Below are 57,671 nucleotides of genomic sequence, written 5' to 3' on the forward strand. Positions count from 1 at the left end.
TTGAAATGCTGTTGGAAATATCTGACTATCTGGAACTAATGCCATAGTACTTTTACCTGTAAAGGGATTTTTAGCACAAGATATTATAAGAGATAAAATACTAAATGCGTATAGAATTCTTTTTTTCATTATTTTATTTTTTTAAAAAGGTAAAATTACAATTTTCAAAAAGTTTTTTCTTATAAAACCAGTAGAAATTCATCTATAAATACTTCTTTTTATCTAAATTATTTAGAGAATTTCTTTTTTATTTCTTTAAAAAACAGTAAAACACCTAATAATTGAGTTCTGTTAAAAAACTAAATCCCCCAAATTGGAATACTTCGATACAAGATTTTTGAATGTTATAATATAAAAACCTTACACTTGATAATAAAATTCGAATTTGAGTTATTATGTTTTATGAAGTTTTTAATTTTTCCGCGGATCTTAATCATCTATTTTTAATACCTTCTATCATGATTCATTAATTTGTATTAATTTAGCTCTAAAAACTATTATATTTTGAAAAAGAAGAAACAAAATAGCAACAGTGTACCTAAAACAATTATTTATACAGCAAAAGGATTTGCTTTTTTTTCTAAAAAATTAACTACAACGTTTTGCATTCGCTTGTTTACTACCCCTACGAAACATAAAACTCCAAAAAGAGAATGGCAGATGGTTCAAAAATCAAGAACAGAACCTCTTTTTATTCCTAAAATAAATAAACAGATAGAAGTTTATCATTATGGCGATAGCCCTAAAAAAGTTTTACTAGTTCATGGTTGGTCAGGAAGAGGAACACAACTTTTCAAAATAGCGGATGAATTATTAAAAATAGGTTATTCTACAATTAGCTATGATGCTCCTGGACATGGTAAATCAAAATCTAGTCCCACGTTAATAACCGAATTTATAGCTTGCAATTTTGAATTAGAAAAACAATTTGGTCCATTTGATTACGCTATTGGCCATTCTCTTGGTGGAATGTCTTTACTTAATTCTGTAAAGAGGGGATTACAGGTAAAAAAAATGGTGACAATTGGCGCTGCGGATAAAATTATTGACATTTTACGATCTTTTGTTATGCAATTAGGCTTAAAATCTGAAATTTCGGAACTCATGAAACAAAAATTTGAAACTAATTTTGGAGAACCCATAGACAACTATGATGCTGCTAATGCTGCTAAAGGAGTTATAATCCCAACTTTAGTTATACATGACAAGGATGACTATGAAGTTCCTATTAGTTGCGGAAAAGCCATTTATAATCAGTTACCTAATGGTTTATTTATTGAAACTGAAAAATTAGGCCATAGAAAAATATTAGGAAATGATGATGTAATTGCGCAAGTTATGCAATTTTTAAATTAATTTTAAAGTATTTAAACAACATCAAGTAAGTATCCTAAAAGATCACAATCTTCTTTATTCCGGCCAAAGGAAGAAATTACATAATTTTGAGAATATGCCTTCTCCCTTTGGTCGAAGTGACAAACCATCTATTAAATTACGACTTTTATCTTGGTTCGGAAATCAGGAAAAATTTTCGTTCATTTTGTTTTCTTTTCCTTTTCATATTGACAAGAAGATTAATGCGTAATTTGGATTAAACCCTGATTCAGAAAGGAGTAAGGAACAAGGGGTTGAACCTTGATTTTTTTTAATTGGTTTTATTTGAATCTACGATAAAAAGAGACTGTCTAAAATAGATAATCACTTTAAACAGTCTTTTTTTAAAATAAAATATTTTATTGGTAGATTCTAGCGCAAAGGTCTTTGTATTTTTCTAGAACTACTTTACGTTTTAGCTTTAATGTAGGCGTAAGCTCTCCTCCATCTATTGACCAAACATTGGGTGTAAGCTCTATTTTTTTAACTTGTTCCCAATTACCAAATTTAACATTAAGATGGTTTATTTCTTGATAAATTCTTTTAATAACTTCTGGATTTTGAACCAATTCTTCATTTGTTGAGCCAATATTTATATGATGAATGTGAGCCCATTCTCTAATAAATTCGAAAGCAGGTTGAATAATGGCTGCTGGCATTTTTTGTCCTTCGCCTATAACCATTATTTGTTCTATAAATCTAGATTGTTTAAATGTGTTTTCTAAAATCTGAGGAGCTACATATTTACCTCCAGAAGTTTTAAACATTTCTTTTTTACGATCTGTTATACGTAAAAAACCATCTTTATCAAATTCACCTATATCGCCTGTATGGAAATAGCCGTTTTTAATCACGTCTTCTGTTTGTGCTTGATCCTTATAATATCCCATCATTAAATTAGGTCCTTTAAAAAGAATCTCGCCATCCTCTCCTATTTTGACTTCTATATTTTTGATTGGTTTACCTACGGTACCTATACGAAACAACCCATTACGCATATCATTTACAGATATAATAGGTGAAGTTTCGGTAAGACCATACCCTTCCACTACAGGCATTCCTGCTGCTGAAAACACACGAGTTAAACGAGTTTGTAAAGCGGCACTTCCTGAAACCATTATTTTCACATTTCCTCCTAATGCTTCTTGCCACTTACTAAATATTAATTTACGAGCAATTTTTAATTGAAATTCATACCACCAACCGTTTTTACCGTATGGTTCGTATTTCAAACCTAATTCAACCGCCCAAAAGAAAATTTTCTTTTTAAGTCCTGTTAATTCAGTTCCTTTTGCATAAATTTTATCATAAACTTTTTCTAATAGTCTAGGAACAACTGTAAATACATCGGGTTGAACTTCTTTAAAATTATCTGAAATTTTATCAATAGATTCTGCAAAATAAATTGAGATAGAATAATACTGGTAAATATATAAGATAACTCTCTCAAAAATATGACAAATAGGAAGGAAACTCATAGCTTTTGCTTGACCTGGTTCTAGAGGGATTCTGTCAGAGCTATTTAAAACATTGGAGACTATATTGTTATGCGATAACATTACACCTTTTGGCTTACCTGTTGTTCCTGAGGTATAAATAATGGTTGCTAAGTCACTTGCTTTTACATTGTTTTTACGTTCTTCTACAAAATTTTGTGTATTTGTATCTTTCCCAATAGCTAATAAATCAGTCCAATTTTTTTCTCCTGAAATTTCATCAAATGTAAAAATTCCTACTAAATTAGGTAAATTAGCTTTAATAGAATTTAATTTATTTAAAACTTCTTTATCAGATACGAAACAATATTTTGATTCGGAATGGCTTAAAATGTATTGGTAATCTTGTTCTGATATGGTTGGATAAATAGGGACTGTTTGAGCTCCTACTTGCAATACTCCTATATCCATAATATTCCATTCTGTTCTATTATTAGATGAAATAATGGCTATTTTATCATCTTTTTGCACTCCCATGGTAATAAGTGCTCTTGAAACGGCATTTGCTTTATCTATATATTCTTGGGTAGACGTTTTAACCCATTTTCCTTGATATTTTGTAACTAACGCATCTGGTAAGTTGTTCTTTTCTAGCTGATAATAAGGAAAATCAAATAATCTTGTAATGTTCGTCATTATTAAATAGGGGTAAAGTTATAGTGCAAATTAATTATTTTTAACTTAAAATACAATTTTTATTCATTTTTTAAAATTAATTAATGAATAATTTACACATAAAATTCTTTTTGTTTGAATAATAGTATTCTTTTTTCTTTTTTTTTAAATAATATTCTAATATATTTAATTTATCTATTTTGATTTATTAAAAAATTTCAAATCATAGAATAGATCTTGTAGTAAGCGTAAAAGTATAGAAACTTTTTTGATTGAGTAAAAGGATGAGATTTTTTAAACTAAAAATCTTTGTATTTATTATAAACAAGACTTCTTCTTAAATTATTTAGAACTATATGTAATTCAAACTTAAGAAAATGATCAATATCCCACAAATATTCAATTAAAGAAGTTTATAATATAAACAAAATGAGCCTGACAAAATCAGACTCATTTTATTATATAATTCTAATATTATATTTTATAATTTATTGGATTAGTTTAAAATAAATTTTTCTATCAATGTTATTTTAATCAAAAGATTATCCTAATATTTCTTTTACTTTCTTACCAATTTCAGCTGGAGAATCTACAACATGAATTCCATTTTCTCTCATGATACGTTTTTTAGCTTCGGCTGTATCGTCAGCTCCTCCTACGATTGCGCCAGCATGCCCCATTGTACGTCCTTTTGGTGCTGTTTCACCAGCAATAAATCCTACAACTGGTTTACGGTTGCCATCTGCTTTTATCCATTTAGCTGCATCTGCTTCTAATTGACCTCCAATTTCACCGATCATAATGATACAGTGTGTTTCTGGATCATTCATCAATAATTCAACGGCTTCTTTAGTAGTGGTACCAATAATAGGGTCTCCTCCAATTCCGATAGCAGTTGTAATTCCAAATCCTTGACGAACTACTTGATCTGCTGCTTCATAAGTAAGAGTTCCTGACTTAGACACAATACCTATATTTCCTTTTTTGAAAACAAAACCAGGCATAATACCAACTTTAGCTTCTTCTGGAGTAATTACACCAGGACAATTAGGACCTACTAATCTACAACCTTTTCCTTTAATGTAATCATATGCTTTAATCATATCTGCTACAGGAATACCTTCTGTAATACAAATGATAACTTTAATACCTGCATCTGCTGCTTCCATAATAGCATCTGCTGCAAACGCTGGTGGTACAAAAATAATAGATGTATCTGCACCTGCTTGATCTACTGCATCTTTTACTGTATTAAATACAGGACGATCTAAATGTGTAGAACCTCCTTTTCCTGGGGTAACTCCTCCTACTACATTAGTTCCGTACTCTATCATTTGTGAAGCATGGAAAGTACCTTCACTTCCTGTAAAACCTTGTACGATTATTTTTGAATCTTTATTTACTAAAACACTCATAATATGTGTATTGTTTGTTATAAAATATATGACGCAAAAGTAAACCTTTTACTCTTACTTTAAAATTATTTTTAAAAAGAATATTTGAAATTTTATATTTCATTAATCTTCTTAGAATAGGACTGAATTGAGAAGAATAAACTGATATTTTCTAAAATTTTGTTAACCAATAACAATCTATAATACTAAGATTTTTTATTCTTCATTTTGACTAAGCTTATTTAATATTTCTGGCATTTTTTTGAGGTTTGCTAATTGTTTAAATTTTTCACGCGATTCCTCTGCTGGTGTTCCAAAATAAGCTTTTGATCCTTCGAGTGATTTTGTAACTCCTGTTTGTCCCATTACCACTGCTTTTTCGCCTATTTTTATACCACTAGTAATTCCTACTTGCCCCCATAATGTAACTTCATCTTCTATAACAACACAACCTGCAATACCTGTTTGTGAAGCAATTAGACATTTTTTTCCTATTATGGTATCGTGTCCTATATGCACTTGATTATCTATTTTTGTTCCTTCGCCTATGGTGGTATCACCTGTTACGCCTTTATCAATAGTACATAATGCTCCTATTCCTACATTATCTTTGAGGACTACTCTTCCTCCTGATAATAATTGGTCAAATCCTTCTGGTCTTTTTTTATAATAAAAAGCGTCTGCTCCAATAATAGTTCCTGAGTGAATGATAACATTATTACCAATAATTGTATGATCATAAATGGAAACATTTGAATGAATCAAACAATTGGTCCCTATTTTTACATTATTCCCAATAAAGCAATTGGGTTGTATTATAGTATTTTCTCCTATTTGAGCAGTAGAAGCTATAGATGTATTAGAGGCTTGAAATGGTTTAAAATATTTTATAAGAAAATTAAAATCTCTAAAAGGATCTTCTGAAACTAATAAGGCTTTTCCCTCTGGACATTCCACTTCTTTATTTATCAAAATAATCGTAGCTTCAGATTGTAAAGCTTTATCATAATATTTAGGATGGTCTACAAAAACAATATCTCCAGATTGGACAACATGTATTTCATTCATTCCTAAAACGGGAAAATGAGCATCTCCTATAAATTTACAATTTATAATAGATGCTATTTCCTCTAAACGATATTGTCTAAGAAACTTCATTATTCCTTAACACGCTCCATATAAGCGCCTGTTGCTGTATCAATTTTGATTTTATCTCCTTCATTAATAAACAAAGGTACGTTTACTTGAGCTCCTGTTTCTACAGTAGCAGGCTTCGTAGCATTTGTTGCTGTATTTCCTTTTACTCCTGGTTCAGCATAGGTTACTTCTAAAACTACTGAAGCTGGCATATCTACAGACAAAGGCATTTCTGTTTCTGTATTGATTTGCACCATTACGTTAGTTCCTTCTTTTAACAAATCAGGAGCATCTAAAATATCCTTATTTAAAGTTATTTGCTCAAAAGTTTCTTGATTCATAAAATGAAACTCTGACCCTTCGTTATATAAATACTGAAAAGTGTGAGTTTCAACTCGTACTACTTCAATTTTATGACCTGCTGAAAATGTATTATCTAATACTTTCCCAGAAGTTAAAGATTTTAATTTAGTTCGAACGAAAGCGGGTCCTTTCCCTGGTTTTACATGTAAGAATTCAACTATTTTAAAGATATCGTTATTATACTTAATACATAATCCGTTTCTAATGTCTGCCGTACTTGCCATTTTATTTTACTATTTTTAAATATTTCCTGTATAACCTTTCATAATTCCTCTAGATGAATTTCTAATAAAATCAAGAATTTCATCTCGTTCTGGAGTAGCTGTCATTTCTGCTTCGATGATAGCTAACGCTTGGGTTGTATTGTAATTTTTTTGATATAAAATTCTATATATATCTTGAATTTCTCTGATTTTTTCGGTAGAAAAGCCTCTTCTTCTGAGTCCAACTGAGTTAATTCCCACATAGGACAATGGCTCTTTAGCTGCTTTTGTATAAGGTGGTACGTCTTTTCTAACGAGTGAACCTCCTGAAATCATAGCATGATCACCAATAGAAATAAATTGATGCACTGCTGCTAATCCTCCAATTACAGCATGATCTCCTACTGTAACATGCCCTGCTAATGCTACTCCATTTACTATTATGGCATTATTTCCAATATGACAATCATGTGCAACATGCGCTGTGGCCATAATTAAGCAATTATCACCTATTATGGTCTGACCAGAAGCAAGTGTTCCCCTATTAATAGTAACACACTCTCTAATGGTTGTATTATCACCTATAACAGCTAAGGAATCTTCACCCCCAAATTTTAAGTCTTGTGGAACAGCTGATATAACGGCTCCTGGAAAGATATTACAGTTTTTACCTATACGAGCTCCTTCCATAATCGTTACATTAGAACCTATCCAAGTACCCTCTCCTATTACCACATTATTATGTATCGTTGTAAAAGGCTCAATCACAACATTTTTTGCAATTTTTGCCCCTGGATGTACATATGCTAATGGTTGATTCATTTCTAATTTATTATAAGTTTAAATTAACTAGTATTTTCTTATTAAATACTATACACCTATTGATTTTTAACAATTTGAGCCATTAATTCAGCTTCTGCTACTAATTTCCCATTTGCAAAGGCATATCCTTGCATGTGACAAATTCCTCTTCTAATTGGCGATAATAGCTCTAATTTAAAAATTAAAGTATCACCTGGTAAAACTTTATGTTTAAACTTAACATTATCAATCTTCATAAAATAAGTAAGATAGTTTTCAGGATCTGGAACTGTGCTTAAAATTAATATTCCTCCTGTTTGCGCCATTGCCTCTACAATTAAAACGCCTGGCATTACTGGTGCTCCTGGAAAATGTCCAACGAAAAATTCTTCGTTCATCGTTACATTTTTCAATCCTACTACTTGAGTATCCGTCATACTCAAAATCCTGTCTACTAATAAAAAGGGAGGTCTATGTGGAAGCATAGACATTATTTTATGAATATCCATTAAAGGCTCTTTGTTTAAATCATAAACAGGAACATTATTACGTTGTTCATTTTTTATGATCTTAGCCATTTTTTTTGCAAATTGTGTATTTACAAAATGACCTGGTTTATTAGCTATGACTTTTCCTTTTATTTTGGTTCCTATTAAGGCTAAATCACCTACTACATCTAGCAATTTATGACGCGCCGCTTCATTTGGATAATGTAGGGTTAGATTATCTAGTACTCCATTTGGCGTAATTGAAATTTCCTCTTTACCGAAAGCAACTTTTAGCTTATCCATTGTTTCATTTGACAATTCTTTATCGACATAAACAATGGCATTATTTAGATCGCCTCCTTTTATCAGGCCGTGTTCTAAGAGTGTTTCCAATTCGTGTAAAAAGCTGAAAGTTCTACACGATGCTATTTCTGTTTTAAATTCAGCAATATTTTTCATTGAGGCATTTTGGGTTCCCAATACCTTGGTTCCAAAATCAACCATAGCGGTTACGGAATATTCCTCTGATGGAATAACTGTAATTTCACTACCTGTTGTTTGATCTAAGTAAGAAATAACTTCTTTTACGACATAAACATCTCTTTCTGCTTCTTGATCTATTAATCCTACTTTCTCAATAGCCTCTACAAAATACCTAGAAGAACCATCCATAATAGGTAATTCTGACGCGTCTAACTCAATAATTACATTATCTAAATCACATCCTACTAATGCAGCTAAAACATGTTCAGGAGTTTGAATCATAACTCCTAATTTTTCTAGATTTGTACCTCTTTGTGTATTAACAACGTAATTTGCATCTGCTTCAATAATGGGTTGTCCTTCTAAATCAACACGTATAAAAGTGAAACCATTATTTACAGGAGCAGGTTTAAAAGTCATTGTAACTTCTTTACCTGTATGTAAACCAACTCCTTTTAGTGTAATTTCTGACTGAATGGTCTTTTGTTTAACCATGACTACTACTTCTTTATATTTCTTTTTAGTTCTGTTATTTCTGAAACAATTTTTGGTAAGTTTTTAAAATGTACATAGGATTTATTAAAATCGCTATAGCCTAAAGCGGGGCTTCCTTGTACTACTTCTCCATTCTTTAAACTTCTACCAATACCTGATTGGGCTTGTATTTTTACATTATTCCCTATTGTAATATGTCCTACAATACCTACTTGTCCTCCAATCATACAATTTTCTCCAATTTTAGTAGATCCTGCTATTCCTGTTTGAGAAGCTATTACAGTATTTTTTCCAACCTCTACATTGTGAGCTATTTGAATTTGATTATCTAACTTAACTCCTTTACGTATGATCGTAGAACCCAAAGTGGCTCTATCTATAGTTGTAGCCGCACCTATATCTACATTATCTTCTATGATTACATTGCCTATTTGAGGAACCTTACTATATTCTCCATTTTCATTTGGAGCAAAACCAAAACCATCAGCACCTATGATTACTCCTGAATGAATAGTACAACTCTTTCCGATAATAGTTTCTGAATAAATTTTTGCTCCTGCAAAAATCATGGTATTATCTCCTATTATTACATTATCACCTACAAATGAGTTAGGAAATATTTTTACATTATGACCTATGGTTACATTTTCGCCAACATAGCTAAAAGCACCCAAATAAAAATTATCGCCATATTTAACACTTTTAGAAAGCACAGAAGGTTCTTCTATACCTATTTTATTGTGTTTGATTTGATTATAAAAATCTAATAATTTCGAAAAAGATTTATAAGCGTCTTCTACTTTTACCAAAGTAGTAGTTAATTCACTTTCGGGCTCAAAATTTTTATTTACGATGGTTATGGTTGCCTTTGTTTCATATATATAATTTGAATACTTGGGATTTGCTAAAAACGTTAATGATCCTTCTGTACCTTCTTCTATTTTAGATAATTTAGAGACTTCTGCATTAGGATTCCCTACTACTTCTCCTTCTAATATTCCTGCAATTTGTTCTGCTGTAAACTTCATAATTCTTGCAAAAGTATAAAATTTTACTGAAATTTTAACTTTTATTTAGTTGTTTTGGATAACACAAATAATATTTAGTTACTTGTTTTGACAAAGCCTTTAAGGACAATTGATCTGATAAAACAGCAACATCTTCTAATGTCCCATCTTTTTTTAATATTCTAATGGGCTCTGCTATTTTACTATAAGCTTGATTCTTTATTTTTCCTTTGAATACAAAATATTTTGCTTCTAAAGTGGATATGTTTTTTGATTTTGCAAAATTATCTAGTAACTGATTTATTTCCTCTGGAGAAAATTTATCTTCTCCCATTTTAATTTTTAATAGATCTCTATTAATTATAATTTTACTTAATTCGCTTAGCGTAAAATCATCATGATATTGCCAATTTTTTATAGCTCCTACTATATCGGTATCATCTAGTTTTGAAAATTCATCTAATATAGTATCATCAAATTTATCAAAATAGATCTTATTTTTAATAAAAAAATACAAGGGTTTACTACATTCTACCTCAACTCCTTTTTGGTATAATTCTTTTGCTCTTTTTAATATTTTTGTTAAAATTTCTTCTGCTACCAAATTGGTTTTATGCAAATAAACTTGCCAATACATAAGTCTACGTGCCATTAAAAATTTTTCAACTGAATAAATTCCTTTTTCTTCTATTACCAAAACGTCATCTACTACATTCATCATTTGAATCAAACGATCTGAATTTATTTTTCCTTCTTCTACTCCGCTATAAAAACTATCTCTTTTTAAATAGTCCATTCGGTCCATATCTAACTGACTAGAGATTAACTGAAGCATAAATTTTCGATGATACTCACCTTTAAAAATTTGAATTGCCAAGGTTAGCTTTCCATCAAACTCTTCATTTAGTTTATTCATAAACAAAAGAGAGATTTCTTCATGATGAACATTTTCTACTATACTATGTTCCATAGCATGCGAAAAGGGTCCATGTCCTATATCGTGTAATAATATGGCTGTATACAAAGCATTTTCTTCTTCTTCGGATATTATAACACTTTTAAATCGAAGTACACTAACTGTTTTTTGCATTATATGCAAACATCCTAATGCGTGATGAAAACGTGTATGATGGGCTCCTGGATAAACTAAATAAGACATCCCCATTTGGGTTATCCTTCTTAAACGCTGAAAATAAGGATGTTGTATTAAATCGTAAATAAAGGGATTGGGGATGGTTATAAAACCATATATAGGATCATTAAATATTTTAAGTTTGTTTGTATTGTTCACAAATGTAAATTTAGTCTAACAAAGATAAAAAAACCTGACAATTCAGAAAAATTATCAGGTTTTAATTACAAATCAACAACTTTGAATTACCAAATTACTATTCGGTCTTTTTTAGGTATAAACATTTTACTTCCTTCTTTTATTTTAAAAGTTTCATAAAATACATCTATATTACTTAAAGGCCCGTTAATTCTATAACGTGCTGGTGAATGTACATCTTCTATTAATTGTTGTGCTAATGCTTCTGGTTTAACATTTACCATCCAAGCATATCCATAAGCTAAGAAGAAACGTTCATTAGGATTTAAACCTGCTATTTTTTGTTTTTTCTTAAATTGCACTGTTTTTTTAAATGCTTCATACCCCATAACGACACCTCCTAAATCAGCAATATTTTCTCCTTGGGTTGCATTTCCATTTACAAACTTACCAGGCAATGCTTCATATTTATTATATTGTTGTACAATGGCTTTTGTTTTTGTTTTAAATTTCTTTAAATCTTCAGGGGTCCACCAATTATTTAAATTCCCTTTTTCATCATATTGACTTCCTTGATCATCAAAACCATGTGTAATTTCATGCCCAAAAGTTGACCCTCCTATAATACCGTATAATACTGCATCATCAGGCATACGATTTTCAAATCCAGGAACGATTATATTACAAGCAGGCACACATATTTCATTATTACTTGGATTATAATAGGCATTATATGTTTGCGGATACATTCCCCATTCTGTACGATCTACAGCTTTATCGTTTTTAGATATCATTTCATTATAATTCCACTTGTTAACAGCCATCACATTAGCTAAATAATGTTTTTTATCAATCATAATAGAAGTTAAGTTTTTCCATTTATCTGGATAACCTACTTTCATTACTATATTAGATAATTTAAAGAGTGCTTTTTTCTTTGTTTCAGAACTCATCCAATCTAACTTTTTAATTCGCTCAGCATACACTTCTCGAATAGCATTTCCTATTTCTAATAATTTTTCTTTTGTTCCTTTTGGCAAATATTCTTTTACATATACTTGACCAATCAGTTCTCCAAGTGATTGATCTGTTTTTTCTATCACTCGTTTCCATCTTGGTTTTTGTTCTTTAACACCACTCATAACGGTCGAATAGAAATAAAAATGTTCTTTTTCAAAATTATTACTCAAATAGGCCGCATACGAATTAACTAAATTCCATTTTAGATATATTTTCCAATCTTCAATTGTATAGTTTTTTACAACACGGTCTAGTGCCTGATAAAATTCTGGTTGTCCAACAATAACTGAATCTATTTTTTTAATTTTTAGTTGTTCTAATACTTGATCCCAAATTATATTGGGTGTTAATTTTTTAAATTTAGCTAAAGTCATTTTATTGTAATTTGCTATAGGATCTCTAAGCGCTTCTAGCTTTCTTGAATTTTTAGCTAATTCTAATTCTAACCTCATAATTCTTTGGGCATTATTGGAAGCTGTTTTCGTATCGCCCATCAGACGAAACATCTTTTCTAAATGTTGTAAATAGGCTAAACGTATTCTTATGGTTTCTTTGTCATTATTAAAATAATAATCTCTATTCCCCATACCCAAACCTCCTTGACTAAAACACAAGGCATATTTAGCACTGTTTTTATCATCTTGAGCAATATAAAAACTAAAAGCTGGATCTGATCCAATAGTATGCATGTAAGCTATTTGCTTTAACAAAGAAGATAAATCTTTTATTTCATTTATCTTATCTAATTCTTTTTGTAACGGATTAATGCCTAACTTATTTATTGTTAAAGTATCCATTCCTGAAGTATAAAAATCACCTATTTTTTGTTTATTACTTCCTTTATCAGCATTTTCTTTTGCTGATTTTTCACAAATTTGTCTAATTTGTCCATTAATTGTATCTTGAATGGTTCTAAAAATACCATTGCTTCTTTCGGATGCTGGAATTGGGTTTTTCTGAAACCAGCCGCCATTAGCATATTCAAAAAAATCATTTGACAAATTAGCTTTGGCATCTTTATTGGTAACTAAAATATCGGGGGTATTTAAATCTACTTCTTTTTTGCAACTTTCTGTAAAAACAGTAATACCTAATAGTAAAATGGATAGTTTATGGATTTTCATTTATTCCTCTATTTTTTAAAGTTCAAATATATCTTAAATGTAAAAAAATTACTATAATTTATACTATTTTTAAGAAACCATAGTTTTTAAAATAGTAAATTGCGTGTATTCTACAGTTAAAAAATCAAATAAAAATTACCTAATACTAAAATATAAACCATGAAAATACTTTGGGTTGATGACGAAATAGACTTACTAAAACCTCATATTTTATTTTTAGAAAAGAAAAATTATGAAGTTACTACTTGTAATAACGGACGGGATGCTTTGGATCTTTTTCAGGAGGAAAATTTTGATATTATTTTTTTAGATGAAAACATGCCTGGTATGACTGGACTTGAAGTTCTTGCTGAAATGAAAGAAAAGAAACAAGCTATTCCTATTATAATGATCACAAAAAGCGAAGAAGAATATTTGATGGAAGAAGCTATTGGTGCTAAAATTGCGGATTACTTGATTAAACCTGTTAATCCAAATCAAATACTTTTAAGTTTAAAAAAGAACCTCGATCATTCTCGTTTAGTATCTGAAAAAACAACATTGGACTATCAGAAAGAATTTCGAAAAATAGCAATGGATATGGCTATGGTAAATAGCTATGAGGAATGGGTAGATTTATATAAAAAACTTATGTTTTGGGAAATGGAACTAGAAACTATAGATGATCAGAATATGTTTCAAATTCTAGAATCTCAAAAGGTAGAAGCGAACTCTCAATTTGGCAAATTTATTGAAAAAAATTATGAGGATTGGTTTACACAATCTCAAGATCGTCCCGTATTATCTCATGAAGTATTCCGGAAATTAGTCGTTCCAGAATTAAGAAAAGACGAAAATATACTTTTTGTTGTAATCGACAATTTGCGTTATGATCAATGGAAAGCTTTTGAAACTGTATTAGGAAATCATTATAAATTAGAAGCTGAAACTCCATATTTTGCTCTACTTCCAACAGCAACCCAATATGCTCGAAATGCTCTTTTTTCAGGTTTATTACCCCTAGAAATGGAAAAAATGTACCCTCAATATTGGAAAAACGATGTAGACGAAGGGGGTAAAAACCTATATGAAGCAGAGTTTTTATCTGAACAACTCAAACGACTTCGATTAAATATTTCACATGAATATTTTAAAGTTACAAATTTTACAAATGGGAAAAAATTAGCTGAAAATTTCAAGGGGTTAAAAGACAAAAAATTAGTTGCTGTTGTTTATAATTTTGTTGATATGCTTTCGCATGCTAAAACCGATATGGATGTAGTAAAGGAGTTAGCTTCTGATGATAAAGCATACCGTTCTTTAACATTAAGTTGGTTTAAAAATTCGCCCCTTTTAGAAATCATTCAACAAGCACAACGCTTAGGATTTAAACTAATACTAACAACAGATCACGGGACTATTAATGTAAAAAATCCTTCGCAAGTCATTGGCGATAAAAACACTAGTTTAAACTTACGTTATAAAACAGGAAGAAGTCTTACTTTTGAATCGAAAGATGTTTTTGCTATTAAGGATCCTAAAAAAATAGGTTTACCTGCCATTAATATGACCAGTTCTTTTATTTTTGCAAAAAACGATCATTTTTTAGCTTATATAAACAATTACAATCACTATGCCAGTTACTACAAAAACACTTATCAGCACGGAGGTATTTCTTTAGAAGAAATGATTGTTCCTTTCTTAGTATTTAGTCCTAAAAAATAGTTTTTTTAAGATCGAATTCGGTAACCAAAATAGACAGCCTGATATGTTTCATTAATTTCAATTCATATCAGGTTTTTTTATCACTCTATATTCAAATAGGATTACTCTATCACACGTATTTCTTACATCATTTTATAACAAAAAACCGATAATTTATATTTCTCCATACAAAATGGCAGTTTAGAAGTAATAACAGGGAGCTTCTTATTTATTTTTGATTAGATTTTATTTATTTTTGCTACCCTGAAAAATTGAAAACATTAACGATGAAGTTAGAATATTTTTTACAAGACATTGAAGAAATCGCTAACCAAGTTTTAGCTACCAATCCTGAAAAGGTTATCTTATTTAATGGCGAAATGGGAGCAGGAAAAACAACTTTTATCAAAACTTTATGTAAAGTTTTAGGTGTCAAGGAAGCAACTAGCAGTCCCACTTTCAGCTTGGTTAATGAATACGAAACTGAAAATAATGAAACAATATATCATTTTGATGTATATCGTCTAAAATCACAAGCTGAAGCATTGGATATGGGAATAGAAGAATATCTTTACTCTGGTAATTGGTGCTTTATAGAATGGGCTGAAAAAATACCTGATTTAATCCCTGAAAAACACACAATTATTACTATTTCTGTTTTAGAGAATGAAAAAAGAACACTTGAATTAAATTCTTCTTTTTTATAAAGGCAAATTCTAATATTCTTTTTTTATCAAACAATATTTATTGTAGCTTGTATTGTTAACCAAAGTAAACACCATTAAAAATGTAAATTTCATTCTAAGAAAGCCTTTCTTTTTGTCTTTAAAAATTAAAGAAAGTAACTTTTTTCAGTCTATTACCTTATGTTAATGACTAAAATAGAACAGTGGCTGCCTGAAAGTCAAAACTCAACATCTAGTGTATCACCTCAACGACAGTAGGACCTAAACATTTTTTATAACAAGATAAACAACACATTATCAGTATATATAATTTTTCCCTTGAATCAAAAAATGTCAAGATTACGACCTTTCAAAGCAATCTCTTTCAGTTTACACCTTTTTACAAACTACATTATAAGATAGCGGAATAAAACAATTTACACTTTTTTGTAACTTTAAAAATAAAACCAAAGGGAACTTTGTTCCCATCAAGTTTTTTTGTAATTTGTGACTCTATAATACATCATCATGGTCATTACTCCTTTTAGCAAAAAAGAGTTACTTCCTCAAGAAGAAAAATTGGAAGTTACTAAACACAAAAGCGAACTCTTTATTGGTATTCCTAAAGAAACTGCTTTTCAAGAGCGTCGTATTTGCTTAACACCTGATGCAGTCAATTCAATCGTTAATCATGGTCATAGAGTACTCATTGAAGCAGGAGCTGGAAAAAACGCCAGCTATACAGACAAAGATTACAGTGATGCGGGGGCTGAAATCACCAATGACACTAAAAAAGTTTTTTCTTGCCCAATGATTCTAAAAGTAGAACCTCCTACACAGGAAGAAATTGAAATGATGAAATCTCAAACTATTCTTATTTCAGCATTACAGATAAAGACTCGTAAAAAAGAATATTTTGAATCTCTTAAAAAAAAGAAAATAACAGCACTTGCTTTTGAATATTTAAAGGATGATGATAATTCATTCCCTGCTGTTAAATCTTTAAGCGAAATTGCTGGAACTGCTTCAGTATTAATAGCAGCAGAACTCATGACCTGTAACAAGGGAGGTAATGGATTACTTTTTGGTAATATAACAGGTGTAAAGCCTACCGAAGTCATCATATTAGGAGCTGGCACAGTAGCCGAATACGCAGTTAAAACTGCGCTAGGATTGGGTGCTTCTGTAAAAGTATTTGATAATTCTATTACAAAACTAAGACGATTACAAAATAATTTACAACAACGTATCTTCACTTCAACTATACAAAATAAAACATTACTCAAATCACTAAGACGATGTGATGTGGCTATAGGTGCAATGCGTGGTAAACACAGAACTCCTGTTGTAGTAAGTGAAGATATGGTTAGCCACATGAAAAAAGGCTCTGTCATAGTAGATGTCAGTATAGACACTGGAGGTTGCTTCGAAACTTCAGAAATTACCACACATGAAAACCCAACTTTTGTAAAACATGGCGTAACACATTACTGTGTTCCCAATATACCTTCTCGTTATGCCAAAACAGCATCTTTTTCTATTAGTAATATTATAACTCCTTATCTTCTACAAATAGCGGATGATGGTGGAATAGAAAGTGCTATACGCTGTGATGCTGGATTAAAAAATGGCATTTATTTTTATCATGGTATTTTAAGCAATAAAACGATAGGTGAATGGTTCAATCTAACTTACAGAGATATTAATCTGATCGTTTTTTAATTCATAAGTTTTATTACTTTTGTACAAAAAAATTAAATGAGTACATTTACATATCGCTTAGCCTATTATTTGTTTGGTGTTTTAGGAGGTAGCATTGTTTTATTTTTTGTTTTAAATCAAAAAAAAACAAGCTGTAGTTACTTTCCAAATGATCGAGTTCTAAACAATTTACGTTCAAAACCTTTTCATTATTCAAAAGAAGCTTCAAAAATTCTAACCGAAAAATGGATTGATACTACGGATATTAAAAACACTCTAACTTATGGTGATGTAGATTTTGACAGAAGTAATATTAAGACCCAATCTGGAGGCAAACGCTATATTATTGAAGGATTTACTACAAAAAAACAACCCATTGAATTAGAAGTGGAAAATTTTGAAGACAAAGCCATCTTAAAAAACATTATTAAAACTACCAAATGAGATATAAAAAATGGTAGAGAGATTAAAGTATACATTATATAACTTCGTTTCTATTTTAAACTTAAAATAGCATTTTCTTTTTCCGAAGGTAAACACTTAAATATTCTATACTTTAATACAAAATATTTTCAAGACAAGTAGTCAGATATTCAAAAGGAAACAATAGCGTTTCTTATTTATTTTTACTTCTTGAAATAAATACCTATAAAATATCATTCAAAAAAATATTAAACCCCATTTTTAGAGTAAATTTCTTAAAAATGGGGTTGAAATTTAGAAGTAATCCCATTTTAGTTCTTAAATTACCTAAATCAAAACTCACCATCTTGTCCTTTTTTATCATACCATTGATAATACAACTTCTCCCTTTGATCAAAGTAACAAGTAACATATTAGATTAGGGCTTTTATTCTACATGCACAAGAAAGAATTTACGTGTCTTTTTATTTTCTTTGTCTTTTGCTCTTTATCACAAAATCTAATACGCAATCTGGGGTTAATCTATTTTTTTTTCTAATACAAAATCATCCATAACATAGTTATTTCCTATTGGTATTACTTCATCTGCAATCACTTGAAATCCTATTTTTTTATAGAAATGAAGTGCATTGTTATACTTATTAACATTTAAAAAAAGGTGTAAATTATTAGCTTCTTGTGCTCTTTTTATTATTTCATTTAACAAAAATCGTCCTAATCCTCTTCCTTGCAAATTCGGAAGTATATAAATTTTATGCAACTTTGTTTTTTTAATTTTAGAATTTATTTCATAGGAAGCAAATCCTATAAATTGATCCTTTTCTTCTAGTAATAAAAAATTTTGTTTTTTCATTTGTTTTAGTAGAGCCTCTTCATTATAAAACAAATTCAACATATATTCTATCTGTTCTACACTTAAAATTTCTTTATAAGTATCAGGCCAAATAGTATACGCTAATTTCTTTATTACACTAATTTCTTCCTTCTTTACCTCAATAATTTTCATCTTTATTTTTCTAAATATCCACAAAAAAAGAGGCTGTCCAAAAAGTAGTGGCTTATTTCTAGATTATCACTGCAACTATAGGAGGATGATATTGATTTACTTTATTTTTTTACTTCGTATTCAAGTCCCCTTTTAATTAAAATAAAAATACGCTTTTTGGACATCTTCTTATTTTTAAAATTCGATTACGCATTAAATAGGCAAACAAATTTATTACCGATTAATGACATTGAATTAAAAAAGTGTTTTATCTTTTATTTTCCTAAAAATTTTGTACGATTAAAAATATTCGCATAACGAAATCAAACAAACTTGAAAATGCTGTCTTATATAGCAGTATAAATTAAGTTTTTTGTTGTTTTTTAATTAAACACAATCTCTTTTCTAAAATATTCTTATTTTTTTTCCATTTTAAATTCTCGCGCTAAAAGTGTATTTTTCAATAGCATAGCAATTGTCATAGGGCCAACTCCTCCAGGAACGGGGGTTATATAGGAGACTTTTTTAGAAACATTTTCAAAATCTACATCTCCTTTAATTACATATCCTTTTGGATTAGTTTCATCGGGTACTCTAGTAATTCCTACATCTATAATTACAGCATCGTCTTTAATCATTTCTGCTTTTAAGAAATTGGGTACTCCTAAAGCCGAAATAATAATATCAGCTTGCGAAGTAATTTGGTTGATGTTTTTAGTGTGACTATGAGTTAGTGTAACCGTTGAATTTCCTGGAAATCCTTTTCTTCCCATTAAAATACTCATAGGTCTTCCAACAATATGGCTACGACCAATAACTACCGTATGTTTTCCTTTAGTTTCTACATTATATCGTTCTAATAATTCTAAAATACCAAATGGTGTAGCAGGAATAAAGGTTGACATGTCTAATGCCATTTTTCCAAAGTTTTCAGGATGAAATCCATCTACATCTTTACTAGGATTAATCGCCATTAAAATTTTTTGAGTATCTATTTGCTCTGGTAATGGTAATTGAACAATGAAGCCATCTATTTCATCGTTTTCATTTAATTCTTTTATTTTTTTTAGCAACTCCGTTTCGGAGGTAGTACTTGGCATTTTTATCAAAGTAGATTCAAAACCTACCTTTTCACATGCTTTTACTTTACTTCCTACATAAGTTAAACTAGCACCATCATTTCCTACAATCAAAGCAGCTAAATGAGGTACTTTTTCTCCTTTTGCTCTGATTGCTTGAACTTGCAATGTTATTTCATTTTTAATGTCTTCAGAAACTTTTTTTCCGTCTAAAATTTGCATTACTAATCTTTTTGTGTGTTGTTTTATATCATTCTAAAATTTAAATTCAAATAAAAAAGGCGCGAAAATACGCACCTTTGTTTTTTATTTCATTCCTGGAAGTCCGCCTTTCATTCCTCCCATCATTTTCATTAATTGTTTACCTCCTGGACCTTGCATCATTTTCATCATCTTACTCATTTGATCAAACTGTTTTAGTAACTGATTTACCTCTTCAATTTTTCTACCTGATCCTTTTGCTATTCTATTTTTACGTTTTGTATCAATTAAAGAGGGTTTACTTCTTTCTGTTGGTGTCATGGAATAAATAATAGCTTCTATATGTTTGAAGGCATCGTCTTCAATTTCTACATCTTTTAAGGCTTTACTTGCTCCAGGTATCATTCCTACTAGATCTTTCATATTCCCCATTTTCTTAACCTGTTGTATTTGAGCTAAGAAATCATCAAACCCAAATTCATTTTTAGCAATCTTACGCTGTAATTTACGAGCTTCTTCTTCATCGTATTGTGCTTGAGCGCGTTCTACTAAGGACACAACGTCTCCCATCCCTAAAATACGATCTGCCATACGTTCTGGATAAAACACGTCTATAGCATCCATTTTTTCACCTGTACCAATAAACTTAATAGGTTTATTTACTACTGATTTAATTGATATAGCAGCTCCCCCACGTGTATCACCATCTAATTTAGTAAGAACAACACCATCAAAATTTAGACGATCATTAAATGCCTTTGCTGTATTTACAGCATCTTGACCAGTCATTGAATCTACCACAAACAATGTTTCGTTAGGTGTAATTGCCTTATGAACATTGGCTATCTCTGCCATCATTTCTTCATCTACTGCTAAACGTCCTGCGGTATCGACTATAACGACGCTAAAGCCATTTGATTTAGCATATTTGATAGCATTTTGCGCAATTTCAACTGCATTTTTATTTTCTGGCTCGGAATATACTTCTACTCCTATTTGCTCACCTACTACATGCAACTGATTAATTGCTGCTGGACGATAAATATCACAAGCAACTAATAATGGTTTTTTATTTTTCTTGGTTTTTAAGAAATTTGCTAATTTGCCCGAAAAGGTGGTTTTACCTGATCCTTGTAAACCAGACATTAAAATAACAGAGAAATTTCCTGACAAATTAATACCTTGAACATCACCTCCCATTAAATCAGTTAATTCGTCTTTTACAATTTTAACTAATAATTGCCCCGGCTGTAAGGTTGTTAATACATCTTGTCCTAATGCTTTTTCTTTTACTCTTGTTGTAAAATCTTTAGCAATCTTAAAGTTAACATCGGCATCAAGTAAGGCACGACGTACCTCTTTTAAGGTATCTGCAACGTTTACTTCTGTAATTTTACCGTGTCCTTTTAATATATGGAACGCCTTATCTAACTTCTCTGATAAATTATTAAACATAATTCCTTATTTTTTAGAAGTTGCAAAGATACTATAATTAGGAATTATCTAAAATTTTTAAAAATAAATTTTAGATGTTATTTTTTTATTTATTCAAATATTCTGTATAATAAACAAAAAACAGGATAAATCATTTACAATTTTAGCCTCATAAGAGCCTTTTATCATTACAAAAGGCATATAAACCCAAATTATACTTTAAAATTTTATTGTAAAATAAATTTGAATCTCAAAAAATGGGCTTTTTCTTGATGTAGTAAAAAATTCCCGTCTTTTTATATCTTCTTTATCTTTTTCATCTTCATGGGAAAACCTATTCTATAATACGGGACAAACAGTTATTCTTTTTATTTTTTATTAAATCGGATTTTGGATTAGACTCCGTTGTGAAATAATAACTTTGACTAAATTCGAATACTCACGAAAATTTAGAGGGCTAAAATGGGAATACAGGCTTTGAATTGAAAGAAAAATAAAGTGGAATAGATTTGCCAATTCAATTTGTTCGAGTCTAATATGGCATTTGAGTTTAAGTCATTTTGCTTTATAAAAAAACTGTTTGAAATGTTCAAACAGTTTTTTTATTTTTAAATAGTTTATATGATATAAACTAATTTATTTTTTTTATTCCCATATTCCATAGTGTAAATGCTTGTATATCTACATTTTCATTTATAGTAGCTGAAACTGATTTTCCTGCTCCATGTCCTGCATTTATATCTACACGTATTAAAGTAGGATTCGTTCCTGATTGTTTATCTTGAAGTTCTGCCACAAACTTAAAACTATGTGCAGGAACCACTCTATCATCATGATCTCCAGTAGTTACTAAAGTTGCGGGATATTTTACTCCTTTTTTCACATTGTGTATTGGCGAATATTTTTTAAGGTATTCAAACATTTCTTTACTATCTTCTGCTGTTCCATAATCGTATCGCCAACCTGCACCTGCTGTAAAAGTATGATAGCGTAACATATCCATCACACCAACGGCTGGTAGAGCTACTTTCATTAAATCGGGACGTTGCGTCATGGTGGCTCCTACCAACAGACCTCCATTAGATCCTCCTCGAATTGCCAAGAAATCACTAGATGTAAATTTATTTTTTATAAGGTATTCTGCTGCTGCTATAAAATCATTAAAAACATTTTGTTTTTGTAATTTAGTTCCTCCTGTATGCCATTTCTTACCATATTCTCCTCCTCCACGCAAGTTAGCTACGGCATAAATTCCACCATTTTCTAACCAAAGTGCATTTGAAACACTAAAATTAGGGGTCATACTGATGTTAAATCCTCCGTATCCATATAATATAGTTGGATTCTTACCGTTTAATTTCGTCCCTTTTTTACAGGTTATAATCATTGGTATTTTCGTTCCATCTTTAGATTTATAAAAAACTTGTTTTGATTCATACAGATCACTTTGAAAGTCTATATTCGTTTTTTGATAAATAGTTGTTTCGCCTGTTTCTGGATTTAAAGAATAAATATTATTTGGAGTATAATAATTAGAAAATGAAAAATACAATATTTTATCTTTTGGTTTTCCCACAAAACCGTTTACAGATCCTATGCCTGGCAATTTAATTGTACGTATTAAATTACCTGAAAAATCATATTGCTTTACCATAGAAACAGCATCTTGCATGTAATGTGTAAAAATATATCCAGCTCCTACAGAGGAAGCCAACACATCTGTTGTTTCTTTTATTAAATCTTTCCAATTTTCTTGTTTTGGATTTGACAAATCAACGGTAACGATTCTTTTATTAGGTGCTTTATAATCTGTTGTTATATAAAAAACGTCGTCTTTATTTTCTATTACTTCATTATCAGAGTCAAAGTTATCTACTAAGGTTACAATTGGGCTATTATTTTTTCTTAAATCTTTTATATACAATTCATTACCGTAGGTAGAATTGGCTACTGTTATAACTAAATAATGTTGATCTCTTGTTACAAACCCTCCTACATATAATCTTTTTTTATCTAAACCAAAAACTACTTGATCGTTTTTTTGTTTAGTTCCTAATTTATGATAATATAATTTATGCTGATCTGTTTTAGCTGATAATTCACTTCCTTTCGGTTTATCATAGCTAGAATAATAAAAACCTTCATTTTTATACCAGGAAACTCCACCAAATTTAACATCTATTAATTTAGTATCTATTGTTTTCTTGGTTTTTGCATCTATCGTTATTATTTCTCTCCAATCTGAACCTCCAATAGAAATTTGATAGGCAACTTTACTTCCATCTTCGGAAAAACTGATCGCGGCTAAGGATGTTGTTCCGTCTTTAGAAAATGTATTCGGATCTAAAAAGATTTCTTCTTTTCCTTGTTTGTCTTTTCTATATAAAACGGATTGATTTTGTAACCCATTATTTTTATAATAGTAGGTATAATCACCCTCTACAAATGGGGAACTAATTTTTTCATAATTCCACATTTTTTCTAACCGTTCTTTTAGTATAGAACGATAAGGAATTTGATCTAAATATTTGTAGGTGGCAGCATTTTGAGTCTTTACCCAAGCTTCTGTTTCCAAAGAGCGATCATCTTCAAGCCAACGATAAGGATCCTCTACAGATGTCCCAAAATAGGTATCAACATGTTCCTTTTTTTTTGTTTCAGGATACCCCATAGAATTCATATTTATTTTAGATTGTGCTATAGCCCCCAAACTAGTAGCTAAAATCACTGTAGTTGTTAAAACTTTCATTTTTTAATTTATTTTAAACAAAAATACATTTTCAAATGTTAGAAATACGTTAAAAAAAAGCCCTCTTCAAAAAAAGAGGGCTTTTTTATTTAAAAATAAATTGTTTTTAGATTTTAAAATTAATTCCTAACATAATATTTCTTCCCATATTTTGAATATTATTGTTTTTTAAACGTGATAAATGGGCTATGTATTTTTCATTTAAAATATTATTAGCTACAAGATTTGCACTAAAATTTAATTTAAAAAGAGATAAATTTCCTCCTAATCCAAAATTTAACAATGAATAGGAAGGGGTTGTCATTTCAAAAGTAGAAATATTATGTTGAGCAAAGTTGGTTTCATAATTAGCAAAAATATACCCTTCTTTAATTGTTTTATTTAAATTAAACTGAGCTTTTATGGCATTCACCCACTTATTTGCTGGTATTAATGGTAAAAATTCGTTATCCTTTTTTTTACCTATTACCATTTCAAAACTAGAAGTTATATGTAACCAATCTATTGGATGTGGGTGTAGATGTACTCCCATTTCTCCTCCATACAATGCGGCGTTAGCTTGTTCATAAGTATAAACATCTTTATCTTCTATGCGATTACCAGTTGGAGCTATATATATATAATTTTTTATATGATTGTAAAATCCATTAGCAAATAATTCAAGATGAGAATTTCCATATTCTAAATTGAAATCCATTTGAATATTTTGTTCATTTCTTAAGTTTTCATTTCCTTTTTCATAGCGATTACTTCCTTCATGAATCCCATTAGAAGTTAATTCTGCAAGATTAGGAGCTCTAAAACCGCTGGCTAGATTGATTCGCATAAGTAAATTATCCAACAAATTTGTTTTATAACCTAAAGAAGCATTAATACTGTTAAACTTTTTATCAATAGGTTTAAAATAAGCTTCTTCTTCTTCTCCTTCTTTTCCATGTAAAGATGTTTCTAAACTTCTTATATCAAAACGAAGTCCTGCTTGTATGGTATTTTTACTCCAACTATACATAGAAGTTGTGAGAAATCCTAAATCGTGTGTTTTGGCATTGGGAATCAAAATTTCTTCTGCTGAATTTTTATTCGTTTGGTACATTCCTTGTATACCTATAATTGTTTCTAAATGTCCTATTTTAGGAGTATAATATTTTAAATTATAATTCACTGTTTGTAGATTCATACTTAATGAAGCTATTGGCGAATTTTCAAATTCTTTTCTATTATTACTCACATATCCAACTTCTGCTTCTAATTTTGATTTTTTAAAGAACAAGATATTATTCCAACTGGCTATTTGCCCTATTACTCGTTGTTTGGGATAGTTTGTTTTTTTAGATAAACTTTGTTCTCCTAATTCTTCTGGTAGTCCTAAATCTAAGTTATTAACATTGTACCTTAATACGGATGAAAATCTAGTATTATAATAACCTAATGCCATTTTAGCATCTGTTTCATTAAAACGTGAATTGGTTACTCTTTGATCTGAACCTGTTAAATAATCGGAATGTGCATTATGAGCTCCTCGCACGGAAAACTTCCAATGTTCCGCTGAAGACTTTAATCCAAAGCCTGTGGAAATCCCTTGAGTATTAGTAAAATATTTTTGAGAAAAATCAGCGACATAAGTTCCTGATTGTGCAAATTTTTCAGGATTAAAATACAATACTCCTCCTAAAGCATCTGAACCATATAATAAAGACGCAGGTCCTTTTATTACTTCAATACTTTCGACACCACTGTCGCTCAAACCTAAGCCATGTTCTTCTCCAAATTGTTGATTTTCTAACCTTACTCCTTGTGAATATACTAAAACCCGATTACCACTTAATCCTCTGATAACAGGTTTTCCTATTGAGACTCCTGTTGACACATTTGAAATACCAGGTATTGTGGCAATACTTTCCATTAAGGTTGCACCTCCTTTTTGTTGTAAGGCTTTTAATGAACTATGTTCTACTTTCATTACATTTTGGCTCTGCGCTTTATTGAATGCAGTAGAAACGATTACTTCTTCTATATGATGTGTGTGCTCTTCTAATAAAACAACATCACAAATATTTTCTTTTTTATCTAACATCACAATCGAAGTATAAGTATCATAATTTGGATGAAAAAAAATAATCGAAAAAGAACCCGATGCTAATTTATCTATTTTAAAACTACCTGATTCATCCGTTACTACTTCTTTATGCAATTCAGGTATTGAAATAGAAACGCCTTTTATCAGTTCTTTATTTACATTGGTTACTTTACCTTTTAAGATATTTTGACTATATACAATAGCACTTAACCCTAAGAATAGGGTTGTAAAAATTTTTGTCATTTAAATTAAATTATTTTTACTATTATTATTTTAATATACAACTAATTAAATAGTAAAAATGGAGGAGCTCGAGTATTTTGTAGACTACCGTTGAAAAAACTTACTCTTTCAATATAACCAAACAAATAGGTCGTATTAGCGTTTATTGATAAAAAATCAATAACAGGTAATGCGGTATCTAGATAATCACTAAAAGAATAATGACAAGTAAAACAGTCATCGAAATCTTGATGACTATGTGAAACAACTGTATGTGAATGGTCATACCGATGTTTACAATGCGGTTTATTTAACTGCTCAATTAAGTGTTCAAATGAATGCAAAGACTGGAATGCTAATACAAATGAAAGCACTCCTAATAGTAAATAACTAACTATCTTTACCTTTTTATTCATTCAACGAAAATAAAAAACCTTTTTTAATAATGAAAAAAGAATATTTAAAAACAAGAATTTAAAATTACAAAACTTGTCCAATTTCTTTTTTTAGATATGCAAGAGCTACAGTTGTAGGTGATTCTTGATTAGCTAACTGATTAATAATAGTCTGACGCAAATTATCGGCATCTTTTATTTCTTCTTTTTTAGCCATCTTTTGAATATTATGTATAATTGTATTCTTAGCAGTTAAGATAACATTCCAGCAATTATCTGTTAAATATATTTGTTGTGTAATATTGTGTTCCAATTCTTGCTCTATGTGATCTATTAAAAAAACAGCGTAAAGCATCTTGTCTTCATTCATTGGCGCTACACGCATTAATAATTTAGTAGGATTAATACGTTCTAAGAACAAAGCCATTCTCTCGTATGCTTGCAGTTTTAAAGGTAACGATTCTTTTTGATTTTCTTTTTGTAGTAACCAGTAACGCATATTTTGTTGATCTTTAAAATAAGCTTGAAAAAAATAATAGGCAATTCCAGCCGTTACTATAGAAGGAATTGTGTAAGCCACAACATCCAATACGTTTATCGAATTCATTTTTATAAAATACTATTTGTTAATTTATGATACGAATACAAATAAACTCAAAAAAATTATTGTAATCCAATTTTAGTAGCAGTATTTTTGACCTTTTGATTTTTGGTTATGATTCAGGAAATAATAGAAAAGCTAAATGACGCACAAAGAGCACCCGTTTTACAAAAAGAAGGTGCTATGATTGTAATTGCTGGAGCTGGTTCAGGTAAGACCCGTGTACTAACAGTTCGTATTGCCAACTTAATGAGTCAAGGAGTAGATGCTTTTAATATTTTAGCCTTAACTTTTACAAATAAAGCAGCACGCGAAATGAAAATACGTATTGCAGGCATTGTAGGAAATAATGAAGCTAAAAACCTTTGGATGGGGACTTTTCACTCCATTTTTGCAAAGATTTTGCGTATAGAATCCGAAAAATTAGGATATCCATCTAATTTTACTATTTATGATTCACAAGATTCAGTTCGTTTAATAGGGCAAATCATTAAGGAAATGCAATTAGATAAGGATATTTATAAACCCAAACAAATTTTAAGTAGGATATCCCAATACAAAAACAGTCTCGTTACCGTAAAAGCTTACTTTAACAATCCCGAATTACAAGAGGCTGATGCTATGAGTAAAAAGCCTCGATTAGGCGAAATTTATCAAAATTATGTAGAACGCTGTTTTAAATCAGGTGCTATGGATTTTGACGATTTATTATTAAAAACGAATGAGCTTTTAACTCGTTTTCCTGATGTTTTAATGAAGTATCAGGATCGTTTTCGCTATATTTTAGTAGATGAGTACCAAGATACTAACCATTCTCAATACCTAATTGTTCGTGCCCTTTCTGATCGTTTTCAAAATATTTGTGTTGTTGGAGATGACGCTCAAAGTATCTATGCGTTTAGAGGAGCTAATATCAATAATATTCTAAATTTTCAAAAAGATTATGACAATGTACAAATGTATCGTTTGGAACAAAATTATCGTTCTTCAAAAAATATAGTAGAAGCAGCAAACAATGTTATTGACAACAATAAAACCAAACTAGATAAAGTAGTATGGACTGCCAATGATAATGGTCCTAAAATAAAAGTACACAGAAGTTTAACAGATGGCGAAGAAGGGCGATTTGTAGCTTCTAGCATTTTTGAAGACAAAATGCAAAATCAAAAAAAGAATAGTGATTTCGCCATTTTATATCGTACTAATGCGCAATCACGTGCCATGGAAGACGCATTACGAAAAAGAGACATTCCTTATAGAATTTATGGCGGATTATCTTTTTATCAAAGAAAAGAAATTAAGGATGTATTAGCTTATCTACGTCTCGTAGTAAATCCTAAAGATGAAGAAGCTTTAGTACGCGTTATTAATTATCCCGCACGAGGTATAGGAGATACTACCGTAGAAAAGTTAACAGTAGCTGCCAATTATTATAAACGTTCCATATTTGAAGTAATGGAACATGTTGATAAAATTGATTTGAAATTAAATTCAGGTACAAAACAACGAATAAACGATTTTGTAACCATGGTTAAAAGTTTTCAAGTGATAAACGAAAACCAAGATGCATTTTATCTAACTGAACATGTTACTAAAAAAACAGGATTAGTTCAAGAACTCAAAAAAGATGGTACTCCTGAAGGCATTGCCAGAATAGAAAATATTGAAGAATTACTAAATGGTATAAAAGACTTTATAGAAGGTCAAAAAGAAGTAGATGGCGCAAGAGGCGCTCTATCTGAGTTCTTAGAAGATGTAGCCTTAGCAACTGATTTGGATAATGATACTGGGGATGATGACCGCGTGGCCTTAATGACTATTCACTTGGCCAAAGGACTGGAGTTTCCTACTGTTTTCATTGTAGGAATGGAAGAAGACCTTTTTCCTAGTGCTATGAGTTTAAATACAAGAAGTGAACTAGAGGAAGAAAGACGACTTTTTTATGTAGCCTTAACACGAGCTGAACATCAAGCCTATTTAACCTATGCGCAATCAAGATACAGATGGGGCAAATTAGTTGATTCTGATCCCTCTCGTTTTATAGAAGAAATTCATTCACAATATCTAGAATTTTTATCTCCAGTAGAAACTAATTACCGATACAAACCCACTATTAACGCAGATATATTTGGAGAAGTAGATAAATCAAAACTACGTTTACAAAAACCCATTGCTGGCACACCTCCTAAAACAATAACAACGAATGAACCAACAGCTAACCCTTCTATCAGACGTTTAAAACCCCTATCTACTCCTATATCAGGTACAGAAGCCAATAATAATACAACTTTAGTAATTGGCAATATGGTTATACACGAACGATTTGGTAAGGGGCAAGTATTAAATATTGAAGGTGTAGGAGCTGATAAAAAAGCAGAAATACGTTTTGAAATTGGAGGTATTAAAAAATTATTATTACGTTTTGCTAAATTACAAATAATAGCATAAAACACTCTGTTTCAAAACGCAAAAAAACGGTTTCTAAAAAATTCTATCCTAAAGGAGAAATCACATTAATTTTAATAATCTGATTTCTCCTCATATTCAAAACAACAAACATAACATTATTATTTTCAGGATACTTTTTCTAATACGTAAATAAATCTATTAATCCCTCTCAAATATCCGATTGATTAATAAACATGATTAATTGATTAACCGCTTTTGCTCTATGACTTATTTTTGATTTATCTTCCAGTGTCATTTCCGCAAAAGTTATTTCATGTCCATCAGGTATAAAAATAGGATCATATCCAAAACCATTACTCCCTTTTTGTTCCAACGTAATAATTCCCTCTACAGTTCCTGTAAATAAATACTGTTCTCCCTCTAAGTTTAACGCTATAACCGTTTTAAAATTAGCTTTACGATTTAATTCACACGATAAAACATTTAACAACTTTTTTATATTTTTTTGATCATCTTTTTCTTCTCCAGCATATCTAGCCGAAAAAACACCCGGTTCTCCGTTAAGTACTTCTACCTCTAAACCACTATCATCTGCAAAACAAGGATATCCATATTTTTCGGTAACATAATTTGCCTTAAGACGAGCATTCCCTTCAATAGTAGTGGCTGTTTCTGGAATATCATCCAAACAATTTATATCCTTTAAACTCAAAATTTCAATACTATTAGGTATCAACTTTTGAATTTCCTTAATCTTATTCTGATTATTGGATGCAAAAACTATTTTCATATCTACAATTTAAAAAAGCAAGATAATATATTTTAACAAAATGTACGGATAATCCACAATAAAATCAGTAAACAACTACCTACCTTTGGGTACGTTCTTAATCAATTAAAACAAACTAAATTTTTAAACGAATTTTCTGATGAAGTAACTGCTGATTAAATTTTGTATTTATTATTGGGTAATTTTCTTAAATTTTTCTGTTGATTAGTAGAAGACCTACAACTTTATCTTATTTTTGTTTTTGGGAGATATACAATTATCGTTTAAAAATTTATAAAAAAACAGCCGTGTAACTATTTACAGGGCTGTTTTTAATTTACGCAAAGCCCAAATCAAAAAACAAATTTTAACATAATATACGGATAATCCGTAACCAAAATAAACTTAACTTATCTACCTTTGAATCACGTTCTTAATCAAGTAAACAAACTAAATTTTTAAACGAATTTCTGATAAAGTAACTACTGACTAAATTTTGTATTATTGGGTAATTTTCTTAAAATTTTCTGTTGATTAGTAGAAGACCTACAACTTTATCTTATTTTTGTTTTTGGGAGATATACAATTATCGTTTAAAAATTTATAAAAAAACAGCCTTGTAACTATTTACAGGGCTTTTTTAATTGATACAAGTCCTAATCAAAAACATAAATTTTAACATAATATACGGATAATCCGTAACTAAAATAAACTTAACTTATCTACCTTTGGATCACGTTCTTAATCAAATAAACAAACTAAATTTTTAAACGAACTTTAGATAAAGCAAACTACTAACTATATTTTGTATTTTTATTGGGTAATTTTTCAAAAAATGCTATTGATTAGTAGAAACACCACAACTTTGTCTTACTTATTTTGTTTTTGGGAGATATAAAATTATCGTTTAAAAATTTATATTCGGAGGTTATCTTATTATAAGATAGCCTCTTTTTTATTTGTAAACTACTCCCCTATTAACTAAACAAACTAAACAAACTAAACAAACTAAACAAACTAAACCAATCTATATATGAAAAAATATAGAGTACAAAAAGGCGACACACTCAATAGCCTAGCGGAGAAATTTGCCATAAAAGACGGAGCCAGCCTTCGCGCATTTCACAACATATATTGTCCTTTAGAAGACTTATTAGATTCAGAAGTCGTAGTAGGAAAAGAGCTTCTAATAGCAGAAGAAGCCCCTTATATAAAAGAAAAGCAAGAAAACAATGCCCCACAGAACAACGATACAAAAACAGAAGTAGCAGTATCCCAGAGTTCCAAAGAAGCAGCAAAAAAAGAAACAAGTCCAAGTTCTGACTCCTCCAGCTCCACTCCACACGAAGGCAAGCACTTTGTCGTACAAAAAGGACAATGTCAGTGCAACCAAGGGTTTCAATTTCCATCCTTTAAAGTAACCAGTCATACCAAACATTATTGGAATGATTCCCAAGGCAAGTCTGATTACTTGGCCGTAACAGAAGAAGATATACAACTAAATCCAACAGCACAACCCTTTGGACAATGCAAACTAAAACCCAGCTCCGGAGGGTATTTACCCTGCTCCTTTGCAGCCGCAGGGAAATGGACTAAAACCTATGATAAAGTAAAAATTTTAGACAAAAAATGCGTCACCGAAATATCCGAGTTAATGTGCAGTACAGGCGGTAAAATTACCATTTTAAAACACGGACAAGAAAGTCAAACCAGTAAAAACCAAGTTAAAAAAGCCAATCCACACGAACAACATCTATACAACCCCATTCTGAATTTTGAAGAATTTCAAGAAGAAATTAACAGTGATAATAATGAAATTTGGTAATAAAAAAACAGATTTATAATGAAAAAAGGGATATCCGTAATATCAGGCGTAACCTCGCCCACAGTAGGCGAAAAAATGACCTACCACATATCCGAATGGTACCCCAATACCCCCTTATCCGAAAGAGAAAAAGCCAACGTTACTTGGGAGCTATTCAAAAAAAGAAGCGATGGAAGATTTACCACCACCCATGTTAAGAAAAAAGGAGACAGCCGTTTTACCTTTGGCGAATCTTCGGCAGGAGAAACCTATCGATTAGAAGCCTATTTATACCAACCCGAAGGAGGCGGATTAATCATAACCCCCAAAGCCAGCAGAATCCCCAAAATATGCAAAGTAGACCTAACCTATGTAGACGATAGTAAAGGAAGTGTTTTTAGTTTTACAGAAAAACTACGAGCCAAAGCGCATTGTGTAAATATGTTTAACAAAGAAATCTTATTTACCTTATGGGAAGACGACGCAAAAGGCAGCGGACACAATGCCTCTAACAAACTCATTGATACAAAGAAGGCAAAAGTAGATTTATATGGTAATGTTGTAGTAGACTTTATGCTAACCAAAGCCTTGATGAAGAAAGCCATGCAAGGAGAAGCAGATATACGAGAACTAGAGTTTTATGTAACAGTAGAATATTACAGAAATAAAAAGCACACAACAGCAAACGTAGATATACAAAATCCATTACCTACAGAAAATAACCCCCCTTCTCAGTCTACGGGAATAAAAAAAGCCAAAGGTTCTCCAGCTGAAGAAAAACCAAAAAGCAAGAAAGAGGAAAGTGGCTTATTAAACCCTATTTCCGAAACCTTAGGCGAAATATGGGATTGGGTAGAAACCCAAGGAACCGCCCTAAGAGACAAACCCCACACCATTGAAATCCCTGAGGGGAAAAGCCCCGCTATTGTGGGGAAAACGAAGGAAGTGAAAAAAGAGGAAAAGAAAACCACAGGTAAATGTCCTAATTGTGACAAGGACATAACCGTAGCTGAACTTAGACAAATTTTCGAGCATGCAGATTTAACAACTTTAACTAAAGTCGCTGCTACCTATAATAAATATATGAAAGAGCTTGGTATGAATACTTGTTGGAACAAAGCTCATTTCTTTGCTCAAGCACGTATAGAATCTGGAGCTAGTTTGCATGTAAGTGGTGGTGAAAACTTTAATTGGTATTGGGAAAGTTTAATTACCACTTTTAGTGCATTTCAGACAGCAGAAGGAAAACAAAATGCTAGACTGTGGGGAAGACCTACTATTAAACCAAAATTACCAGGCGTAACATTAGAAAATCAAAAGAAAATAGCTAATTGGGCATATAATTATAGATTTAAAAAAGGTAAAGAGTTAGGAAATATAGTAGAAAATGATGGCTGGAATTTTAGAGGAAAAGGATTATTACAACTAACTGGTAGAACCGCATATGAATACGCTAATGCTTATACTAAAAAAGAAGGCGCAGATATAATTACAAATCCCGATTTAGTTGTAACTAATGTTTCAATAGCTATTTTATCATCTATGGCATTTTGGAAATGGAAAAAAATTGATACCATTGTTAATGGTAAAACTGACACAAAACCTGTTTGTATAAAAGTAGGTAAAGATGTTGATGGAAATCACAATTTAAAGCAGAATGTATTTACAACTTCAACTTCAATTACTTTTCAAGTAAATAAATGTAACCTTACAAAAACAGAAGAAGTTACCTCAAACGAAGAAACAATAATACGATTAGTAAGAAGATGGCAAACAGAAATCTCAACAATTGGAGAGTTTACAATTGACGGTACTGATATAAAAGGATATATTTTAGAAGAGAAAGGGCCAGACACAACACAATCAGGTAAACAACAGAGAATACCAGTCGGTACTTACAATCTTAAGTGGCATTACGGGAAAAAACAAAAAGGTGTTTTAAAATTATATAATGACGTAGTCTCTGAATCAAGAGCTATTTTAATACATTCAGGAAATAAGGCTTCGGAAACAGAAGGCTGTCTTTTGGCTGGATCAACAAAATCAAAAGATTATGTGGGTGGCAGTAAAGCAAAATTAGCAGAAATAAATGCCTACGTAAAAGAAAAAGGAGTAGAAAAAGCTAAAATTATTATAACAGCAAATTATGAATAGATTAATTATTTTTTTATTGTTACTAATTTTGCATAACAATTATGCTCAAAATAGCGCTAAAGAGTTAGAAAAGACATTTATATCTAAAAATGAAAAATTGTTTTTAGATAATTTCCCTGATAGTTTCAATAAATTCAAATCAACCTTTGGATGGAACGATAAATTAGAAAAGCCTAATTTACTTTATAACAATGCAAATGAGTATATAGACTATTTCTTTAAATTAGTTCTTAAACCAAATTACAATATCTACCAAAATAAAATTATAAAAATATCAATAAATGGAAAATGGGAAGCTGATGCAGTTGGTTATTTTCAAATAAAACTACATAACATCATCAAAACTAATAAAGATTTTGTCAAGTTATTAAGCAGTATAAATGAAAGAGAGATATCGTCATTTTGGAGATTTTACTTTGACAGTGAAGATTTAGATTATCCAAATGAATTAAACACTGTTCTTAATAAAGAAATGAAGAATAGGGCTAAAATGATTTTCGAAAAAATGAAGTTAGAAAAAAATCAAGATCCTGAAAATATTTCTAAAAATCAGCAGAGTAAATATCAAATTTTTGACAAAGACGGCTATACGAATTTAAGAGCAGGAAAAAATTCTAATTCAAAAATAATAGCCAAATTAGAATCAGGTGAAGAAATCACAATAATTGAAAGTATAGACAATTGGTGGAAAATACAAAATAAAAACAAGAAACAAGGATATGTACATAAAAGTAGAATTAAGCTCAAAGAGGAAGACAAATTAGTATCTGATAATTTAAACTTCATTAAAAACCTTGAAAAAAAAGGTTTCAAAAATATTTTAGAAAAAAAATGCGATTTAAATCAAGATAATATTAATGACAAAATAATTGTATATTCAACAGTTTTTTCAAAGAAGTCAAGTATTGATGATTATAAAGAATTTATAGTATGTGTTCTTATTGGTGATGATTTATTTCATAATAAAAACATTATTGAAAAATATTACAAAGATAATGTTGCCGCAGGATTCAATGACATTAAGATTAAAGACAATTTTTTCACAGTAGAACAGGTAAATGGCTCAGGTTATGGTATTGTACAGGAGTATACAACTTTTAAATATTCTAAAATAAATAATAAAATAATTCTACATAAATATTCTAGAATTGAAACCCTGAGAAGCTCTGGTGATGAGGATGAAAAAACATTTAATTTTTCAGAAAAAAACTTTGGAAGGATTCTTTTTGAAGATTACAATTCTGAGACAATATATGAAAAATGTAAAAAATAGTTTTTTTTATTATGATAGGCTTACTACCTTTTTTTGTTCCACATTACTCGACAAACTAAAAAAAGTAAATAAAAAAAATAATAATAATCTCATTAGGTTTCTTTATGTTTTCTTGTAAAGAAGACATAAAGAAAACGGATTCAGAAAAAGAAATAAAGATTTTCAAAGAATATTTTAGCAACAATGGATTAAAAAGTGATTACGATTTTAGCTCCATAATAAACGATAATTTAGGAATAGATAATAGCCAAGTAACTGAAACTGGATATACACAAATAAAATTTTTCGAAGAAGATTCAGATTATGTGTTATCAAGTGAAGGAAAATACATAAAGGAAGGAGCAGACATACTACCTGATTTAGATAATTTAAAAGAAAGTATCAAAATTGAAAAGAATGCATATTTTCAAAATATGCTTACATTAAATAAAATTTTATTTTTGAATGACAAAAATGCAATCACAAATCTATCAAATAGTAATAATGATTTAGTTATTTTATTCAACTATGAAAAAGATGATAATTTAACTACTACTGCATTAAAGAATCTTTCAAGTGCAGATGAGTTTCCTAATTAATTCAAGTTGCTAGTTTAAAAGGGAAAAAAAGAGAAGTAAAGGTTAAGTAAATTTGTTTTGCGAACCAATAAACAAAACCGATGCTTAGTAAAGACAAAATTATATCTTTTTTTGTTTAATAGATGATATTTTACAAGGAATTGACCATAAAGAAGACATTAGAAGACGTTTTAGTGATAGTGAAATTATTTTAGCAGCAATTTTATCATCAACAAGTTTTTATGGTAATCATTGTTCAGCTATTAGGTTTGTCAAACAATATGGATTTATCCCAGAAATGGTGGATGCGAGTAGATTTAATAGACGATTACACAAAATAGCGAATTTGCTTTATGAGTTATTTGAGATTGTAAGTTTCTATTTTAAAGAATTTTGTTATGAAATGCGGTATATCATTGATTCATTTCCTGTTCCAGTATGCAATAATATGAGAATTATGAACTGTAAAATTCTAAAAGAAGAAAAATATAGAGGATATACAGCAAGTATGCGAAACTATTTTTATGGTATTAAAGTGCAATTGCTTACTACAAAAGATGGGATTCCAATAGCTTTTCATTTTACACCTAGAAAAACTGGAGATGCCAAAGCAATAGGAAAAATGATTGACAAGTTACCTGTAAAAGCTTCATTATACGGCGATAGCACTTATACCGACTATGCTATAGAAGATATTGCCTTAGAAAGAAAATGTATTTCATTGAAAATTCAACGTAAATCAAATGCTAAAAGAATAGATACTTTGGAACAGAAAAATGAAAAACTTAAAATGAGAAAAAGAATAGAAACAACAATAAGTGATATTAAAAAAATGTTCCCTAGAACCATACATGCTGTAACATTGGAAGGATTTTTAATAAAGCTAACATTATTTGTCTTTGGACTTCAATTAAACAAAATAATCAACTAGCAACTTGAATTAATTATAAAAAACAACTAATTTTGAATAGAGGCTGCCCAAAAAATACACTGCACCCAAAAGTTTAGACAAATTTAAACTTAATTTTGATAATAATGAGTTCGATATTTTATCGGGCTCATTTTGTTTAGATTAGACTTGATTCTTTCGTTATTGTAATAGTTAATATATTCTTGAATTTCTTCTTTCAATTGAGCTATTGAATTATATTTTTTAAGATAAAATAGTTCTGATTTTAGAGTTCCAAAGAAGTTTTCAATGATAGCATTATCTAAGCAATTCCCTTTTCTTGACATACTTTGTATGATTCCTTTTTGTTTTAATAAATGTTGATACTGTTTCATTTGATATTGCCAACCTTGGTCTGAATGAAGTATTAGTTTAGTATTGTTTGGTATTTTTTTAAATGCTTTTTTGAGCATCACAACTACTTGATTAAATACTGGTCTTTCAGTTAGTTCGTAACTTATTATTTCTCCGTTAAACAAGTCATTTATTGGTGATAAATAGAGTTTATTTCCAGAGACATTAAACTCTGTTACATCGGTAGCCCATTTTTGATTTGGGGCTGTTGCTTTAAAATTTCGTTCTAAAACATTAGCAACAATTTTTCCTTGTTCGCCTTTGTAAGATTTATATTTTTTAACTCTGATGATGCTTTTTAATCCCATTAACCTCATTAATCGTAAAACTGTTTTATGGTTGATAATTATTCCTTTGTTGTTGAGTTCATCAGTAATTCTCCTGTAACCATAACGTCCTTTGTGCTTGTAGTAAATAGACTTTATTAACTCCTTGACTACCTTGTACTTATCAGGTAATTGATTTTGTTTTTGATGATAATAAAAACTGCTTCGTGCCATATTCGATTGATTTAAAAGTATTTTTAAATCAAATTTATGCCTTAATCCCATTATGACTTGAGCCCTTTGGTTTTTTCTTCGATTTGAATCAAGGCTTGCAACTTTTTTAAATATTCAAGTTCACAGCGTAAGGCTTCATTTTCTAAAAGAAGTGCTTCTTCTCTTGTTAACGGTTTGTCTGTTTTTCTTTGTTTCCTTTTAAAATTCATAACGTTTGGTCTGCCTTTGGTTTTTGGTTTTAAACCTGTTAAACCTTCTTCAATATAACGAATTTGCCAGCGTCTTATAATAGCACTCGACGAAATATTGAACAACAAACAAGCTTTACTCAAAGATAATGACTTGTTTTTAATAGTTTTCAGAACTTTTAATTTAAATTCTGCGTTATAATTTTTATTTTTCTGTATTAGCAAAAGACCTTTATTGCCAAATTCTTGATAGCGACTAATCCAATCTTTAAGACTGGTTTTCCCTATGTCATTTTCTTTTGCTACAATAGTTATTGCTTGATGTTTTTTTAAAACTTCTTTTACACAGCGAAGTTTGAATCCGTAATCATACTTGACTTTTCTTTCCATAAAAATACCCCCAAATAGTATCTAACTTTTTGGGGGCAGTGCAAAAGTAAGGACAGCCTCTTTTAATTAAGTTCTGATTATATTACATTTTTACGATAATAAACTCACTTCTTCTGTTTGCTTGATGTTGTTCTTCTGTACAAGAAGATTGGTTCGTTGGTTCACATCCACAATCATTTACTAATTGTGATTCTCCGTAACCACGACCTGTTAATCGTTCTTTGGCTATGCCATTTTTAACCAGCCATGCTACTGTTTCTTTGGCTCTACGGTCTGATAACTTAGCATTATATGAGGCTGTTTGACGACAATCTGTATGTGATCTAACATCTACTTTCATACTAGGATATTGTTTCATCACTTCTAAAATCTTAGCTAATTCTACTGCTGCATCGGAACGTATAAATGATTTATCTAAATCAAAATAAATAATTTTTATTTCAAATATTTTTGCTAAATCAGAGCCTTCTTTTATTTCTCGTACTTTTTTAGCGGTATCAATAGGTAGATTTGTTTTGCCTGTTTTATTTGGAATATTTACTGGTTTTTCTTTAGTTTCATAATCTTCTTTTTCTGCTCTAACATAATATTTTTTACCAGCTGGAACTTTTTTGAAATCATAAAATCCTTTCTCATCTGCAATAACTTTTCCTATTTCATTAAATTTTTCATCATATAATGTTACAGTTGCTCCTGGAATTACTTCTGAGGTTTCTGAATTAGTAACGACTCCTGATAGCTCGTGTTGAATTTCTAAATTTAATGGTGATTTTTCTATGAAGCTATAAATATCATCTAATCCTTTACCTCCTACTCGATTGGATGAAAAGAAGCCTTTGCCTTTTTCATCTATGATAAAGGCAAAATCATCCATGGGACCATTTACTGGGGATCCTATATTTATTAAATTGGACACCATTCCTTTATCGTCTAGTTGGGTAGCATAAATATCTAGTCCTCCTAATCCTTGCTGACCATCAGTGGCATAATATAACACGCCTTTATCTGTAATAAAAGGAAAGGTTTCTCTTGATTCTGTATTGATGGTATTGCCTAAGTTAACAGGTGTTCCGTAGCTGTTTTCTCCTAAAATAGCAACCTTGAACAAATCAGATTCTCCGTATGTTCCCGGCATATTGGAGGCAAAATATAATGTCTTTTCATCAGGAGATAAGGCAGGATGCGCTACACTGTATTGATCGCTATTAAAGGGTAATTCTACTACATTTACCCACTCTCCTTTTGAATTTAAACTAGCTCGATAGATTTTTAAATTGATGATTTTTTTATCATCTCTTCCTACTTTTCCTTCATTAAAATTATTGCGGGTAAAGTAAACTGTTTTTAAATCTTTTGTAAAAACAGGAGAATCTTCGTGGTACTTTGAGTTGATTGCTTTAGAAAAACGAGTAGCTTTAAGAAGGTCGTCTCCTATTTCATTTTTATCGGCAACATACAGATTGGTAAATGATTTACCTGTCCATTTTGCTTTTGTTTTAAATACTCCAATAGTATCTCTTGTTGAGGCAAAAAGAACTTTATCTCCATAAAATGCTGTACCATAATCCGAAGAACTACCGTTAATACTCACTGGTTTTATCTCAAAACGACCTGAATTTTTTGCAATAGTGTTTTTATAATCTTTTTGATTATTAAATATATTCGCTCGGGTATCCTTTGATGTTAATTGATAAAACTGATTCATATACGCATCTGATTTTTTATAATCTTCTAATGATTTAAGCGTTTGTGAATAGCGATAATAGTACTCAGGATCTACCGTTTCACCTAAAGTAAACAGTTCAGTATACCACTTATTTGCATCAACGAATTTAGCATTGTAATAATACGAATCACCTAAGCGTTGAAATAACTCTTTTGATTTGTATCCTTTTTGAGCTACTTTTAAGTAGGTATCAATTGCATCGACGTATGCTAAACCATTATAGTGATTACCGGCTCTTATGATTTTTTTCGCTTGTGCATATCCTCCATGCAAAGACAATCCTAGTACAGTAAATAAAATGATTTTTTTCATAATAATAGTTTTAGAAGAAACGTGGGGCTACCACTTTTTCTACTCGTTTAAACAATTCATAACGTAAAAATACTTCGTGTGAACCAGAATTAAAATTCCCTAATCTGGTAACATCTCGATCATAGGCGTATCCTATTAGCCAAGAGTCGTTAATCTGAAATCCTGCCATGGCACTCCATGCAGCACTCCAACGATAGGCCGCTCCCAATGAAAATTTTTCATTAAACCAAAAATTACCTGATAAATCAACTTGTAATGGGGCTCCGTTTACATATTTTATCATAGTTGTTGGCTTAAACTGCACTTCACTACTTAAACGAAATACATGACCCGCTATTAAGTGTGGGTGCATACGCTCACTTGCTACGTATTGCACGTCATTATCGTAATATTTTTGCTCCAATATAAAGGGAATTGATAAGCCTACATAGGTCTTCTCTGAATACCAAAATGCTCCAGCTCCTACGTTAGGAAAAAAACGATTATCTACATTTTGTCTTATCAAACCATCCGACACATTATGAATCTTAGTTTTGTTAAAATCAACACTAAAAAAATTTGCCGTCCCTTTTATTCCAAAAGACAATTTTGATCCCTCTGAAACTGGAATATTATAACTTAAATCTACCGATATCGCATTTTCATCGGAAGGCCCTATTTTGTCATTTATTACACTTACTCCTAATCCCATTTTATTGTTAATTCCTAAAGGTGTACTTAAGGCTAACGTATTGGTCTTAGGGGCTCCTTCTAAACCTACCCATTGGGAACGGTGCATTATTAAAGCACTAAAACATCCTCTAGTTCCTGCATAACCTGGATTTACATTAGCAGTGTTGTACATATATTGAGTATACTGTGCTTCTTGTTGAGCAAAAATAACTCCGCTCATTAAAAGTAGTAAATATATAATTTTGTTTTTCATATCATTTTCTTTTTTTAAATACCCTCCGCCTCAAGACGGAGGAATATTAATTCTCTATCTATTGATATATAAATAACCTGCTTTTTCTTTCGTTACACCACTTGTGTTTTCATATTTAAGCATATAATAATATGTCCCTTCTGGCAATTGTGTTGATTTTTCAATCGTAACTCTTCCTGATGATATGCCTCGGAATGCGCGATCGTTATTGTTATAACTTGTTGCCTCGTACACTAATACTCCCCAACGGTTGTAAACTTCTACTGAATTATTAGGAAATTTATATATTCCGTCTATAAAGAATATTTCATTATCACCATCTCCATTAGGTGTCATGTGGTTGTAAATAACAAGTTCCTCATTGTTTGACGGATTAACCGTTACTGTTACAGTGGCCGTTTTACAGTTTGTTGGTGTGGCTCCTGTTTCACAAATAGTATAAGAAACCGTGTAAATACCACTTGGGGTACCTGGCTCGATGCTTACATTACCATCTGCATCGATACGGATAGGACCTGTAGTAACGGGCGTTACATCTGTATTGGCTGTCGTTACAGCAACGTCATTTAATGTATCGGCTCCGTTTCCGTTATTATTTACTAAAACGCTTCCTGCATCGGTACTTGTGCTAGATGAAGTAGCTACAGTACCTAAGTTATCGTCCTTAGCAACTAACTCATTTTTAACTTCAACAATTACTTCAGCTGTTTTACAGTTTGCCGGATTTGCTCCTGTTTCACAAATTGTATAAGGAATCGTGTAAGTACCACTTGGGGTACCTGGCTGGATAGTTACATTACCATCTACATCGATACGAATAGAACCTGTTGTAACAGGGGTTACATCTGTATTGGCTGTCGTTACAGCAACACCATTTAATGTATCGGCTCCGTTTCCATTATTCGCTAAAACGCTTCCTGCTGGGGTACTCGTGGCAGCAGAAGCAGCTACAGTACCTAAGTTATCGTTTTTAGAAACTAATTCATTTTTAACTTCAACAATTACTTCAGCTGTTTTACAGTTTGCTGGTGTAGCTCCTGTTTCACAAATTGTATAAGGAATCGTATAAGTACCACTTGGGGTACCTGGCTGGATAGTTACATTACCATCTACATCGATACGAATAGAACCTGTTGTAACAGGGGTTACATCTGTGTTGGCGGTGGTTACTGCAACACCATTTAATGTATCGAATCCGTTTCCATTATTCGCTAAAACGCTTCCTGCTGGGGTACTCGTGGTAGCAGAAGTAGCTACAGTACCTAAGTTATCGTTTTTAGAAACTAATTCATTTTTAACTTCAACAATTACTTCAGCTGTTTTACAGTTTGCTGGTGTAGCTCCTGTTTCACAAATAGTATAAGAAACTGTGTAAGTACCACTTGGGGTACCTGGCTCGATTTTTACATTACCATCTACATCGATACGAATAGAACCTGTTGTAACAGGGGTTACATCTGTATTGGCTGTCGTTACAGCAACACCATTTAATGTATCGGCTCCGTTTCCGTTATTATTTACTAAAACGCTTCCTGCTGGGGTACTCGTGGTAGCAGAAGTAGCTACAGTACCTAAGTTATCGTTTTTAGCAACTAATTCATTTTTAACTTCGACTGTAGCAATGGCTGTATCGCAGTTTACTGGAATTGCGCCGTTCTCACATATTTTGTATTCAACTGTATATATTCCACTTGGCGTACCAGCTGCTACGCTAATGGTACCATCTAGATTTAATGTTAAGCCTGCTGGAACTATACCTACTGAGGTAAGAGTTACCTCTCCTGGATTGATCCCTATTACTACTGCTTTTCCATCTAAAGTATCGTTTAGTGTTACTGCTGGAGTAATGCTAACCCCTGAGCTATTTGCTGTTAGTGCGTCATCTTTAGCATCAATTGGATTTAAAACGCTAACTGTAGCAATGGCTGTATCGCAGTTTACTGGAATTGCGCCGTTCTCACATATTTTGTATTCAACTGTATATATTCCACTTGGCGTACCAGCTGCTACGCTAATGGTACCATCTAGATTTAATGTTAAGCCTGCTGGAACTATACCTACTGAGGTAAGAGTTACCTCTCCTGGATTGATCCCTATTACTACTGCTTTTCCATCTAAAGTATCGTTTAGTGTTACTGCTGGAGTAATGCTAACCCCTGAGCTATTTGCTGTTAGTGCGTCATCTTTAGCATCAATTGGATTTAAAACGCTAACTGTAGCAATGGCTGTATCGCAGTTTACTGGAATTGCGCCGTTCTCACATATTTTGTATTCAACTGTATATATTCCACTTGGCGTACCAGCTGCTACGCTAATGGTACCATCTAGATTTAATGTTAAGCCTGCTGGAACTATACCTACTGAGGTAAGAGTTACCTCTCCTGGATTGGTCCCTATTACTACTGCTTTTCCATCTAAAGTATCGTTTAGTGTTACTGCTGGAGTAATGCTAACCCCTGAGCTATTTGCTGTTAGTGCGTCATCTTTAGCATCAATTGGATTTAAAACGCTAACTGTAGCAATGGCTGTATCGCAGTTTACTGGAATTGCGCCGTTCTCACATATTTTGTATTCAACTGTATATATTCCACTTGGCGTACCAGCTGCTACGCTAATGGTACCATCTAGATTTAATGTTAAGCCTGCTGGAACTATACCTACTGAGGTAAGAGTTACCTCTCCTGGATTGATCCCTATTACTACTGCTTTTCCATCTAAAGTATCGTTTAGTGTTACTGCTGGAGTAATGCTAACCCCTGAGCTATTTGCTGTTAGTGCGTCATCTTTAGCATCAATTGGATTTAAAACGCTAACTGTAGCAATGGCTGTATCGCAGTTTACTGGAATTGCGCCGTTCTCACATATTTTGTATTCAACTGTATATATTCCACTTGGCGTACCAGCTGCTACGCTAATGGTACCATCTAGATTTAATGTTAAGCCTGCTGGAACTATACCTACTGAGGTAAGAGTTACCTCTCCTGGATTGGTCCCTATTACTACTGCTTTTCCATCTAAAGTATCGTTTAGTGTTACTGCTGGAGTAATGCTAACCCCTGAGCTATTTGCTGTTAGTGCGTCATCTTTAGCATCAATAGTGTTTTTAACTTCGACTATTGCAATGGCTGTATCGCAGTTTACTGGAATTGCGCCGTTCTCACATATTTTGTATTCAACTGTATATATTCCACTTGGCGTACCAGCTGCTACGCTAATGGTACCATCTAGATTTAATGTTAAGCCTGCTGGAACTATACCTACTGGGGTAAGAGTTACCTCTCCTGGATTGATCCCTATTACTACTGCTTTTCCATCTAAAGTATCGTTTAGTGTTACTGCTGGAGTAATGCTAACCCCTGAGCTATTTGCTGTTAGTGCGTCATCTTTAGCATCAATTGGATTTAAAACGCTAACTGTAGCAATGGCTGTATCGCAGTTTACTGGAATTGCGCCGTTCTCACATATTTTGTATTCAACTGTATATATTCCACTTGGCGTACCAGTTGCTACGCTAATGGTACCATCTAGATTTAATGTTAAGCCTGCTGGAACTATACCTACTGGGGTAAGAGTTACCTCTCCTAGATTGGTCCCTATTACTACTGCTTTTCCATCTAAAGTATCGTTTAGTGTTACTGCTGGAGTAATGCTAACCCCTGAGCTATTTGCTGTTAGTGCGTCATCTTTAGCATCAATTGGATTTAAAACGCTAACTGTAGCAATGGCTGTATCGCAGTTTACTGGAATTGCGCCGTTCTCACATATTTTGTATTCAACTGTATATATTCCACTTGGCGTACCAGTTGCTACGCTAATGGTACCATCTAGATTTAATGTTAAGCCTGCTGGAACTATACCTACTGGGGTAAGAGTTACCTCTCCTGGATTGATCCCTATTACTACTGCTTTTCCATCTAAAGTATCGTTTAGTGTTACTGCTGGAGTAATGCTAACCCCTGAGCTATTTGCTGTTAGTGCGTCATCTTTAGCATCAATTGGATTTAAAACGCTAACTGTAGCAATGGCTGTATCGCAGTTTACTGGAATTACGCCGTTCTCACATATTTTGTATTCAACTGTATATATTCCACTTGGCGTACCAGCTGCTACGCTAATGGTACCATCTATATTTAATGTTAAGCCTGCTGGAACTATACCTACTGGGGTAAGAGTTACCTCTCCTGGATTGATCCCTATTACTACTGCTTTTCCATCTAAAGTATCGTTTAGTGTTACTGCTGGAGTAATGCTAACCCCTGAGCTATTTGCTGTTAGTGCGTCATCTTTAGCATCAATTGGATTTAAAACGCTAACTGTAGCAATGGCTGTATCGCAGTTTACTGGAATTGCGCCGTTCTCACATATTTTGTATTCAACTGTATATATTCCACTTGGCGTACCAGTTGCTACGCTAATGGTACCATCTAGATTTAATGTTAAGCCTGCTGGAACTATACCTACTGGGGTAAGAGTTACCTCTCCTGGATTGGTCCCTATTACTACTGCTTTTCCATCTAAAGTATCGTTTAGTGTTACTGCTGGAGTAATGCTAACCCCTGAGCTATTTGCTGTTAGTGCGTCATCTTTAGCATCAATTGGATTTAAAACGCTAACTGTAGCAATGGCTGTATCGCAGTTTACTGGAATTGCGCCGTTCTCACATATTTTGTATTCAACTGTATATATTCCACTTGGCGTACCAGTTGCTACGCTAATGGTACCATCTAGATTTAATGTTAAGCCTGCTGGAACTATACCTACTGGGGTAAGAGTTACCTCTCCTGGATTGGTCCCTATTACTACTGCTTTTCCATCTAAAGTATCGTTTAGTGTTACTGCTGGAGTAATGCTAACCCCTGAGCTATTTGCTGTTAGTGCGTCATCTTTAGCATCAATTGGATTTAAAACGCTAACTGTAGCAATGGCTGTATCGCAGTTTACTGGAATTGCGCCGTTCTCACATATTTTGTATTCAACTGTATATATTCCACTTGGCGTACCAGTTGCTACGCTAATGGTACCATCTAGATTTAATGTTAAGCCTGCTGGAACTATACCTACTGGGGTAAGAGTTACCTCTCCTGGATTGATCCCTATTACTACTGCTTTTCCATCTAAAGTATCGTTTAGTGTTACTGCTGGAGTAATGCTAACCCCTGAGCTATTTGCTGTTAGTGCGTCATCTTTAGCATCAATTGAATTTAAAACGCTAACTGTAGCAATGGCTGTATCGCAGTTTACTGGAATTGCGCCGTTCTCACATATTTTGTATTCAACTGTATATATTCCACTTGGCGTACCAGCTGCTACGCTAATGGTACCATCTAGATTTAATGTTAAGCCTGCTGGAACTATACCTACTGGGGTAAGAGTTACCTCTCCTGGATTGGTCCCTATTACTACTGCTTTTCCATCTAAAGTATCGTTTAGTGTTACTGCTGGAGTAATGCTAACCCCTGAGCTATTTGCTGTTAGTGCGTCATCTTTAGCATCAATAGTGTTTTTAACTTCGACTATTGCAATGGCTGTATCGCAGTTTACTGGAATTGCGCCGTTCTCACATATTTTGTATTCAACTGTATATATTCCACTTGGCGTACCAGCTGCAACGCTAATGGTACCATCTGGATTTAATGTTAAGCCTAATGGAACGTTTACACCTGTTAGACTTACTTGACCTACTGCTGCACCTATCGTAACGTTTGATCCGTTTAACTTATCGTTTAACGTTACATTTGGGATATTTCCTCCTGAGGCAACTGTTACTTTGGCATCGTCTACTGCATCAATAGTGTTTTTAACTTCTACTATAGCAATGGCTGTTGTACAATTTGAAGGGGTTATATTAGACCCCGTAACTGGATTTGCTTCACATAACTGATATGTAACATTATAAACTCCTGATGGAGTATTGGCCGCTACCGTTATATTCCCTTCTGAATCTACGCTTAATGGACCCGTTGTAACAGGCGTTACATTGGTATTAGCTGAGGTAACCGCTACTCCATTTAATGTATCATTTGTCGTAACATTTCCTGGTACTGTAACTATAGCATTTGTACTCGCAACTGTTACTTTTGGATCATTTACTGCTACTATCACATTTATTGGAATAGGTGTACTAGTAGAAGAGTTATTACCTAGTGTAGGATCAAACTCAATTCCTGTAACAGTAGCAGTATTTACATAACTACCTGTAGCTTTAACCGTTGCTACAATATTTAATGTTTCTATAGCTCCATTTGTTAATGCACCAATAGTCCAAACTCCAGTACCTGAATTATAAGTTCCTACGGAAGACAAACTACCAACAAAAGTATAGCCTGATGGTAGTAAATCATTTACGATAACTCCCGTTGCAGTACTTGGTCCGGCATTAGTTACCGTAAGTGTAAAAGTTACATTACTCCCTACATTAGGTGTAGCGCTACTAACTGTTTTTGTTATTCCTAAATTCGAATTAGGGGTAAAATATCCAAAATCATGTGTTAAATTTGACTCAGATATAGACAATGCCTCTGTTTGTATATTTCCTCCTGTGGTTGAAATAGCACTTCCATCGATAACTTTTCCTGTATCAGTCACTCTCACAATATAATCACCTGGAAGCAAACCACTCACATTATAAAAACCTCCTACTCCAGTAGTAACAGTTGTTAGTAAAAGATCATCAATATCAATAATTCCATTCTTATTTAAATCATCATGAATATTAATTGTTACTCCAACTATTCCTGTATCTACACTATCAAAAATACCATTGTTATTAGAGTCTCGGTAAACTCTCCCCCCTATAATACCATCTGCAGCAACACATCCACCTGCATCGAACGGACTTGGTATATCATTTGTAACGCCATCAGATGTAGTCAATACTTCCGTATTAGAAATAGTATGAGTACTTGGAAAATATTGTCTAACTCTTTCACTAACTAACCATAAATTATTTAAATGATCTTGAGCTATTTGAGATACATAAGTAACACTCCCTGATACTATAGTAGAAGCTGTCGTATTGACACCGAAGACGTAAGTTGTTGGTATTGTATACTCAAAAACTCGACCACCAGAAGTTCTAACTATTAGATCTCCTATAATAGCAAAATCTCCCATAGAATCAGCTTCATCAATCTGAATTACAGGTACAGCATTAACTAATGTCAAACCATCAGCTGACATCGTACATTTATAGATTACTGTATCAGGATTAGGTGTACCTGTAAGAGATTGTTCTATCGCTAAATACAAAAATCCCCCATCAAAAGCAGCTCCTCCAGAACCTATACCGGCTGTTCCCAGCGTTATACCTTGAAATGTGACATTTGACGATACCACAACATGTGTATTAGTCGCTATATTGTAAGCATACAAAGCAGTATTAGTAATATTTTCATTAGTATTGGCATAATACATTATTCTTTTTGCCGCATCAGTAGCAAAAGAATTCAGACCTGCCTTTCCTACTCCACTTACAAAAGGACTAGTCGTTATAAAAGTAGATTTACCTGTTCTTATATTAACAGAATAAATATTATTATTTACATTCATCAAAAAGCCCCCTTGCTGAAAACCATTCCCACATTGCGAATATGATTTTTCAACGGATAAAAAAAATGACATAATAAAACTCATTAGAAAAATTAAATTTCTAACTTTATGTCCAAATGTTTTTGGTATTTTTTCGACCATATATTAATTTTTTTAAAAATTTTAGAATAAGGTTTTAAAAATATGTTTTCACATATTATACTATTTAAACTATTATCTTGTTAAAATATAAAAATCAATTATTTTCAGAATTTTAAAAAGATATCATTAAAAGCTATATTGATTTGCAATAGATACTTTTACCTTCTATATGAGGTTAAGAATACCCCACAATACCCACAATCAACTAAAAATTTAAATAACCAATACGCTCTATTATATATGATCGTAAGATTATTATTTTTTAATTTGACTTACTTTTTAATACGATAATTCGTTTAAAGACATGAATTATCTAGATAATTCATTTTATTAACCACTCATATTTCACCATTTTAACTCCTATAAAACAAAAGATACAAATAATCACCTTTTATTTTAAAAACATTTTTTTATAACAAACAATAAAAAAACAGCTAAAATAAACAAAATAAAACTAAAAATATTTATTTTGTGATTTAATTAATAAAAAATGGAGTATATAAATAAAACCATTAATTAATATAGTTTATTAATTCAATAGATACTAATTATCATTGATTTAGATATACAAAAGAGTTTCATATTCTAATTAAAACAGAAGGAAGAATTTTTTAAATAAAAGAAAGCAAAAATTATTTGCTTTTATTGAGCAAATAAAATGAAGATGGTAACAAAACTAAATGATTTAAAAAACTACTTTTAGTAGATAGTATGCCTTTGGAAGTGTGCAAATTATTTCATTCTTCGAGAAGTAAAATTTGTAAAGAAATAGTTTTTTATATTTAATAAGTCATTTTCTGCTTCTCGAAATTTATATTTTACGTATAGAAACTTGACACAGTATGATCAATAAATGATCCTTTTCAACACTTTTGTTTGTCTTTTACTTGAGTTTTCTATATTCATTATTTAACCCAGATTTCAAAAAAGTAGTGTTCTTTGACAAATGAGAGCTAACTTGTATTTGCGACCGAAGCCTATGTAAAAAATGGTGAATTTATCCCCTCCCAAATTTTGGCTAAAATGCAAAAAGGCTTCCAAATGGGAGCCTTTGAGAGAATCAATGATCGAACACCATCTTATCTCGTATAGAATAATTTTAGCTAAGATATTACATTTCCTCGCATTTTAATAAAATGAAAATTTATGAAAAGTTTCGAAAAAATGCAAATTGTAAATCCCAATGCGGCAGGAATTGATGTTGGATCACGTTCTCATTTTGTAGCCATAGGACAGAATGAAAATCAAATTAGAGAATTTAATGTTTATCAATTGCTTAAAATCAGTTAGATAAAATTACGCATTAAACTCGAACGAAGTAAATCAGCGAAGCAAATCCATTCACTTTATTTTCACCATTCAAGCACGTACTCTCCCACTTAGTCATCAAAATAACTCTCTATTTCTTCTTCTATAACTTTCTGTAATCACTTGAATTTATTCATTTTTTTCAAAAAGAAGTCTAATGCGATATCTGGGTTAAATTCAAAAAAGAAAGTTTTAATCCTTAATTTATAGTACATTCCTAAATGTATTAACCAAGAATTAAATACAATAATTTATTTTTTATCTCTCTAAAAGCTATTAAAATAAATTCTTCATTAGGTATTTGGATACATTAAAATTTCTGCTGGTTCAAAAGAAACTTTTCCTGTTGGTTCTACAAAATATTTTAAAATAAGCTCTCCCCAACCCGATTCACCGGTGAAATCAGCAATTATCCATCGATGATTTAAAAAACGAACTTTATTAATAACCATTCCTTCGTATGAAATTAATGGATTTCCTTTAGGATTATTATTCATTTCAACTAATTGTTCTTTTATTTTCGGCATTAATTGATCTATATCTTGATCCTCAAAATAATCCCTAGCCTTATCGTTATGTACTAATGAAAAATAATCTCCTTCTTCTTTTTCTGCAACAATCTTGGCTATTGAATCTTTTATCTTTTTCTTATATTTTTCAGTTGTTTGGCTATCATGATTAAATTTTTTAGTAGCATACATTAGTTGAAAAATATTCATTAAAACTGAAAAGATGAATCCGTATAAAAGTAATTTTCTCATATATATTAAATAGTTATTTCTAAATTATCATAAGCTACCCACACATTATCTGGTAATTTTTTTTGTATTTCTTCATGAAATCCAAACAAATGGCTTATATGGGTTAGATAAGCTTTCTTGGGCTTTACTTTTTTTATTAATGTCAATGCTTCTTCCAAATTAAAATGTGTTTCATGAGGTTCTTCACGCAACGCATTAATTACTAAAACTTCTAATTCTAAAAGTTTATTTAACTCTTTTTCATCAATACTTTTAACATCTGTTAAATACGCAAAACGATCAAAACGATAACCGAAAGTTTGCAAATTTCCATGCCAAGCACTTATAGGCTCTATTTTTTTATCATCAATATTTACTAATTGTCCATTAACTACAAGTGATTTATCTACACTAGGAGCTCCTGGATATTTATCAATCGTTTCAAAGATATAGTCAAATCTTTTTTCTAAATTTTTTAAAACGCGTTCATGTGCATAAATAGGGATATTTCCTTGTCTAAAGAAAAAAGGACGTATGTCGTCTAGACCTGCTGTATGATCCGCATGCTCATGTGTAAAAAAAATGGCATCAATTTTGGGGCATTTTGATGAAAGCATTTGTTGTCTAAAATCCGGTCCACAATCTATTATAAATGAGTGATGATCCCATTGAATCCATACAGAAACACGTAAACGTTTATCTCTTACATCCTCACTTAAACAAACAGGATGATCACTCCCTATAACAGGAATACCTTGTGAGGTTCCGGTACCTAAAAAATATATTTTCAATAGAAATGCTTTTTTTTACAAAAATAAATATTATTTGATAAAAAATAAGGCTTTTACTACCTTTGCAAAGTATTTAATTATGAAGATGAAAGATCTACAAAAAGAAATTAGATTAAAAGGAGATAGAGAGATTGAACAAATCCCTTCCATAAGCGATAAAGCACTAAGAATCAATTTAAATGAAAACATCTATGGTACTTTTGCCGAAATAGGTGCTGGACAGGAAACGGTTAGACACTTCTTTAGAGCAGGTGCTTCCTCTGGTACTATTGCTAAAGCAATGAGTGCTTATGACAAAGATTTTAGTGACGCTATTTATGGTATAGAAGATGATGGGCGTTACGTAACAGAAAGTCGTTTACGCAAAATGCTTCAACATGAAATTGAATTAGTTGAACAGCGTTTAAAAAGAGAAAAGCATCCCAACAAATTATTTTTTAGCTACGCTAATACTGTAGCTACTATAGATTTTGCTAAACAATATAAAGGACACGGATGGGTTGGTATTATTTTTCAATTAGATCCAGACGAAGCTTATAACGAAATTATTCTTCACATTCGTTTCAAAGAAAATGATGCAAAACTACAACAAGAAACTTTAGGCAAACTAGGTGTAAACTTAATTTACGGTGCCTTTTATAAATACAATGATCCCAAACGTTTGTTACGTTATTTATATGATCATATAGACAAAGACCAATTAGAAATTGATACTGTAAACTTTTCTGGTCCTCGTTTTAAAGAAGTAGACAACCGCCTAATGAGTCTACAATTAGTACGTAATGGCATGACAGATGCCGTTATGTTTGACCCTAATGCTAAAAACGTATTACCTGCCCAAATTTTATACAAAAAAAACATTTTAGCTCTTAGAGGCAGTTTTCGCCCTGTTACAAAAGTTAACATGGATATGTATGAAAAATCACTACAAATGTTCCTTCAAGAAAACAAGGTTAAAGAAGAAAATACCCTTGTAGTATTTGAAATTACTTTATCTAACTTACGTTCTGATGGTGAAATTGACGAAAAAGATTTCTTAGACCGTGCTGAACTACTTTGCTCTTTAGGACAAACCGTTTTAATCTCTAATTTTCAAGAATATTACAAAGTTGTAGAGTATTTCTCGAACTACACCAAAGAACGCATGGGACTTGCCATGGGAGTTAACAACTTAATTGATATTTTTGATGAAAAATACTATCGCCATTTAAGCGGTGGAATTCTAGAAGCCTTTGGCAAATTATTCTATCGCGATATGAAAGTATATCTATATCCTATGGAGGATGAAGACGGCACTATTCTTACTTCTCAAAATCTTAAAGTACATCCTAGAATGAAAGAATTATACAAATTCTTTGCTTACAACGGAAAAGTAATTGACATCACAGATTTTGACAAATCACATTTGAAAATATTTTCTCGTGAGGTTTTGAAAATGATCGGATGCGGTAAGCCTGGCTGGGAAGAAATGCTTCCTAAAGGTATCGCTGAACTAATCAAACGCGATCACTTATTTAGTTGTGATGAGAACAAAAAAATAGAAAAAGTATAATTTTTATAAACAACCCAAAAAAGATATTTTTTACTTCTAAAATCCTCGTAAATCGAATATAATTCCTTTTTTATGAAGATAGGATTAATGTAAATTTCTTCTTTTTTGGGTTATTTTTTTAATTTAACTGTTCCTGAAAAGCCTCTATGACCACACTTGCTTCTAATATTTGATTAGGTGATTTTCCCATAAGATAAAGTACTCTTTTCATCGCACTCGGATTCAACCCCATATTTATTCCTATCTCATATATTCTTTCCTTTTCCCTATTATGTAAGATACCGTCACAGTGCATCAATAAAGCCAATCTATAAAATTGTAAAATACGTTGAAATTCATCTTTCACAACCTGTTTTAATCCTTTCAACTTAAATAATTCTAAAAAAGTAGCTTTATCTATCTCCAACTCTTGTGCTACTATCCAAAGAAAATCATATTCTTTATCGTGTAATTCTCCATCTACAACTGCAAATTCAATCATTTCTTGCAATAAATTAATCTTTTCTCTCTGGCTATTCATCTTTATTTTTTTTGCCAACAAATCTATAATTTTTGCATAGAATATACAAAAACAGTGTGACAATATGAATTCTCTCAAATTAGTTAATCATCTTATGATAATAAAGAAAAGGATAAAACAATATACAAATGCACAGAAACTTTTACAGCAAACATAACTTTACTATAGTGAGAACAAAAATGTTCTATTATTTTAGTTCTTAAATTATTTTTATCTAAAATAAATTTCTAAGGTGTAATTTGGGTTAGACTTCTCATGTAAGATTAAAACCTTATCTTTGACAAAAATTAAATGGCATGACAAATAACGATATTTTTAAAAAATTGAGAGTTGCACTACAACTTAGAGATGATCAAATCGTAGAAATTCTTGAATTAGTAGATTTTAGGATTTCTAAAGGGGAATTGGGTAATATTTTCCGTAATGAAGACCATCCTAAATACATGGAATGTGGTGATCAAATACTTCGTAATTTTTTAAATGGCTTAATTCTTTATTTAAGAGGAAATAAAGAAACTCCTAAAAACCCTTTAGATGTACTTAATCTAAACAAACAAAATATCAAAAAAATTCAATCGGAAAAGAAAGAAAAAAAATCTGACAAAGAATTTAATCCCACAAATAAACAATCTTTTCCTCAAAAGAAAATTAAAAATTCAAACCCTGTTTTTGAACCTGTTCGTTTTAAAAACGGTAAGAAAAAAAATTAAATTTATTGTTTCCTCTCACGGATAAAAACAGGAGGAAACGATCAATCTTTTTTATTCCCTCAAAATTTCAATTCCTTACTATGATCCTTTCTTATTTTTCACAAAAAGAGATTGTTAATTTTCTTTTAAACTATATAAAATATCACACGGTTTAACTACTTTCGCAAAGATAACTTTAGTCATGAGATACTTTATATTTTTAATTTTTTTCACATCTTCTATTTGGGGACAAGAAAATATTGTAAAAGGAACTATTATCAATAGTAATACTTTAGTCCCTATTTGGAATGTTAACATTGTTAACACCAACAAAGTCCGCGGGGCTATATCCGATGCCAAGGGTAATTTTGAAATCAAAGCCGATTTAAATGACAATTTACTCATTTCTTGTTTAGGTTTTCAATCTATTGAAATTAGAGTAACTAATGACTGGATAAAAAATCAAAATTTCAGAGTAAAATTAACAGAAAAAGCTTATGCTTTAGAAGAAATTATCATTCCGCCTTACGAACTCACAGGTTATTTAGAAGTAGACTCTAAATTAATTCCTGAAAGAGAGAATTATTGGTATTCTATAGCAGGTCTTACCAAAAGATACGAAGGAGGTGAAAATTCTCCTAATGCTTTTAACAGGGTCATTGGTTCCTTATTTAACCCTGCTGATGCTCTTTATAATTTTTTTGGAAAGAAACCCACTGAACTCAAAAAATTAAAAGAATTACGAAAAGATGACAGTTTACGCAATATATTACAAAATCGTTACGATCGTCAAACTATTTATTTAATGTTTGGTATTAATGAAAAAGAGTTAAACGAGATTTTAGAACGTTGTAATTATTCTGATTCTTTTATGAAAACAGCCAATGATCTTCAAATTTTAGATGCCATTAATGGCTGCTATGAAGAATACAAAATACTTAAGAAAAAATAATTTATTTAAAATATAAACTCTCAAAGAGAATACCTAGAAAGGTTGCAATCTTTCATTTCGACTAACAAGAGAAATCACATAATACTGATAATGTGATTTCTCTCCTATTGAAGTTATGATTGAAATATTTTGTTTCAAAACGAAGTCTATAAAAACTAATCATGATCTGGTGTAGGAGCCTCTACAGGTATACTATTGGATCTATCAATTATAAAATTCAAACCACAAAATATAAAATGTAAATTTGTATTTGCTTTCAAATTAAAATCTCTTTGAAATAAATACCCTAAGGTTACTCCAAAATCTTTAGAAAGTTGGTACCCTCCTCCTACATACATTCTGTTTCTTTTTATAATAGGACTGTCAGGCCCTAAAAATAATTCATCATACACATTTGCAAAAAAAGTATTGGCTTCAACCTTCCTATTATTAATTGGCACAATAACATTCATTCTATCTCTATAACGTTCTGTATTAGTATTTATACTTGTAATAGGATTATAAAAAAGTCTTTTTTCAGCTCTTATCCTATTTTCAATTTTAACACGTCCAAAAGATTTATTATAAGTATACTGTAACCAAAAACGTAGTTCCTCGTTTGAAATACTTTTTTCTCTATAATTAGCATATCTTCCCAAACCTAAAAAAGTTTGATTACTTGAATTTATATTATAACCACTCCCTCCTTTTATTTCATAATAATCAACAGTAGTCAAATCAGCAATTGATCGAGCTTGCAGCTCACCATAAACATACCATTTTTTATTAAATTTATAAGTCAACGAAAGTGTAGAAAACCCCGATAAATGTTCTTTATTTTGCCCTAAAAAACCCCCTGTAATAAAAAGTAACAGGAAAATTAAAAGATTATTTTTCATGTTTAGTGTTAGATTAAAAATATTAATTTAAAGTTGTGTGTTATCTATTTAAATTGTTATTCTTTAAAAAAAAATAAAAAAAAAGAGGCTAACAATAGCCTCTTCCTAGAGAAATAATATGATTAATTAAAAATTGACAAAATATAGTAAATAATTGCAGCAACTAAAGCGGATACGGGAATAGTTAAAATCCAAGCCCAAATTAGGTTAATAGTTACGCCCCACCTTACTGCACTTAATCGCTTAGTAGCTCCTACTCCTATAATAGATCCAGTAATAGTATGAGTTGTAGACACAGGAACTCCCATTTGAGAAACTGTGAAAAGTGTTAGAGCACCAGCTGTTTCTGAACAAACGCCTTCCAATGGTGTCACTTTAGTAATCTTAGTCCCCATTGTTTTTACGATTTTCCACCCCCCCATTAAAGTTCCTAAGCCAATCATTAAATAACAACCAAAAGCAATCCAGATAGGCATTGTTTTATTTGTAACCTTAGTTTCAACTTTCGCTTTGATATCTTCTTTCAACTTTCCTTTTTCATCTACATACTTTGCAAATATTTTTGCATAACGATAAGCAGGATTTAAATGTTTATCTTTAAAAATAACTTCTTTTGTATCATTATCATGCACATCTTTTTTATCTGTATACACATGCAATGTTGTTAATTCTTTAGCTGCCTTATCAAAATTACTCAGATCAATATTTTCTTTTTTCAAATGTAAAAGAAAAGGATTATTTGGATTTACACCTGCTA

43 protein-coding genes (2 of these 43 only partly in view) are annotated in these 57,671 nt (G+C 31.3%); 15 read left to right on the plus strand and 28 right to left on the minus strand.

Annotation, left to right across the window (positions count from 1 at the left end):
* A protein-coding gene (locus tag NAB20_RS13320) for a M48 family metallopeptidase (RefSeq protein ID WP_088392887.1) crosses the window boundary here: on the minus strand, positions 1 to 129 show its 5' portion. It extends 687 nt beyond the left edge of the window; 129 of the gene's 816 nt are visible here — the first part of the coding sequence; it begins with the start codon at positions 127 to 129; the stop codon falls past the left edge of the window.
* 375 nt (positions 130 to 504) lie between these two features.
* On the opposite strand from NAB20_RS13320, the gene NAB20_RS13325 reads away from it, so the two are divergent.
* A complete protein-coding gene (locus NAB20_RS13325; protein ID WP_375605244.1) occupies positions 505 to 1,356 on the plus strand; it encodes an alpha/beta fold hydrolase in 852 nt (283 codons plus the stop codon).
* A gap of 377 nt (positions 1,357 to 1,733) precedes the next feature.
* Here NAB20_RS13325 and NAB20_RS13330 read toward each other — a convergent pair whose 3' ends face one another.
* The 9 genes from NAB20_RS13330 to NAB20_RS13370 all read right to left on the minus strand — a co-directional run bounded on the left by NAB20_RS13330 (position 1,734) and on the right by NAB20_RS13370 (position 13,270).
* Positions 1,734 to 3,506, minus strand: coding sequence for a long-chain fatty acid--CoA ligase (locus tag NAB20_RS13330; RefSeq protein WP_105196299.1), 1,773 nt, complete (start codon positions 3,504 to 3,506; stop codon positions 1,734 to 1,736).
* A 521-nt stretch (positions 3,507 to 4,027) separates the two neighbouring features.
* Positions 4,028 to 4,900, minus strand: a complete 873-nt coding sequence (gene sucD, locus NAB20_RS13335) for a succinate--CoA ligase subunit alpha (protein ID WP_105196298.1) — start codon at positions 4,898 to 4,900, stop codon at positions 4,028 to 4,030.
* Positions 4,901 to 5,095: 195 nt separating this feature from the next.
* Entirely contained in the window at positions 5,096 to 6,037 is a 942-nt protein-coding gene (locus NAB20_RS13340; protein ID WP_105196297.1) for a UDP-3-O-(3-hydroxymyristoyl)glucosamine N-acyltransferase, read from the minus strand.
* Positions 6,037 to 6,603, minus strand: coding sequence for an elongation factor P (gene efp / locus NAB20_RS13345; RefSeq protein ID WP_060382649.1), 567 nt, complete (start codon positions 6,601 to 6,603; stop codon positions 6,037 to 6,039). The genes NAB20_RS13340 and efp overlap by 1 nt, the downstream gene beginning before the upstream one ends.
* 15 nt (positions 6,604 to 6,618) lie before the next feature.
* Positions 6,619 to 7,404, minus strand: a complete 786-nt coding sequence (gene lpxA / locus NAB20_RS13350) for an acyl-ACP--UDP-N-acetylglucosamine O-acyltransferase (RefSeq protein ID WP_105196296.1) — start codon at positions 7,402 to 7,404, stop codon at positions 6,619 to 6,621.
* 56 nt (positions 7,405 to 7,460) lie between these two features.
* Complete coding sequence (locus tag NAB20_RS13355; protein ID WP_105196295.1) at positions 7,461 to 8,849, minus strand: bifunctional UDP-3-O-[3-hydroxymyristoyl] N-acetylglucosamine deacetylase/3-hydroxyacyl-ACP dehydratase; 1,389 nt, start codon at positions 8,847 to 8,849, stop codon at positions 7,461 to 7,463.
* A 5-nt stretch (positions 8,850 to 8,854) separates the two neighbouring features.
* Complete coding sequence (lpxD, locus tag NAB20_RS13360) at positions 8,855 to 9,877, minus strand: UDP-3-O-(3-hydroxymyristoyl)glucosamine N-acyltransferase (protein WP_127822829.1); 1,023 nt, start codon at positions 9,875 to 9,877, stop codon at positions 8,855 to 8,857.
* Between the two features lie 34 nt (positions 9,878 to 9,911).
* Entirely contained in the window at positions 9,912 to 11,147 is a 1,236-nt protein-coding gene (locus tag NAB20_RS13365; RefSeq protein WP_088393687.1) for an HD domain-containing protein, read from the minus strand.
* 86 nt (positions 11,148 to 11,233) lie between these two features.
* Positions 11,234 to 13,270 (minus strand): M13 family metallopeptidase, encoded by a 2,037-nt coding sequence (locus tag NAB20_RS13370; RefSeq protein ID WP_105196293.1) that lies wholly within the window; start codon positions 13,268 to 13,270, stop codon positions 11,234 to 11,236.
* A 159-nt stretch (positions 13,271 to 13,429) separates the two neighbouring features.
* On the opposite strand from NAB20_RS13370, the gene NAB20_RS13375 reads away from it, so the two are divergent.
* The 4 genes from NAB20_RS13375 (at position 13,430) to NAB20_RS13390 (ending at position 17,763) form a co-directional block, all read left to right on the plus strand.
* On the plus strand, positions 13,430 to 14,974 hold the full coding sequence (locus NAB20_RS13375; RefSeq protein WP_105196292.1) for a bifunctional response regulator/alkaline phosphatase family protein: 1,545 nt from the start codon (positions 13,430 to 13,432) through the stop codon (positions 14,972 to 14,974).
* A gap of 266 nt (positions 14,975 to 15,240) precedes the next feature.
* Positions 15,241 to 15,660 (plus strand): tRNA (adenosine(37)-N6)-threonylcarbamoyltransferase complex ATPase subunit type 1 TsaE, encoded by a 420-nt coding sequence (gene tsaE, locus NAB20_RS13380; RefSeq protein WP_088394461.1) that lies wholly within the window; start codon positions 15,241 to 15,243, stop codon positions 15,658 to 15,660.
* A gap of 486 nt (positions 15,661 to 16,146) precedes the next feature.
* A complete protein-coding gene (locus NAB20_RS13385; RefSeq protein WP_105196291.1) occupies positions 16,147 to 17,340 on the plus strand; it encodes an alanine dehydrogenase in 1,194 nt (397 codons plus the stop codon).
* 36 nt (positions 17,341 to 17,376) lie between these two features.
* The gene (locus tag NAB20_RS13390; protein WP_088394457.1) at positions 17,377 to 17,763 is read left to right on the plus strand and encodes a DUF4258 domain-containing protein; all 387 of its coding nucleotides are present in this window, start codon (positions 17,377 to 17,379) and stop codon (positions 17,761 to 17,763) included.
* 496 nt (positions 17,764 to 18,259) lie between these two features.
* Here NAB20_RS13390 and NAB20_RS13395 read toward each other — a convergent pair whose 3' ends face one another.
* The 7 genes from NAB20_RS13395 to NAB20_RS13425 all read right to left on the minus strand — a co-directional run bounded on the left by NAB20_RS13395 (position 18,260) and on the right by NAB20_RS13425 (position 27,491).
* The gene (locus NAB20_RS13395; protein WP_105196289.1) at positions 18,260 to 18,748 is read right to left on the minus strand and encodes a GNAT family N-acetyltransferase; all 489 of its coding nucleotides are present in this window, start codon (positions 18,746 to 18,748) and stop codon (positions 18,260 to 18,262) included.
* Between the two features lie 395 nt (positions 18,749 to 19,143).
* Positions 19,144 to 20,028, minus strand: a complete 885-nt coding sequence (locus NAB20_RS13400) for a bifunctional 5,10-methylenetetrahydrofolate dehydrogenase/5,10-methenyltetrahydrofolate cyclohydrolase (RefSeq protein WP_375605245.1) — start codon at positions 20,026 to 20,028, stop codon at positions 19,144 to 19,146.
* Between the two features lie 84 nt (positions 20,029 to 20,112).
* Positions 20,113 to 21,462 (minus strand): signal recognition particle protein, encoded by a 1,350-nt coding sequence (ffh, locus tag NAB20_RS13405; protein WP_088394160.1) that lies wholly within the window; start codon positions 21,460 to 21,462, stop codon positions 20,113 to 20,115.
* Between the two features lie 610 nt (positions 21,463 to 22,072).
* On the minus strand, positions 22,073 to 24,190 hold the full coding sequence (locus NAB20_RS13410; protein WP_375605246.1) for a prolyl oligopeptidase family protein: 2,118 nt from the start codon (positions 24,188 to 24,190) through the stop codon (positions 22,073 to 22,075).
* Between the two features lie 106 nt (positions 24,191 to 24,296).
* Positions 24,297 to 26,510 carry a TonB-dependent receptor domain-containing protein gene (locus tag NAB20_RS13415; RefSeq protein WP_375605247.1) on the minus strand — a complete coding sequence of 738 codons (2,214 nt, stop codon included), beginning with the start codon at positions 26,508 to 26,510 and terminating at the stop codon, positions 24,297 to 24,299.
* A gap of 41 nt (positions 26,511 to 26,551) precedes the next feature.
* Complete coding sequence (locus tag NAB20_RS13420) at positions 26,552 to 26,905, minus strand: hypothetical protein (protein ID WP_088394003.1); 354 nt, start codon at positions 26,903 to 26,905, stop codon at positions 26,552 to 26,554.
* Positions 26,906 to 26,969: 64 nt separating this feature from the next.
* The gene (locus tag NAB20_RS13425) at positions 26,970 to 27,491 is read right to left on the minus strand and encodes a hypothetical protein (RefSeq protein WP_088394005.1); all 522 of its coding nucleotides are present in this window, start codon (positions 27,489 to 27,491) and stop codon (positions 26,970 to 26,972) included.
* Positions 27,492 to 27,599: 108 nt separating this feature from the next.
* Between NAB20_RS13425 and NAB20_RS13430 the strand changes: the two genes are divergently transcribed.
* Positions 27,600 to 29,933, plus strand: a complete 2,334-nt coding sequence (locus NAB20_RS13430; RefSeq protein WP_374226314.1) for an ATP-dependent helicase — start codon at positions 27,600 to 27,602, stop codon at positions 29,931 to 29,933.
* Between the two features lie 169 nt (positions 29,934 to 30,102).
* Here NAB20_RS13430 and NAB20_RS13435 read toward each other — a convergent pair whose 3' ends face one another.
* Positions 30,103 to 30,684: a non-canonical purine NTP diphosphatase gene (locus tag NAB20_RS13435; protein ID WP_088394007.1), complete on the minus strand. Its 582-nt coding sequence runs from the start codon at positions 30,682 to 30,684 to the stop codon at positions 30,103 to 30,105.
* 1,012 nt (positions 30,685 to 31,696) lie between these two features.
* Between NAB20_RS13435 and NAB20_RS13440 the strand changes: the two genes are divergently transcribed.
* The 5 genes from NAB20_RS13440 to NAB20_RS13460 all read left to right on the plus strand — a co-directional run bounded on the left by NAB20_RS13440 (position 31,697) and on the right by NAB20_RS13460 (position 37,382).
* Positions 31,697 to 32,488, plus strand: a complete 792-nt coding sequence (locus NAB20_RS13440; RefSeq protein ID WP_127822823.1) for a DUF4280 domain-containing protein — start codon at positions 31,697 to 31,699, stop codon at positions 32,486 to 32,488.
* 18 nt (positions 32,489 to 32,506) lie between these two features.
* Entirely contained in the window at positions 32,507 to 34,621 is a 2,115-nt protein-coding gene (locus NAB20_RS13445; RefSeq protein WP_375605248.1) for a DUF5675 family protein, read from the plus strand.
* Positions 34,614 to 35,894, plus strand: coding sequence for an SH3 domain-containing protein (locus tag NAB20_RS13450; RefSeq protein ID WP_375605249.1), 1,281 nt, complete (start codon positions 34,614 to 34,616; stop codon positions 35,892 to 35,894). Before NAB20_RS13445 ends, NAB20_RS13450 begins: the two co-directional genes overlap by 8 nt.
* A 104-nt stretch (positions 35,895 to 35,998) precedes the next feature.
* Positions 35,999 to 36,472: a hypothetical protein gene (locus NAB20_RS13455; RefSeq protein WP_105197141.1), complete on the plus strand. Its 474-nt coding sequence runs from the start codon at positions 35,999 to 36,001 to the stop codon at positions 36,470 to 36,472.
* A 199-nt stretch (positions 36,473 to 36,671) separates the two neighbouring features.
* On the plus strand, positions 36,672 to 37,382 hold the full coding sequence (locus NAB20_RS13460; RefSeq protein WP_375605790.1) for an IS982 family transposase: 711 nt from the start codon (positions 36,672 to 36,674) through the stop codon (positions 37,380 to 37,382).
* 89 nt (positions 37,383 to 37,471) lie between these two features.
* On the opposite strand, the gene NAB20_RS13465 is transcribed toward NAB20_RS13460, so the two are convergent.
* The 5 genes from NAB20_RS13465 to NAB20_RS13485 all read right to left on the minus strand — a co-directional run bounded on the left by NAB20_RS13465 (position 37,472) and on the right by NAB20_RS13485 (position 49,415).
* Positions 37,472 to 38,368 carry an IS3 family transposase gene (locus NAB20_RS13465; RefSeq protein WP_375605791.1) on the minus strand — a complete coding sequence of 299 codons (897 nt, stop codon included), beginning with the start codon at positions 38,366 to 38,368 and terminating at the stop codon, positions 37,472 to 37,474.
* Positions 38,305 to 38,832: a helix-turn-helix domain-containing protein gene (locus NAB20_RS13470; protein WP_375605250.1), complete on the minus strand. Its 528-nt coding sequence runs from the start codon at positions 38,830 to 38,832 to the stop codon at positions 38,305 to 38,307. The genes NAB20_RS13465 and NAB20_RS13470 overlap by 64 nt, the downstream gene beginning before the upstream one ends.
* Positions 38,833 to 38,914: 82 nt before the next feature.
* Positions 38,915 to 40,870 (minus strand): OmpA family protein, encoded by a 1,956-nt coding sequence (locus NAB20_RS13475; protein ID WP_088392663.1) that lies wholly within the window; start codon positions 40,868 to 40,870, stop codon positions 38,915 to 38,917.
* Positions 40,871 to 40,880: 10 nt separating this feature from the next.
* Positions 40,881 to 41,795 carry a type IX secretion system membrane protein PorP/SprF gene (locus tag NAB20_RS13480; RefSeq protein ID WP_088392661.1) on the minus strand — a complete coding sequence of 305 codons (915 nt, stop codon included), beginning with the start codon at positions 41,793 to 41,795 and terminating at the stop codon, positions 40,881 to 40,883.
* Between the two features lie 54 nt (positions 41,796 to 41,849).
* Positions 41,850 to 49,415 (minus strand): gliding motility-associated C-terminal domain-containing protein, encoded by a 7,566-nt coding sequence (locus NAB20_RS13485; protein WP_375605251.1) that lies wholly within the window; start codon positions 49,413 to 49,415, stop codon positions 41,850 to 41,852.
* 1,215 nt (positions 49,416 to 50,630) lie between these two features.
* Between NAB20_RS13485 and NAB20_RS13490 the strand changes: the two genes are divergently transcribed.
* On the plus strand, positions 50,631 to 50,774 hold the full coding sequence (locus tag NAB20_RS13490) for a hypothetical protein (RefSeq protein WP_164849044.1): 144 nt from the start codon (positions 50,631 to 50,633) through the stop codon (positions 50,772 to 50,774).
* Between the two features lie 311 nt (positions 50,775 to 51,085).
* Here the strand turns inward: NAB20_RS13490 and NAB20_RS13495 are convergent, their stop codons facing one another.
* A complete protein-coding gene (locus NAB20_RS13495; RefSeq protein ID WP_088394575.1) occupies positions 51,086 to 51,553 on the minus strand; it encodes a hypothetical protein in 468 nt (155 codons plus the stop codon).
* 5 nt (positions 51,554 to 51,558) lie between these two features.
* Positions 51,559 to 52,323 (minus strand): MBL fold metallo-hydrolase, encoded by a 765-nt coding sequence (locus NAB20_RS13500; protein WP_105196589.1) that lies wholly within the window; start codon positions 52,321 to 52,323, stop codon positions 51,559 to 51,561.
* An 85-nt stretch (positions 52,324 to 52,408) separates the two neighbouring features.
* On the opposite strand from NAB20_RS13500, the gene NAB20_RS13505 reads away from it, so the two are divergent.
* Positions 52,409 to 53,875, plus strand: a complete 1,467-nt coding sequence (locus NAB20_RS13505; protein WP_127822855.1) for a TonB-dependent receptor — start codon at positions 52,409 to 52,411, stop codon at positions 53,873 to 53,875.
* A gap of 118 nt (positions 53,876 to 53,993) precedes the next feature.
* On the opposite strand, the gene NAB20_RS13510 is transcribed toward NAB20_RS13505, so the two are convergent.
* The gene (locus tag NAB20_RS13510; protein WP_088394581.1) at positions 53,994 to 54,395 is read right to left on the minus strand and encodes a TerB family tellurite resistance protein; all 402 of its coding nucleotides are present in this window, start codon (positions 54,393 to 54,395) and stop codon (positions 53,994 to 53,996) included.
* Positions 54,396 to 54,691: 296 nt separating this feature from the next.
* Here NAB20_RS13510 and NAB20_RS13515 point away from each other — a divergent pair, with 296 nt between their 5' ends.
* Together NAB20_RS13515 and NAB20_RS13520 are read left to right on the plus strand one after the other, a co-directional pair.
* Positions 54,692 to 55,105, plus strand: a complete 414-nt coding sequence (locus tag NAB20_RS13515; RefSeq protein ID WP_088394583.1) for a DUF1456 family protein — start codon at positions 54,692 to 54,694, stop codon at positions 55,103 to 55,105.
* 181 nt (positions 55,106 to 55,286) lie between these two features.
* The gene (locus tag NAB20_RS13520) at positions 55,287 to 56,036 is read left to right on the plus strand and encodes a carboxypeptidase-like regulatory domain-containing protein (protein ID WP_105196593.1); all 750 of its coding nucleotides are present in this window, start codon (positions 55,287 to 55,289) and stop codon (positions 56,034 to 56,036) included.
* 155 nt (positions 56,037 to 56,191) lie between these two features.
* Here the strand turns inward: NAB20_RS13520 and NAB20_RS13525 are convergent, their stop codons facing one another.
* Both NAB20_RS13525 and NAB20_RS13530 read right to left on the minus strand, forming a co-directional pair.
* Positions 56,192 to 56,914 carry a DUF2490 domain-containing protein gene (locus NAB20_RS13525; protein WP_088393082.1) on the minus strand — a complete coding sequence of 241 codons (723 nt, stop codon included), beginning with the start codon at positions 56,912 to 56,914 and terminating at the stop codon, positions 56,192 to 56,194.
* Positions 56,915 to 57,036: 122 nt separating this feature from the next.
* Positions 57,037 to 57,671: the 3' end of an inorganic phosphate transporter gene (locus NAB20_RS13530; protein WP_105196594.1), read on the minus strand. Its footprint extends 991 nt past the window's final position; 635 of the gene's 1,626 nt are visible here — the last part of the coding sequence; its start codon lies off the right edge, out of view; the stop codon is at positions 57,037 to 57,039.

Source organism: Flavobacterium davisii (assembly GCF_042182265.1).
Classification (GTDB): Bacteria; Bacteroidota; Bacteroidia; order Flavobacteriales; family Flavobacteriaceae; genus Flavobacterium; species Flavobacterium davisii.

Coding starts and splice junctions, on each gene's coding strand:
- tsaE (WP_088394461.1), top strand. CDS start 15,241: ATGAAGTTAGAATATTTTTTACAAGACATTGAAGAAATCGCTAACCAA.
- NAB20_RS13425 (WP_088394005.1), bottom strand. CDS start 27,491: ATGAATTCGATAAACGTATTGGATGTTGTGGCTTACACAATTCCTTCT.
- NAB20_RS13375 (WP_105196292.1), top strand. CDS start 13,430: ATGAAAATACTTTGGGTTGATGACGAAATAGACTTACTAAAACCTCAT.
- NAB20_RS13400 (WP_375605245.1), bottom strand. CDS start 20,028: ATGCAAATTTTAGACGGAAAAAAAGTTTCTGAAGACATTAAAAATGAA.
- NAB20_RS13415 (WP_375605247.1), bottom strand. CDS start 26,510: ATGACAAAAATTTTTACAACCCTATTCTTAGGGTTAAGTGCTATTGTA.
- NAB20_RS13485 (WP_375605251.1), bottom strand. CDS start 49,415: ATGTCATTTTTTTTATCCGTTGAAAAATCATATTCGCAATGTGGGAAT.
- NAB20_RS13340 (WP_105196297.1), bottom strand. CDS start 6,037: ATGAAGTTTCTTAGACAATATCGTTTAGAGGAAATAGCATCTATTATA.
- NAB20_RS13525 (WP_088393082.1), bottom strand. CDS start 56,914: ATGAAAAATAATCTTTTAATTTTCCTGTTACTTTTTATTACAGGGGGT.
- NAB20_RS13520 (WP_105196593.1), top strand. CDS start 55,287: ATGAGATACTTTATATTTTTAATTTTTTTCACATCTTCTATTTGGGGA.
- NAB20_RS13450 (WP_375605249.1), top strand. CDS start 34,614: ATGAATAGATTAATTATTTTTTTATTGTTACTAATTTTGCATAACAAT.
- NAB20_RS13515 (WP_088394583.1), top strand. CDS start 54,692: ATGACAAATAACGATATTTTTAAAAAATTGAGAGTTGCACTACAACTT.
- NAB20_RS13495 (WP_088394575.1), bottom strand. CDS start 51,553: ATGAGAAAATTACTTTTATACGGATTCATCTTTTCAGTTTTAATGAAT.
- NAB20_RS13420 (WP_088394003.1), bottom strand. CDS start 26,905: ATGAATAAAAAGGTAAAGATAGTTAGTTATTTACTATTAGGAGTGCTT.
- NAB20_RS13355 (WP_105196295.1), bottom strand. CDS start 8,849: ATGGTTAAACAAAAGACCATTCAGTCAGAAATTACACTAAAAGGAGTT.
- NAB20_RS13510 (WP_088394581.1), bottom strand. CDS start 54,395: ATGAATAGCCAGAGAGAAAAGATTAATTTATTGCAAGAAATGATTGAA.
- ffh (WP_088394160.1), bottom strand. CDS start 21,462: ATGTTTAATAATTTATCAGAGAAGTTAGATAAGGCGTTCCATATATTA.
- NAB20_RS13390 (WP_088394457.1), top strand. CDS start 17,377: ATGAGTACATTTACATATCGCTTAGCCTATTATTTGTTTGGTGTTTTA.
- NAB20_RS13410 (WP_375605246.1), bottom strand. CDS start 24,190: ATGAAAGTTTTAACAACTACAGTGATTTTAGCTACTAGTTTGGGGGCT.
- NAB20_RS13480 (WP_088392661.1), bottom strand. CDS start 41,795: ATGAAAAACAAAATTATATATTTACTACTTTTAATGAGCGGAGTTATT.
- NAB20_RS13370 (WP_105196293.1), bottom strand. CDS start 13,270: ATGAAAATCCATAAACTATCCATTTTACTATTAGGTATTACTGTTTTT.
- lpxD (WP_127822829.1), bottom strand. CDS start 9,877: ATGAAGTTTACAGCAGAACAAATTGCAGGAATATTAGAAGGAGAAGTA.
- NAB20_RS13455 (WP_105197141.1), top strand. CDS start 35,999: ATGTTTTCTTGTAAAGAAGACATAAAGAAAACGGATTCAGAAAAAGAA.
- lpxA (WP_105196296.1), bottom strand. CDS start 7,404: ATGAATCAACCATTAGCATATGTACATCCAGGGGCAAAAATTGCAAAA.
- NAB20_RS13440 (WP_127822823.1), top strand. CDS start 31,697: ATGAAAAAATATAGAGTACAAAAAGGCGACACACTCAATAGCCTAGCG.
- NAB20_RS13435 (WP_088394007.1), bottom strand. CDS start 30,684: ATGAAAATAGTTTTTGCATCCAATAATCAGAATAAGATTAAGGAAATT.
- NAB20_RS13505 (WP_127822855.1), top strand. CDS start 52,409: ATGAAAGATCTACAAAAAGAAATTAGATTAAAAGGAGATAGAGAGATT.
- NAB20_RS13430 (WP_374226314.1), top strand. CDS start 27,600: ATGATTCAGGAAATAATAGAAAAGCTAAATGACGCACAAAGAGCACCC.
- sucD (WP_105196298.1), bottom strand. CDS start 4,900: ATGAGTGTTTTAGTAAATAAAGATTCAAAAATAATCGTACAAGGTTTT.
- NAB20_RS13470 (WP_375605250.1), bottom strand. CDS start 38,832: ATGGAAAGAAAAGTCAAGTATGATTACGGATTCAAACTTCGCTGTGTA.
- NAB20_RS13475 (WP_088392663.1), bottom strand. CDS start 40,870: ATGAAAAAAATCATTTTATTTACTGTACTAGGATTGTCTTTGCATGGA.
- NAB20_RS13490 (WP_164849044.1), top strand. CDS start 50,631: ATGAAAAGTTTCGAAAAAATGCAAATTGTAAATCCCAATGCGGCAGGA.
- NAB20_RS13395 (WP_105196289.1), bottom strand. CDS start 18,748: ATGAAAATTATTGAGGTAAAGAAGGAAGAAATTAGTGTAATAAAGAAA.
- NAB20_RS13385 (WP_105196291.1), top strand. CDS start 16,147: ATGGTCATTACTCCTTTTAGCAAAAAAGAGTTACTTCCTCAAGAAGAA.
- efp (WP_060382649.1), bottom strand. CDS start 6,603: ATGGCAAGTACGGCAGACATTAGAAACGGATTATGTATTAAGTATAAT.
- NAB20_RS13330 (WP_105196299.1), bottom strand. CDS start 3,506: ATGACGAACATTACAAGATTATTTGATTTTCCTTATTATCAGCTAGAA.
- NAB20_RS13445 (WP_375605248.1), top strand. CDS start 32,507: ATGAAAAAAGGGATATCCGTAATATCAGGCGTAACCTCGCCCACAGTA.